The sequence below is a fragment of the Pseudomonas alcaligenes genome (assembly GCF_014490745.1).
Lineage (GTDB): Bacteria > Pseudomonadota > Gammaproteobacteria > Pseudomonadales > Pseudomonadaceae > Aquipseudomonas > Aquipseudomonas alcaligenes_C.
The window spans coordinates 4,891,688-4,947,688 of the sequence record NZ_LZEU01000001.1; the positions used below are offsets into that span (position 1 = coordinate 4,891,688).

General features: G+C 64.5%; 58 protein-coding genes (2 of these 58 only partly in view). 43 read left to right on the forward strand and 15 right to left on the reverse strand.

From position 1 onward, the window contains the following. The 4 genes from A9179_RS22485 to A9179_RS22500 form a co-directional block, all read left to right on the forward strand. A protein-coding gene (locus A9179_RS22485) for a LysR substrate-binding domain-containing protein (RefSeq protein WP_187808402.1) crosses the window boundary here: on the forward strand, window positions 1-812 show its 3' portion. It extends 91 nt beyond the left edge of the window; 812 of the gene's 903 nt are visible here — the last part of the coding sequence; its start codon lies off the left edge, out of view; it ends in the stop codon at window positions 810-812. A gap of 94 nt (window positions 813-906) precedes the next feature. Further along, window positions 907-2,193 (forward strand): NAD(P)/FAD-dependent oxidoreductase, encoded by a 1,287-nt coding sequence (locus tag A9179_RS22490; RefSeq protein ID WP_187808403.1) that lies wholly within the window; start codon window positions 907-909, stop codon window positions 2,191-2,193. A gap of 106 nt (window positions 2,194-2,299) precedes the next feature. Next, complete coding sequence (locus tag A9179_RS22495; RefSeq protein ID WP_187808404.1) at window positions 2,300-2,857, forward strand: helix-turn-helix domain-containing protein; 558 nt, start codon at window positions 2,300-2,302, stop codon at window positions 2,855-2,857. A gap of 16 nt (window positions 2,858-2,873) precedes the next feature. Beyond that, on the forward strand, window positions 2,874-4,226 hold the full coding sequence (locus tag A9179_RS22500; protein WP_187808405.1) for a glutamine synthetase family protein: 1,353 nt from the start codon (window positions 2,874-2,876) through the stop codon (window positions 4,224-4,226). Window positions 4,227-4,286: 60 nt separating this feature from the next. On the opposite strand, the gene pbpG is transcribed toward A9179_RS22500, so the two are convergent. Continuing rightward, the gene (pbpG, locus tag A9179_RS22505) at window positions 4,287-5,195 is read right to left on the reverse strand and encodes a D-alanyl-D-alanine endopeptidase (protein WP_187808406.1); all 909 of its coding nucleotides are present in this window, start codon (window positions 5,193-5,195) and stop codon (window positions 4,287-4,289) included. A 237-nt stretch (window positions 5,196-5,432) separates the two neighbouring features. Between pbpG and A9179_RS22510 the strand changes: the two genes are divergently transcribed. After that, window positions 5,433-5,654: a hypothetical protein gene (locus A9179_RS22510; protein ID WP_262410765.1), complete on the forward strand. Its 222-nt coding sequence runs from the start codon at window positions 5,433-5,435 to the stop codon at window positions 5,652-5,654. Between the two features lie 77 nt (window positions 5,655-5,731). On the opposite strand, the gene A9179_RS22515 is transcribed toward A9179_RS22510, so the two are convergent. From A9179_RS22515 to hemF, 3 genes are all read right to left on the reverse strand, one after another. Further along, complete coding sequence (locus tag A9179_RS22515; protein ID WP_187808407.1) at window positions 5,732-6,604, reverse strand: EamA family transporter; 873 nt, start codon at window positions 6,602-6,604, stop codon at window positions 5,732-5,734. Between the two features lie 6 nt (window positions 6,605-6,610). Further along, window positions 6,611-7,429, reverse strand: a complete 819-nt coding sequence (gene aroE, locus A9179_RS22520) for a shikimate dehydrogenase (protein WP_187808408.1) — start codon at window positions 7,427-7,429, stop codon at window positions 6,611-6,613. A gap of 79 nt (window positions 7,430-7,508) precedes the next feature. Next, entirely contained in the window at window positions 7,509-8,420 is a 912-nt protein-coding gene (gene hemF, locus A9179_RS22525) for an oxygen-dependent coproporphyrinogen oxidase (RefSeq protein WP_187808409.1), read from the reverse strand. Window positions 8,421-8,535: 115 nt separating this feature from the next. Here hemF and A9179_RS22530 point away from each other — a divergent pair, with 115 nt between their 5' ends. Then, entirely contained in the window at window positions 8,536-9,513 is a 978-nt protein-coding gene (locus A9179_RS22530; RefSeq protein WP_187808410.1) for an NADPH:quinone reductase, read from the forward strand. Between the two features lie 28 nt (window positions 9,514-9,541). On the opposite strand, the gene tsaC is transcribed toward A9179_RS22530, so the two are convergent. The 3 genes from tsaC to A9179_RS22545 form a co-directional block, all read right to left on the reverse strand. Further along, a complete protein-coding gene (gene tsaC, locus A9179_RS22535; RefSeq protein WP_187808411.1) occupies window positions 9,542-10,099 on the reverse strand; it encodes an L-threonylcarbamoyladenylate synthase type 1 TsaC in 558 nt (185 codons plus the stop codon). A 43-nt stretch (window positions 10,100-10,142) separates the two neighbouring features. Beyond that, window positions 10,143-11,231 carry a DNA-processing protein DprA gene (gene dprA, locus A9179_RS22540; protein WP_187808412.1) on the reverse strand — a complete coding sequence of 363 codons (1,089 nt, stop codon included), beginning with the start codon at window positions 11,229-11,231 and terminating at the stop codon, window positions 10,143-10,145. A gap of 76 nt (window positions 11,232-11,307) precedes the next feature. Next, window positions 11,308-12,333, reverse strand: coding sequence for a LysM peptidoglycan-binding domain-containing protein (locus A9179_RS22545; protein WP_187808413.1), 1,026 nt, complete (start codon window positions 12,331-12,333; stop codon window positions 11,308-11,310). A gap of 133 nt (window positions 12,334-12,466) precedes the next feature. Between A9179_RS22545 and def the strand changes: the two genes are divergently transcribed. Genes def through A9179_RS22570 form a run of 5 tightly spaced genes read left to right on the forward strand, consistent with a single transcriptional unit; the run spans window position 12,467 to window position 16,995 of the window. Next, a complete protein-coding gene (gene def, locus A9179_RS22550; RefSeq protein ID WP_187808414.1) occupies window positions 12,467-12,973 on the forward strand; it encodes a peptide deformylase in 507 nt (168 codons plus the stop codon). Between the two features lie 54 nt (window positions 12,974-13,027). Beyond that, window positions 13,028-13,960, forward strand: a complete 933-nt coding sequence (gene fmt, locus A9179_RS22555; RefSeq protein WP_187808415.1) for a methionyl-tRNA formyltransferase — start codon at window positions 13,028-13,030, stop codon at window positions 13,958-13,960. Then, a complete protein-coding gene (gene rsmB, locus A9179_RS22560; protein WP_187808416.1) occupies window positions 13,957-15,270 on the forward strand; it encodes a 16S rRNA (cytosine(967)-C(5))-methyltransferase RsmB in 1,314 nt (437 codons plus the stop codon). The genes fmt and rsmB overlap by 4 nt, the downstream gene beginning before the upstream one ends. A gap of 11 nt (window positions 15,271-15,281) precedes the next feature. Beyond that, window positions 15,282-16,655, forward strand: a complete 1,374-nt coding sequence (gene trkA / locus A9179_RS22565) for a Trk system potassium transporter TrkA (RefSeq protein WP_187808417.1) — start codon at window positions 15,282-15,284, stop codon at window positions 16,653-16,655. 10 nt (window positions 16,656-16,665) lie between these two features. After that, window positions 16,666-16,995: a tetratricopeptide repeat protein gene (locus A9179_RS22570; RefSeq protein WP_187808418.1), complete on the forward strand. Its 330-nt coding sequence runs from the start codon at window positions 16,666-16,668 to the stop codon at window positions 16,993-16,995. Between the two features lie 35 nt (window positions 16,996-17,030). On the opposite strand, the gene A9179_RS22575 is transcribed toward A9179_RS22570, so the two are convergent. The 4 genes from A9179_RS22575 to A9179_RS22590 form a co-directional block, all read right to left on the reverse strand. Then, complete coding sequence (locus tag A9179_RS22575) at window positions 17,031-17,300, reverse strand: PilZ domain-containing protein (RefSeq protein ID WP_187808419.1); 270 nt, start codon at window positions 17,298-17,300, stop codon at window positions 17,031-17,033. A 60-nt stretch (window positions 17,301-17,360) separates the two neighbouring features. Beyond that, window positions 17,361-18,248, reverse strand: coding sequence for a lysophospholipid acyltransferase (locus A9179_RS22580; RefSeq protein WP_187808420.1), 888 nt, complete (start codon window positions 18,246-18,248; stop codon window positions 17,361-17,363). Window positions 18,249-18,312: 64 nt separating this feature from the next. After that, window positions 18,313-18,861, reverse strand: coding sequence for a DNA-3-methyladenine glycosylase I (locus A9179_RS22585; RefSeq protein ID WP_187808421.1), 549 nt, complete (start codon window positions 18,859-18,861; stop codon window positions 18,313-18,315). A gap of 51 nt (window positions 18,862-18,912) precedes the next feature. Beyond that, complete coding sequence (locus tag A9179_RS22590) at window positions 18,913-20,130, reverse strand: class I SAM-dependent methyltransferase (protein ID WP_187808422.1); 1,218 nt, start codon at window positions 20,128-20,130, stop codon at window positions 18,913-18,915. A gap of 342 nt (window positions 20,131-20,472) precedes the next feature. Here A9179_RS22590 and glyQ point away from each other — a divergent pair, with 342 nt between their 5' ends. From glyQ to A9179_RS22640, 10 genes are all read left to right on the forward strand, one after another. Then, window positions 20,473-21,420: a glycine--tRNA ligase subunit alpha gene (gene glyQ / locus A9179_RS22595; RefSeq protein ID WP_187808423.1), complete on the forward strand. Its 948-nt coding sequence runs from the start codon at window positions 20,473-20,475 to the stop codon at window positions 21,418-21,420. After that, window positions 21,417-23,471, forward strand: coding sequence for a glycine--tRNA ligase subunit beta (glyS, locus tag A9179_RS22600; RefSeq protein ID WP_187808424.1), 2,055 nt, complete (start codon window positions 21,417-21,419; stop codon window positions 23,469-23,471). Before glyQ ends, glyS begins: the two co-directional genes overlap by 4 nt. A 47-nt stretch (window positions 23,472-23,518) precedes the next feature. Next, a complete protein-coding gene (gene gmhB / locus A9179_RS22605) occupies window positions 23,519-24,049 on the forward strand; it encodes a D-glycero-beta-D-manno-heptose 1,7-bisphosphate 7-phosphatase (RefSeq protein WP_187808425.1) in 531 nt (176 codons plus the stop codon). A gap of 15 nt (window positions 24,050-24,064) precedes the next feature. Beyond that, entirely contained in the window at window positions 24,065-24,838 is a 774-nt protein-coding gene (locus A9179_RS22610) for a lysophospholipid acyltransferase family protein (protein WP_187808426.1), read from the forward strand. Window positions 24,839-25,073: 235 nt separating this feature from the next. After that, window positions 25,074-25,697, forward strand: coding sequence for a CDP-alcohol phosphatidyltransferase family protein (locus A9179_RS22615; RefSeq protein WP_187808427.1), 624 nt, complete (start codon window positions 25,074-25,076; stop codon window positions 25,695-25,697). Window positions 25,698-25,707: 10 nt separating this feature from the next. Beyond that, window positions 25,708-27,462, forward strand: a complete 1,755-nt coding sequence (locus A9179_RS22620) for a bifunctional alpha/beta hydrolase/class I SAM-dependent methyltransferase (protein ID WP_187808428.1) — start codon at window positions 25,708-25,710, stop codon at window positions 27,460-27,462. After that, the gene (locus A9179_RS22625; protein WP_187808429.1) at window positions 27,462-28,817 is read left to right on the forward strand and encodes a phosphatase PAP2/dual specificity phosphatase family protein; all 1,356 of its coding nucleotides are present in this window, start codon (window positions 27,462-27,464) and stop codon (window positions 28,815-28,817) included. The genes A9179_RS22620 and A9179_RS22625 overlap by 1 nt, the downstream gene beginning before the upstream one ends. Then, window positions 28,807-29,262 carry a hypothetical protein gene (locus tag A9179_RS22630; protein WP_187808430.1) on the forward strand — a complete coding sequence of 152 codons (456 nt, stop codon included), beginning with the start codon at window positions 28,807-28,809 and terminating at the stop codon, window positions 29,260-29,262. The genes A9179_RS22625 and A9179_RS22630 overlap by 11 nt, the downstream gene beginning before the upstream one ends. A gap of 10 nt (window positions 29,263-29,272) precedes the next feature. Continuing rightward, a complete protein-coding gene (locus A9179_RS22635) occupies window positions 29,273-29,896 on the forward strand; it encodes a lysophospholipid acyltransferase family protein (RefSeq protein WP_187808431.1) in 624 nt (207 codons plus the stop codon). A gap of 1 nt (window position 29,897) precedes the next feature. Next, window positions 29,898-30,830, forward strand: a complete 933-nt coding sequence (locus tag A9179_RS22640) for a phosphatidate cytidylyltransferase (protein ID WP_187808432.1) — start codon at window positions 29,898-29,900, stop codon at window positions 30,828-30,830. A gap of 343 nt (window positions 30,831-31,173) precedes the next feature. Here A9179_RS22640 and gyrB read toward each other — a convergent pair whose 3' ends face one another. From gyrB to dnaA, 4 genes are read right to left on the reverse strand one after another with little or no spacing between them, the layout of a single operon-like run. Next, on the reverse strand, window positions 31,174-33,597 hold the full coding sequence (gene gyrB / locus A9179_RS22645) for a DNA topoisomerase (ATP-hydrolyzing) subunit B (protein ID WP_187808433.1): 2,424 nt from the start codon (window positions 33,595-33,597) through the stop codon (window positions 31,174-31,176). Beyond that, window positions 33,594-34,694, reverse strand: coding sequence for a DNA replication/repair protein RecF (gene recF / locus A9179_RS22650; protein WP_187808434.1), 1,101 nt, complete (start codon window positions 34,692-34,694; stop codon window positions 33,594-33,596). The genes gyrB and recF overlap by 4 nt, the downstream gene beginning before the upstream one ends. Window positions 34,695-34,701: 7 nt before the next feature. After that, window positions 34,702-35,805, reverse strand: coding sequence for a DNA polymerase III subunit beta (dnaN, locus tag A9179_RS22655; RefSeq protein WP_187808435.1), 1,104 nt, complete (start codon window positions 35,803-35,805; stop codon window positions 34,702-34,704). A 31-nt stretch (window positions 35,806-35,836) separates the two neighbouring features. Continuing rightward, entirely contained in the window at window positions 35,837-37,282 is a 1,446-nt protein-coding gene (gene dnaA / locus A9179_RS22660) for a chromosomal replication initiator protein DnaA (protein WP_187808436.1), read from the reverse strand. 78 nt (window positions 37,283-37,360) lie between these two features. Here dnaA and A9179_RS22665 point away from each other — a divergent pair, with 78 nt between their 5' ends. The 22 genes from A9179_RS22665 to glmS all read left to right on the forward strand — a co-directional run. Then, window positions 37,361-37,588: a hypothetical protein gene (locus A9179_RS22665; protein WP_187808437.1), complete on the forward strand. Its 228-nt coding sequence runs from the start codon at window positions 37,361-37,363 to the stop codon at window positions 37,586-37,588. 220 nt (window positions 37,589-37,808) lie between these two features. Next, a complete protein-coding gene (rpmH, locus tag A9179_RS22670; RefSeq protein ID WP_003246698.1) occupies window positions 37,809-37,943 on the forward strand; it encodes a 50S ribosomal protein L34 in 135 nt (44 codons plus the stop codon). A gap of 13 nt (window positions 37,944-37,956) precedes the next feature. Continuing rightward, complete coding sequence (rnpA, locus tag A9179_RS22675; protein WP_187808438.1) at window positions 37,957-38,361, forward strand: ribonuclease P protein component; 405 nt, start codon at window positions 37,957-37,959, stop codon at window positions 38,359-38,361. Next, window positions 38,354-38,590: a membrane protein insertion efficiency factor YidD gene (yidD, locus tag A9179_RS22680; RefSeq protein ID WP_187808439.1), complete on the forward strand. Its 237-nt coding sequence runs from the start codon at window positions 38,354-38,356 to the stop codon at window positions 38,588-38,590. The genes rnpA and yidD overlap by 8 nt, the downstream gene beginning before the upstream one ends. 3 nt (window positions 38,591-38,593) lie before the next feature. Continuing rightward, window positions 38,594-40,324: a membrane protein insertase YidC gene (yidC, locus tag A9179_RS22685; protein WP_187808440.1), complete on the forward strand. Its 1,731-nt coding sequence runs from the start codon at window positions 38,594-38,596 to the stop codon at window positions 40,322-40,324. A 77-nt stretch (window positions 40,325-40,401) separates the two neighbouring features. Continuing rightward, a complete protein-coding gene (mnmE, locus tag A9179_RS22690) occupies window positions 40,402-41,769 on the forward strand; it encodes a tRNA uridine-5-carboxymethylaminomethyl(34) synthesis GTPase MnmE (RefSeq protein ID WP_187808441.1) in 1,368 nt (455 codons plus the stop codon). 423 nt (window positions 41,770-42,192) lie between these two features. Beyond that, entirely contained in the window at window positions 42,193-44,085 is a 1,893-nt protein-coding gene (gene mnmG, locus A9179_RS22695) for a tRNA uridine-5-carboxymethylaminomethyl(34) synthesis enzyme MnmG (RefSeq protein WP_187808442.1), read from the forward strand. Further along, on the forward strand, window positions 44,085-44,732 hold the full coding sequence (gene rsmG, locus A9179_RS22700; RefSeq protein ID WP_187808443.1) for a 16S rRNA (guanine(527)-N(7))-methyltransferase RsmG: 648 nt from the start codon (window positions 44,085-44,087) through the stop codon (window positions 44,730-44,732). Before mnmG ends, rsmG begins: the two co-directional genes overlap by 1 nt. A gap of 13 nt (window positions 44,733-44,745) precedes the next feature. Next, window positions 44,746-45,534 (forward strand): ParA family protein, encoded by a 789-nt coding sequence (locus A9179_RS22705; RefSeq protein ID WP_187808444.1) that lies wholly within the window; start codon window positions 44,746-44,748, stop codon window positions 45,532-45,534. Between the two features lie 8 nt (window positions 45,535-45,542). Continuing rightward, window positions 45,543-46,415: a ParB/RepB/Spo0J family partition protein gene (locus tag A9179_RS22710; protein WP_187808445.1), complete on the forward strand. Its 873-nt coding sequence runs from the start codon at window positions 45,543-45,545 to the stop codon at window positions 46,413-46,415. A gap of 157 nt (window positions 46,416-46,572) precedes the next feature. Continuing rightward, complete coding sequence (locus tag A9179_RS22715; protein ID WP_187808446.1) at window positions 46,573-46,980, forward strand: F0F1 ATP synthase subunit I; 408 nt, start codon at window positions 46,573-46,575, stop codon at window positions 46,978-46,980. Window positions 46,981-46,996: 16 nt separating this feature from the next. Beyond that, on the forward strand, window positions 46,997-47,866 hold the full coding sequence (gene atpB / locus A9179_RS22720; protein ID WP_187808447.1) for a F0F1 ATP synthase subunit A: 870 nt from the start codon (window positions 46,997-46,999) through the stop codon (window positions 47,864-47,866). Between the two features lie 88 nt (window positions 47,867-47,954). Beyond that, complete coding sequence (gene atpE / locus A9179_RS22725; protein WP_003457994.1) at window positions 47,955-48,212, forward strand: F0F1 ATP synthase subunit C; 258 nt, start codon at window positions 47,955-47,957, stop codon at window positions 48,210-48,212. A 47-nt stretch (window positions 48,213-48,259) separates the two neighbouring features. Then, complete coding sequence (locus tag A9179_RS22730; protein ID WP_187808448.1) at window positions 48,260-48,730, forward strand: F0F1 ATP synthase subunit B; 471 nt, start codon at window positions 48,260-48,262, stop codon at window positions 48,728-48,730. Window positions 48,731-48,742: 12 nt separating this feature from the next. After that, complete coding sequence (locus A9179_RS22735) at window positions 48,743-49,279, forward strand: F0F1 ATP synthase subunit delta (protein WP_187808449.1); 537 nt, start codon at window positions 48,743-48,745, stop codon at window positions 49,277-49,279. A gap of 21 nt (window positions 49,280-49,300) precedes the next feature. Beyond that, on the forward strand, window positions 49,301-50,845 hold the full coding sequence (gene atpA, locus A9179_RS22740; protein ID WP_187808450.1) for a F0F1 ATP synthase subunit alpha: 1,545 nt from the start codon (window positions 49,301-49,303) through the stop codon (window positions 50,843-50,845). A gap of 50 nt (window positions 50,846-50,895) precedes the next feature. After that, complete coding sequence (gene atpG, locus A9179_RS22745) at window positions 50,896-51,756, forward strand: F0F1 ATP synthase subunit gamma (RefSeq protein ID WP_187808451.1); 861 nt, start codon at window positions 50,896-50,898, stop codon at window positions 51,754-51,756. A gap of 30 nt (window positions 51,757-51,786) precedes the next feature. Then, on the forward strand, window positions 51,787-53,163 hold the full coding sequence (gene atpD / locus A9179_RS22750; RefSeq protein ID WP_187808452.1) for a F0F1 ATP synthase subunit beta: 1,377 nt from the start codon (window positions 51,787-51,789) through the stop codon (window positions 53,161-53,163). Window positions 53,164-53,204: 41 nt separating this feature from the next. Further along, window positions 53,205-53,624 (forward strand): F0F1 ATP synthase subunit epsilon, encoded by a 420-nt coding sequence (locus A9179_RS22755; protein ID WP_187808453.1) that lies wholly within the window; start codon window positions 53,205-53,207, stop codon window positions 53,622-53,624. Between the two features lie 117 nt (window positions 53,625-53,741). Beyond that, a complete protein-coding gene (glmU, locus tag A9179_RS22760; protein WP_187808454.1) occupies window positions 53,742-55,100 on the forward strand; it encodes a bifunctional UDP-N-acetylglucosamine diphosphorylase/glucosamine-1-phosphate N-acetyltransferase GlmU in 1,359 nt (452 codons plus the stop codon). A gap of 113 nt (window positions 55,101-55,213) precedes the next feature. Beyond that, entirely contained in the window at window positions 55,214-55,987 is a 774-nt protein-coding gene (locus tag A9179_RS22765; RefSeq protein WP_187808455.1) for a DeoR/GlpR family DNA-binding transcription regulator, read from the forward strand. 11 nt (window positions 55,988-55,998) lie between these two features. Next, window positions 55,999-56,001, forward strand: part of the annotated coding region (glmS, locus tag A9179_RS22770) for a glutamine--fructose-6-phosphate transaminase (isomerizing) (protein WP_187808456.1) (this coding region is incomplete at its 3' end). 1,617 nt of the annotated region lie beyond the right edge of the window; 3 of its 1,620 annotated nt are in view.

Consider the following 56,001-nt stretch of genomic DNA (forward strand, 5'->3'; position numbering starts at 1 on the left):
CCTCGGGCATCAGCCGCGCGCTCAGGCGCCTGGAAGACAAGCTCGAAGTCACCCTGCTGCGCCGCACCACCCGGCGCCTGGAGCTGACCGAAGAGGGTGCGGCCTTTCTCGCCCAGGCGCGGCGCATCCTCGCCAGCGTCGAAGAGGCCGAGGAACAGATGGCCCTGCGCCGCCAGCTGCCGGCCGGGCGCTTGCGGGTGAATGCCGCCTCGCCGTTCATGCTGCATGTCCTGGTGCCGCTGGTTGCCGGCTTCCGCCAGCGCTTCCCGCAGATCGAGCTGGAGCTGAACAGCAACGACCAGATCATCGACCTGCTGGAGCAACGCACCGACCTGGCCATCCGTATCGGCACCCTGCGCGACTCCAGCCTGCATGCGCGGCCGCTCGGCAGCAGCCGCATCCGCGTGCTGGCCAGCCCGGGCTACCTGACCGAGCGCGGCACGCCGAGCACGGTGGCGGAGCTGGAGCAACACAGCCTGCTCGGTTTCACCCAGCCCGACAGCCTCAACCAGTGGCCACTGCGCCATGCCCTCGGCGACCACCTGGCCATTGCGCCCACGCTCAAGGCCTCTAGCGGCGAGACCCTGCGCCAGCTGGCCCTCGGTGGCGCCGGCATCGTCTGCCTGTCGGACTTCATGACCGCCGCCGATCGCGCCAGTGGCGCCCTGGTCGAGGTGCTCACCGAGCAAACCCTGGAAGTGCGCCAGCCGATCAACGCCGTCTACTACCGCAACACCGCGCTGGCTTCGCGCATCCTCTGCTTCCTCGATTACCTGAGCGAATGCCTGGTGCAGGAAGCCTGGCTGAGCTGAAGACTCGCGCAGGTAAATCCCCCGCACTTGGCTTTGTGAAATTAATAGTGTATTTATTCATGAACTTTCTAATAAGAAATTTCATGAGGCTTTCATGTTCAAGCAGTCCGCGCAGCACATCGGGACCTACTACGCCGCCACCTATGGCGACATTCCGCTGCGCCCGCGCCTGGAAGGCCGCGCAGACAGCCAGATCCTGATCATCGGCGGCGGTTTCAGTGGCCTGCACACCGCGCTGCGCCTGGCCCTGGCCGGCAAAAAGGTGGTGCTGCTGGAAGCCAGCCGCCTGGCCTGGGCCGCCTCCGGGCGCAACGGTGGCCAGGCGCTGCCGGGCTGGTCCTGCGATATGCCGGCGTTCGAGAAAGCCCTCGGCCTGGAGCGCGCGCGGACGCTGTGGGACAGCATGGTCTGGGCTGCCGAGGAAATGCGCGAGCTGCCGCAGCGCCACGGCTTCGACATCGACTACCGCACCGGCGCCATCTACACCGCCGTGCTGCCACGCCGGGTGCGCCAGCTGCAGGACAGCCTCGAAGAAGCCACCGAGAAATACGGCTACCAGCAGCTGAGCTTCATCCCCAAGCAGGACCTGCCGCAGTGGATCGCCAGCCCGCGCTACCTGGCCGCCCTGCATGATGCCGGCGCCGCCCACCTCAACCCGCTGAAGCTGGCCCACGGCCTGGCCAACGCCATCGAGGCCGCCGGCGGGCAGATCTTCGAGCAGAGCCAGGTGCTCGACTACCGCGAGACCGATGCCGGCTTCGTCGCCCGCACCGCACAGGGCGAAGTGCATGGCGATGTACTGGTGCTGGCCTGCAACGCCTATATCGATCGCCTCGACCGCACGCTGTCCAAACGCCTGCTGCCGGTCGGCTCCTACCAGGTGGCCACCGCGCCGCTGGACCCGGAACTGGCGCGCTCGCTGTTCCCGCGTGGCACCTGCGCCATCGACAACCAGTTCGTCCCCGACTACTTCCGCGTCACCCCGGACAACCGCCTGCTGTTCGGTGGCGGCTGCACCTACCTGGGCGGCATTCCGGCGGACGTGCCGGCCGCGACCCGGCCGTACCTGGAGCGGGTGTTCCCGCAACTGCGCGGGGTGCAGATCGACCATGGCTGGGGCGGGCATATTGATTGCACCATGCACCGCACCCCGGACGTCGGCCGCCAGGGCCACAAGTTCTGGCTGCAGGGCTTCTCCGGCCACGGCATCCTGCCGACCCTGGCCGCCGCCCGCGCGGTAAGCGATGCGATCCTCGGCGACGAACAACTGCTGGGCCTGTACCAGAGCCTGAGCAACCCGCGCTTCCCCGGCGGCGACCTGCTGGCCGCGCCGATCGAGGCGGTGGGCAAGGCCTGGTACCGGCTGCGCGATGTGATCTGAACAGGCACGACATACGCCGTAGGGTGGAAAACCGCGCAGCGTTTTCCACCAAAGCCGGTGGATGAAAAATCGCCATCCACCCTACAAAAGCTCTAAGGAACACCCGATGGACAGACAGGACGAAATCGAAGGGCTGGCGATTCTGGTGCGCGACCTGCGCAAGCACAAGAACGTCACCCTCAATGAACTGGCCGAGCGTATCGGCCGCTCGGTGGGCTTCCTGTCGCAGGTCGAGCGCGGCCTGTCGCGCCCGACCGTGGCCGACCTCACCGCCATCAGCGAAGCGCTCGGCGTGCCGACCACCTACTTCTACAGCCTGAGCAAGCCGCGTGCGGTGCCCTGGGTGACCCGCCCCGGCGAGCGCCGCACCCTCTACTACGCCGGCGGCATCACCGACGTGCTGGCCTCGCCGACCATGGCCGGCGGCTTCTCCATGCTCGAGAGCCACCTGCAGCCCGGCGCCACCAGTGGCGAGGGGCACCTCAACGACAGTTCCGAGCAGGGCGGTTTCGTCCTCGAGGGCGAGCTGACCGTCTGGTACGGCGACGACGCCGAACCGGTCACCCTCGGCCCCAACGACAGCTTCCAGCTGCCGCCGCACGCCCAGTTCCGCTACGCCAACCTCACCGATTTCCCCACCAGAGTGCTTTGGGTCTTCACCTGACCGCGCAGATATCACCATGACAACAACAACGAAATTCCCCGACCTGCTCAGCGAAGTACGTGCCTTCCGCAACCAGTACCCCGAGGTGCGCTATGTCGAGCTGATCTGCCTGGATCTGCCCGGGCACTTCTACGGCAAGCGCTACCCCGTGGAGATGCTGGAGAAGGTCGCCGCCGGCGGCCCGCTCAAGGTGCCGCAGAACTGCGTGCTGCTCGGCGCCCAGGGCGGCCTGCACCCGATCGGCGACTACTGCTTCAACGACGGCGACCCGGACGCGCCGCGCCGCCTGATCCCCGGCACACTCAAGCCGGTGCGCTGGGAAAAGCAGCTGATGGGACAGATGCTGATCAGCTCCGACGGCACCGAGGCACCGATCGAGTTCGAGCCGCGCGAAGTGCTGGCCCGCGTGCTCAAGCGCCTGGAAGCCCGTGGTATTCGTCCGGTGGTGGCCTTCGAGCTGGAGTTCTACCTGTTCGACCGGGCGCTTTCGAACGGCCTGCCGCAGTTCCCCCGCGACCCGCTGACCGGCGACGCCGACGACCAGCCGAACATGCACATCGAGCGCCTGACGCGCTTCTCCGAGGTGCTCCACGAGATGGTCGAGACCGCCCAGGAGCAGGGCGTGGAAGCCAACGTGATCACCGCCGAACTGGGCCCCGGCCAGTTCGAGATCAACTTCGCCCACTGCGAGGACGGCCTGCAGGCCGCCGACTGGGCCGCGCTGTTCACCCGCAGCACCCGCGGCGTGGCCATGCAGCACGGCTACCGCGCCAGCTTCATGAGCAAGCCCTACCTGCAGGCGCCGGGCAGCGGCATGCACGTGCATGTCAGCCTGTACGACCGTGGCGGCAACAACCTGCTCGACAGCGACGCCCAGCGCCCGCTGCGCCACGCCGTGGCCGGCTGCCTGGAGCTGCTGCCGCACTGCATGCCGATCTTCGCCGCCAACCACAACGCCTTCCGCCGCTACGGCGCCATGGTCAACTCGGCGAGCAAGGCCAGCTGGGGCTTCGAGGATCGCGACGCATGCATCCGCATCCCCGAATCGGATGGCAAGAACCTGCGCATCGAACACCGCCTGGCCGGCGCCGACGCCAACCCCTACCTGGTGCTGGCGGCCATCCTCAGCGGCATGGAATACGGCCTGGACGCAGCGCGCGAACCGATCCCCTCGCTCAACCAAGACCGCTCCAGTGGCATCGGCTTCCCCAAGGACATGCTCACCGCGGTGGCAGCCATGGAGTCCCACGAGGTGGTGAAAGACAAGCTCGGCAGCGAGTTCGTCTTCGTCTACTGCGAGAACAAGCGCCACGACCATCTGGACTTCATGAACGAGGTCAGCGCGCGGGAGTATCGCTGGTTCCTGTAGAACCCACCCCGAAAACAAAAAGCCCGGCAATCGCCGGGCTTTTTGTTTGCTGCCAAACGCTTACTGCGAGGCCTGCATGGTTCGCGCGCGCGCCTGCTGGCGCTGCTTCTTGTAGGCCAGGGCGGCCGGGGCCACTGGCTGCACGCGGCCGGTCTCGACCCATTTCTTCAGGCGGCTGGCGTCGGCCATGTGGGTGTACTTGCCGAAGGCATCCAGCACCACGAAAGCCACCGGCTTGCCGCCCATGGTGGTGCGCATCACCAGGCAGTGGCCGGCTTCGTCGGTGAAGCCGGTCTTGGTCAGCTGAATGCTCCAGTCGGCCTTGTACACCAGGTGGTTGGTGTTGCGAAAACCCAGGGTGTAGTTGGGTTTGTGGAACGCCTGGGTACGCTCGCGGGTGGTGCTGAACTGGCCCATCAGCGGGTACTGGGTGGTGGCCTTGAGCAGCTTGACCAGGTCGCTGGCGGTGGAGACGTTGTGCTCCGACAGGCCGGTCGGCTCGACATAGCGGGTGTGGCTCATGCCCAGGGCGCGGGCCTTGGCGTTCATCGCCGCGACGAAGGCCGGCACGCCGCCCGGGTAGTGGTGGGCCAGGCTGGCGGCGGCGCGGTTCTCCGAGGACATCAGTGCCAGCTGCAGCATGTCGCGGCGGCTCAGCACGCTGCCCAGGCGCACACGCGAATAGACCCCGCGCATCTCGTGCACATCCTTGATCACCACCGGCAGCTGCTCGTCCAGCGGCAGCTTGGCGTCGAGGGTGACCATGGCGGTCATCAGCTTGGTTACCGAGGCAATCGGCACCTGCAGGTCGGGGTTGCTGGCGTACAGCACCTGGTTGGTATTGAGGTCGACCAGCAGGGCGCTGCCGGAGGCCAGCTCCTGGGTCTTGCCGGCGGCGTGCAGGGCAGGGGTGGCGGCCAGAGCCGCGCAGGCCAGCAGCAGGCTGGCGAGGGAACGAAACATTTTCACAAGGACTATCCGCTGGGCAGGTGGAAATGGGCCAGAGCGATCCTTGCCGGCCCATGCAGTATACGGAACCCGGCGGCAGCCGGCAGCCACCTCGGTCGGACGGGGCCGGGCCAATGTATCGACTGGGTAAAGGTGAGGGTAAAGATCGGCTTACCCAGGAATGCTCGCGTGGCAAACAGGACTAAGCAGTAACGCCACTTTTCCTGCAGCCATCCTGCGCCATTCGAGGAACACTCCATGCAAGCCATCAACCCCTGGGTCGCCGCCCTCAGCATCGGCCTGTTGATCAGCAGCAGCCTGGTGCAGGTCAATGCCGCACCGGAGGACGACCGCCAATACCCGCAGGGTCAGCAGCAGGCCGGGCGCAGCAATCCGGGCCAGCCACTGCCCCACGGCTACGGCAAACGCCTGGACACTCGCGCCCTGCACGGCCTGCCGCACTACCCGGACTATGAATGACGACGGGTCGGCAGCGATATGGTGCTGATCGCTGTCACCAGCTGCATCGTCTACACCATCCTCCAGGGCGTGCTGAACTAGGCCGCGGGCAGCGCCCGACCCGGGCGCCGCCCCAGGCGGCCGAGCCACAGCGAGAACAGGATCAGCGCGCCGCCGGCCGCCAGGCGCGGCAGGTCGGCGTCGCGATTCCAGATCAGCAGGTTGACCAGCAGCCCGGCCGGCACATGCAGCTCGTTGATGATCGCCAGGGTGCCGGCCTCCACCCGGGTGCTGCCCTTGACCCACCAGAACATGCCCAGGGCCGTGGCGAACAGGCCCATCCAGGCCAGCACGCCCCACTGCACGGCGCTCTGCGGCAGCTTGTCCGGGTTGCCGAACAGCAGGAAGGAGGGCAGCGCCAGCAGCAGGGCGCCGAGGAAAAAGTGGCCGAAGAAGCGCTGCAGCGGCTGCGCCGGCCGGTAGTGCAGGAGCAGGCGACGACACAGCACCTGGCCGGCGGCGAAGCTGGCGTTGGCCACCTGCAGCAGGACGAAGCCGAGCAGGTAGTCACCTTCCAGGCGGTCGAAGCGAATGATCACCCCGCCACCTACCGCCACCAGCGCGGCCACCAGCGCCCAGGGGTTGAAGCGCCGCGCCAGGGCATCGTCGAGCAGGGTCACGTAGATCGGCGTGAGCACGGTGAACAGCAACACCTCAGCCACCGTCAGCACCTGGAAGCTGCGGTACAGACACAGATAGGTGATGCCGAACTGCAGCGCCCCGGCCAGCCAGAAGCCGACCAGCAAGCGGTGCGGCAGGCCACGCCAGCGGGTGAAGGGGAGGAACACCAGGGCGGCGATCAACACCCGCACCAGCACGGCGAAGTCGCTATCGACCCGCCCGGCCAGGTATTCGCCGATCAGGCTGAAGGAGAAGGCCCACAGCCCGGTGACGACCAGCAGGTAGGGCATGCCGGGTCAGACCAGCTGGTGACGCAGCTCGGCCAGTACCGGCGCGCTCTGCGGACGCACCCCGCGCCAGAGGAAAAAGGCCTCGGCGGCCTGCTCCACCAGCATGCCCAGGCCATCGATGCAGCGTGCCGCGCCATGTTCGGCAGCCCAGCGGTTGAAGGCGGTCTGCTGCTTGCCATACATCATGTCGTAGCACACCGTGTGGCCGGGCTGGATCAGGCTCGGCTCGAGCGGCGGCAGCTCGCCGGCCAGCGAGGCCGAGGTGCCATTGATGATCAGGTCGACCGGTTCGCTGAGCCAGTCGAAGCCGGCCGCGGCCAGCGGGCCGAGGTCGGCGAACTCGCGGGCCAGCTGCTCGGCCTTCTCCACCGTGCGGTTGGCGATCACCAGGGCCTGCGGGTTGTGCGCCAGGATCGGCGCCAGCACACCGCGCACGGCGCCGCCGGCGCCGAGCAGGAGGATGCGCTTGCCGCTCAGGTCGAGCCCGGCATTCACCGTGAGATCGCGCACCAGGCCGGCGCCGTCGGTGTTGTCGCCGAGCAGGCGGCCGTCCTCCAGTTTCTTCAGGGTGTTCACCGCGCCGGCGCGGCGGGCGCGCTCGGTCAATTCGTCGGCCAGCTGATAGGCCTGCTCCTTGAACGGCACGGTGACGTTGCCGCCGCGGCCCTCGGCGAAGAAGCTGCGGGCAAACCCGCTGAAGTCATCCAGCGGCGCCAGCAGGGCCTCGTAGGACAGCTGCTGGCCGGTCTGCGCGGCGAACATGCCGTGGATCAGTGGCGACTTGCTATGACCGATGGGGTTGCCGAATACGCCGTAGCGATCCATGGGGGAATCCTTATCTCGAAAGTAGAGCGGGTGAAACCCGCATGCTCGCTTCGCGGGTTCCACCCGCCCTACACGGCGATCAGTTCTGGGCCAACCAGTCGCGATCCTGCAGGAAGTACTCGGTCAGGCGCGCTTCGGCGCTGCCCGGCTCGGGCTTCCAGTCATAGCCCCAGCGCACCTGCGGCGGCAGCGACATGAGGATCGACTCGGTGCGCCCGCCGGACTGCAGGCCGAACAGGGTGCCACGGTCGAACACCAGGTTGAACTCGACGTAGCGGCCGCGGCGGAAGGCCTGGAACTCGCGCTGCTGCTCGGTGAACGGGGTGTTGCGACGACGCTGGATGATCGGCAGGTAGGCCTGGAGATAGGCATCGCCGATAGCCCGCAGGAAGGCGAAGCTGGTGTCGAAGTCCCACTGGTTGAGGTCGTCGAAGAACAGCCCGCCGATGCCGCGCGGCTCGCCGCGGTGCTTGAGGTGGAAGTAGCGGTCACACCACGCCTTGAACTTCGGGTAGACCTCGGCGCCGAAGGGTGCGCAGGCATCGAAGGCGACCTGGTGCCAGTGCACGCAGTCTTCCTCATGGGCGTAGTAGGGAGTCAGGTCGAAGCCGCCACCGAACCACCAGACCGGCTCCTCGCCGGCCTTCTCGGCGCTGAAGAAGCGCACGTTGGCGTGGGAGGTGGGGATGTGCGGGTTCTCCGGATGGATCACCAGCGACACGCCCATGGCCTCGAAGCCGCGCCCGGCCAGTTCCGGACGGTGGGCGCTAGCCGATGGCGGCAGGCTGTCGCCGAACACGTGGGAGAAATTGACCCCGCCCTTCTCGATCAGCGCGCCGTTCTCGATCACCCGGGTACGGCCACCACCACCCGCCGGGCGCTCCCAGCTGTCTTCGAAGAAGGCACCGCCATCTTCGGCGGCCAGGGCGGCGCAGATGCGATCCTGCAGGTCGAGCAGATAGGCCTTCACGGCCAGGGTACGGTCACTCACGGCATTGATCCGGGCGGGGAAAAGAGGGCGCAAGCATACCATCGTCGCCCCCGCCGGGCTTGACGGGGGTCAGGGTCGGCGCTTGGATGGAGCTCTTTTGCAGAGGAGTCCCGAGATGGCCAAGCGTATCCAGTTTTCCCGCCACGGCGGCACCGACGTACTCGAGCTCATCGACAGCCAGCCGGCCGCGCCGGGGCCGCTGGAGGTGCGGGTGCGCAACCGCGCCATCGGCCTGAACTTCATCGACACCTACTACCGCAGCGGTCTGTACCAGCCGCCGAGCCTGCCGTCCGGGCTGGGCTGCGAGGGCGCCGGCGAGGTGGAGGCGGTGGGCAGCGCAGTGACCCATCTGCAGGTCGGCGACCGCGTGGCCTACGGCACCGGGCCGCTGGGTGCCTACGCCGAGCTGCACGTGCTGCCGGCCCAGCATCTGGTCAGGCTGCCGGATGCGGTCAGCTTCGAGCAGGCCGCCGCGCTGATGCTCAAGGGCCTGACCGTGCAGTACCTGCTGCGCCAGACCTACCGGGCCGAAGCCGGGCAGACCATCCTCTGGCACGCAGCGGCCGGCGGTGTCGGGCTGATCGCTTGTCAGTGGGCGCGGGCGCTGGGCGTCAAGCTGATCGGCACTGTGTCGTCGCCGGAAAAAGCCGCCCTGGCCAAGGCCAACGGCGCCTGGGCGACCATCGACTACAGCCGCGAGGACGTGGTGCAGCGAGTGCTGGAGCTGACCGGCGGAGCCAAGTGCCCGGTGGTCTACGACTCGGTGGGCAAGGACACCTGGGAGCGCTCGCTGGACTGCCTGGCGCCGCGCGGCCTGCTGGTCAGCTTCGGCAACGCTTCCGGCGCGGTGACCGGGGTCAACCTCGGCGTGCTGGCGCAGAAGGGCTCGCTCTACGTGACCCGGCCGACCCTGGGCAACTACGCCAGCAATGCCGAGCACCTGCAGGCCATGGCCGACGAGCTGTTCGCCCTGCTCGCCAGCGGTGCGCTCCAGGTGGAGATCGGCCAGCGCTATGCCCTGGCCGATGCGGCCAAGGCGCAGGAGGCGCTGAGCAGCCGGCAGACCACCGGCTCGACCATTCTGCTGCCCTGACCGGCAGGAGCTCGCTCCGCCAACAGAATCAGGACGGGCGGATCACATCGCCCGTGCGCAGGTCGCGGATCAGGCTGGGGTTGCGCCGCCCGCCCAGGGCGCCGCCGAGCACCGCATCGAGCTGGCCATGGAAATACTGCTCGACACGCAGGCGCGAACGCGCAGACGGGCGCCCGGCCGGGTTGGCCGAGGTGGACACCAGCGGGCCGACCTGGGCGCACAGCTCGCGCACCAGCGGATGGTCGCTGACGCGCAGGGCTACCGTGTCATGGCGGCCGGTGATCCATTCGGGCAGGCGATCCTGGTGCGGCACCAGCCAGGTGTTCGGCCCCGGCCAGGTGCTGGCCAAACGGTCGATCCAGCGCTCGGGCAGATCGTCGAGAAGGAAGTCGAACTGGCGGATGCTGTCCGCCACCAGGATCAGGCCCTTGTGCATCGGCCGATCCTTGAGCGCCAGCAGGCGCTCAACGGCCGCTTCGCTCCACGGATCGCAACCCACCCCCCAGACGGCCTCGGTGGGATAAGCGATGACGCCGCCCTGACGCACCACCCGTGCCACCCGCTGTACCTGCCAACTGCTTTGCATGCCTACCCCCGAACCGGCTTGAATGGCGGCGAGTTTAGCGGCCTCAGGCGCTGCGGGGTACCCAGCGACCGACCTCGCACACCACCAGGCCGTCCAGTTCCAGCTCGGTGAGCTGCGCCAGGGTCTCGCCCAGGGCCAGGTCGCAGGCCCGCGCCAGCTCCTCGCTGCTCAGCGGTGCGGCGCGCAGCTGGCGCAGCAAGGGGTGATCGCGAACCGCCACGGCAGGCGCTGCCGGCGCCAGGCTCTGCCAGCCGCGCAGGGCCTGGAGAATATCCTCGACACTCTCCACCAGGGTCGCGCCCTCGCGGATCAGTTGATGACAGCCTCGCGCGCCGGGGTGGTGAATCGAACCGGGAATGGCGTACACCTCGCGCCCCTGCTCGGCAGCCAGCCGCGCGGTGATCAGCGAGCCGCTGGACGGGCTGGCCTCGACCACCAGCACACCGAGCGCCAGGCCGCTGATGATGCGGTTACGCCGCGGAAAGTTGCCGGCCTGAGGCGGACTGGCCAGCGGCAGCTCGGAGACCAGCGCGCCGCCTTCGGCCACTATCCGCTCGGCCAGGCCGGCATGGCGCTGCGGGTAGATGCACTGCAGACCGGTACCCAGCACTGCCAGCGTGGCACCTCCAGCATCCAGCGCGCCCTGGTGCGCCGCACCATCGATACCCAGGGCCAGCCCGCTGGTGATCGCGAAACCGCCACCGGCCAGGCTGCGAGCAAAGGCCCGGGCGGTATTCAGCCCCGGACGCGAGGCGCGCCGGCTGCCGACCATGGCCAGCTGCGGGCGTTCCAGCAGCCCCGGCTCGCCGGCAACGAACAGCAGCGGCGGGGCATCGCTCAGCTCGGCGAGCAAGGCCGGATAGCGGGCATCGTCCCACATCAGCAGTTGCTGGTTCGGCGACTCCAGCCAGGCCAGCGCCTCGGCGGCCTGCTGGCGAGTCGCCGCACTGCGCCGCGCCTCGGCACAGATGGCCGGCAGGCCGAGGCTGCGCCAGGCGGCAGCCGGAGCACTGAGGGCAGCGGAGGCGGATTGGAAAGCCTCGAGCAGGCGGCGGAACCGCCGTGGCCCGAGTTCGGGCAGGCCATGCAGGCGCAGGCGCGCCTCCAGTTCGGCGGGGGATATGGCACTCATCTGATCATCCTTGATCAAGCGCGCCCGGTGCGGGCCGCAGAAAGCAAAACCCCCGCTTTCGCGGGGGTTCTGGGTATTACGGGTTCTTCACCTTGTCCATCACCGCCAGGTCGCGGGTGGCGTAGAGCACCAGGCCGTAGCTGAGCTTCTCGTAGGTGCGGAACACCATCAGCAGGCCGGAGCGCTCGTCGGGGATCTTCACCGACTCGTCGGTAACCCGGTCACGCACGGTCTCGCCGGTCTTGTACACCGCCAGCACGTTGCCTTCGCTCAGACCGTCGATCTTGCCCTTGTTGATGGTCACCACATCGTACTGGCCGATCTTGGCCACACCGCGCGGTACATCGAGGATCAGACCATTGACATCGGTCGGCGGCTCGCTGGGCATGAAGGTCGAAGTAACCGCACGCTCCTCGGTGGGGAACAGGCGGTCACCCGGGCGAACTTCCTGGGTCGAACGGGTCAGGGTCAGGGTACCAATGTCGCCCTCTTCGGCCACCAGCTCGCCGCTGCCGATATCGTCGGCATTGATGCCGAGGAACTCCTGGGTTTCCGGGTCGGTGTAGGTCTTGCCCTGACGGAAGATGCCATAGGCCGGTTGTGTCTGGTCGAAAGCACCGCGGGCATAGACCCGGTCACCGGCACCGCTGATCACACTTTCCTGCTGCCCGGCTACCACGTAGGGCTTGCCGTTGAAATCTTCGGCCGAATCGACGATGCGGTTGCTCAGCAGGAAGCTGTTGATCGCCTCCAGCGGGATGGCCGGAATGGCCTGAGCCATCGGTGTGGTACGTACCTGGGGCGACAGCTTGATGGTGCCGCGCGACTCGCCGCGGTTGAGCACCAGGCGCGGCTGGCCGTCAACGTAGACCAGGCTCAGGGTATCGCCCGGATAGATCAGGTGCGGATTCTCGATCTGCGGGTTGGCGTGCCACAGTTCGGGCCACTTCCACGGTTGGCTGAGGAATTTGCCGGAAATGTCCCAGAGCGTGTCACCCTTGACCACGGTGTAGCGGTCCGGATGACCTTCCTTGAGCTGCACTTCTGCCTGGGCCAGACCGCCAACGGCGAGAAGTAGCAGGGCGAGTAGTGATTTCCTCATGCGGTGAATCCCTTTATTATGTGGCTGGCGCCTGTAAGCCGCAGAATACGTGGCTTCAAAGCCGTTTTTCAAAGCTGTTCATCATCTTAGCAGCGGTTTTTGACTTTATTCCACAAGTGCATCACAAACATCTATGGCGATTCTCAACATCCTCGAATTTCCCGACCCGCGCCTGCGCACCATCGCCAAGCCGGTAACCGTATTCGACACGGCGCTGAACACGCTGATCGACGACATGTTCGAGACCATGTACGCCGCGCCCGGCATCGGCCTGGCCGCGACCCAGGTCAACGTGCACAAGCGCGTGGTGGTGATGGATCTGTCCGAGGACAAATCCGAGCCGCGGGTGTTCATCAACCCCGAGTTCGAATCGCTCACCGAAGAGATGGATCAGTACCAGGAAGGCTGCCTGTCGGTGCCCGGCTTCTACGAGAACGTCGACCGCCCGCAGAAGGTCAAGATCAAGGCCCAGGGCCGTGACGGCAAGCCCTACGAGCTGATCGCCGAAGGCCTGCTGGCCGTGTGCATCCAGCACGAGTGCGACCATCTCAACGGCAAGCTGTTCGTCGACTACCTGTCCAGCCTCAAGCGCGACCGGATCAAGAAGAAGCTGGAAAAACAGCACCGCCAGCAGGCGTGATCCCCGACTCCCAAAGGCTTGCCCCGGCAAGCCTTTTTCTTTAGCGAGCCCTTCATGCGCATCATCTTCGCCGGCACCCCGGAATTCGCTGCCCAGCACCTGCAGGCCCTGCTCGATGCAGGCCGCGAGATAGTCGCCGTCTACACCCAGCCGGATCGCCCAGCCGGGCGCGGGCAGAAGCTTATGCCCAGCCCGGTCAAACAACTGGCGCTGCAGCACGGCATCGCCGTGTACCAGCCGCAGACCCTGCGCGACCCGGCGGCCCAGGCCGAGCTCAAGACCCTGGATGCCGACCTGATGGTGGTGGTGGCCTACGGCCTGATCCTGCCCCAGGTGGTGCTGGACACCCCGCGCCTGGGCTGCATCAACAGCCACGCTTCGCTGCTGCCACGCTGGCGCGGCGCGGCGCCGATCCAGCGCGCCGTGCAGGCTGGCGACGCCACGAGCGGCGTCACCGTGATGCAGATGGAAGCCGGCCTGGATACCGGCCCGATGCTGCTCAAGGTCAGCACCACCATCACCGCCGAAGACACCGGCGGCAGCCTGCACGACCGCCTGGCCCAGCTCGGCTCGGCAGCAGTGGTCGAGGCCGTGGGCAAGCTGGCGGCCGGCGAGCTGCATGGCGAAGTGCAGGACGACAGCCTGGCCACCTATGCGCACAAGCTGAACAAGGACGAGGCGCGCCTCGACTGGAGCCGCCCGGCCGTGGAGCTGGAGCGCCTGATCCGCGCCTTCAACCCCTGGCCGATCTGCCACAGCACGCTGAATGGCGAGCCGCTCAAGGTACTGGCCGCCCAGTTGGGCGAGGGTAAAGGCGTACCTGGCAGCGTACTGGCCGCCGACAAGAATGGCCTGACCGTCGCCTGCGGCGACGGCGCCCTGCGCCTGACCCGCCTGCAGTTGCCCGGTGGCAAGCCGCTGGCCTTCAGCGACCTGTACAACAGCCGCCGCGAGCAATTCGCCGTCGGCCTGGTACTCGGTCAATGAATCCACGCCTGGCCGCCGCCCGCGCCCTGGCGGCCGTACTCAACGGCAAGGCCTCGCTGGGCAGCAGCTTGCCGCCGCTGCTGGACAAGGTCGAGCCGCGCGATCGCGGCCTGGCCCAGGATCTCGCCTTTGGCACCGCGCGCTGGCAGCCACGCCTGGCACTGCTCGCCGACAAGCTGTTGCAGAAGCCGTTCAAGGCCGCCGACCGCGATGTCGAGGCGCTGTTGCTGGTCGGCCTGTACCAGCTGCTGTACACCCGCATCCCGGCCCATGCCGCCATCGGTGAAACGGTGGCCTGTGTCGACAAGCTGAAGAAGTCCTCGCTCAAGGGTCTGCTCAACGCCGTGCTGCGCAATGCCCAGCGCGATCACGAGGCGCTGTTCGCCGAGCTGGAGCGCGACCCGGTGCTGCACACCGCCCATCCGCGCTGGCTGCAGAAGGCTCTCAAGGCGCGCTGGCCGGAGCACTGGCAGGCCATCTGCGCCGCCAACAACGCCCATCCGCCGCTGCTGCTGCGGGTCAACCGCCGCCATGGCAACCGCGCCGCCTACCTGGCCGAACTGCAGGCTGCCGGCATCGAAGCCGTGCCCTGCACCTTCAGCCGCGATGGCGTGCGCCTGCTGCAGCCCTGCGATGTGAAGACCCTGCCGGGCTTCATGGACGGTCGCCTCAGCGTGCAGGACGAAGCCGCCCAGCTGGCCGCCGACCTGCTCCAGCTGGCTCCCGGCCAGCGCGTGCTGGATGCCTGCGCCGCTCCCGGCGGCAAGACCTGCCACCTGCTCGAAGCCGAACCCGGCCTCGCCGAGGTGGTCGCCATCGACCTCGAGCCGGCGCGCCTGGCGCGAGTACGCGAGAACCTCGAACGGCTGCAGCTCGACGCCACCCTGATCGCCGCCGACGGCCGCGACACCGCCAGTTGGTGGGACGGCAAGCCGTTCCAGCGCATCCTGCTCGATGCGCCCTGCTCGGCCACCGGGGTGATCAGGCGCCACCCGGACATCAAGCTGACCCGCCAGGCCGAGGACATCCCGGCCCTGGCTCAGCTGCAGGCCGAGCTGCTCGACGCCCTGTGGCCGACCCTGGAGGTCGGCGGCATCCTGCTCTACGCCACCTGCTCGGTGATGCCCGAGGAGAACAGCGACAACATCGCCGCCTTCCTCGCCCGCACCCCGGGCGCCCGCGAGCTGGATATCGCCGGCGCCTTCGGCCTCAAGCAGGCCCATGGCCGCCAGTTGCTGCCGCAGATCGACGGCCACGACGGCTTCTACTATGCCAAGCTGATAAAAATCGCCGCCTCCACCCGCGGCTAACGGAGCGATCAGTGAAGATCATCATCCTCGGTGCCGGGCAAGTCGGCGGCACCCTGGCCGAGCACCTGGCCGGCGAAGCCAACGACATCACCGTGGTCGATACCGACAGCGAGCGCCTGCGCGACCTCGGCGACCGCCTGGACATCCGCACCGTGGTCGGCCGCGGCTCCTTCCCCACCGTGCTGCGCCAGGCCGGCGCCGACGACGCCGACATGCTGGTGGCGGTGACCAACAGCGACGAGATCAACATGGTCGCCTGCCAGGTGGCCTACACCCTGTTCCATACCCCGACCAAGATCGCCCGGGTACGCGAGTCGGCCTACCTGACCCGCGAAGCGCTGTTCGACAACGAGGCCATTCCGGTCGACGTGCTGATCAGCCCCGAGCAGGTGGTGACCAACTACATCAAGCGCCTGATCGAATACCCCGGCGCTCTGCAGGTGATCGACTTCGCCGAGGGCAAGGCCCAGCTGGTGGCGGTCAAGGCCTACTACGGCGGCCCGCTGATCGGCCAGCAGATCCGCCAGCTGCGCGAGCACATGCCCAACGTCGACACCCGGGTGGCGGCCATCTTCCGGCGCAACCGACCGATCATGCCGCAGGGCGACACGGTGATCGAAGCCGACGACGAAGTGTTCTTCATTGCCGCCAAGGCTCACATCCGCGCGGTGATGAGCGAGCTGCGCCGCCTGGAAGACAACTACAAGCGCATCGTCATCGCCGGCGGCGGGCATATCGGCGAGCGCCTGGCCGAGGCCATCGAGAGCCGCTACCAGGTAAAGATCATCGAGATGAACCCGGCGCGCTGCCGCTACCTGTCGGAGAACCTGGAGAGCACCATCGTGCTGCAGGGCAGTGCCTCCGACCGCGACCTGCTGGTGGAAGAGAACATCAACGAGGCCGACATCTTCCTCGCCCTGACCAACGACGACGAGGCCAACATCATGTCCTCGCTGCTGGCCAAGCGCCTCGGCGCGCGCAAGGTGATGACCATCATCAACAACCCGGCCTATGTCGACCTGGTGCAGGGCGGCGACATCGACATCGCCATCAGCCCGCAGTTGGCCACCATCGGCACCCTGCTGACCCACGTGCGCCGCGGCGATATCGAGAGCGTGCACTCGCTGCGCCGCGGTGCGGCGGAAGCCATCGAGGCCATCGCCCACGGCGACGCCAAGTCGAGCAAGGTGGTCGGCCGCATGATCGAGGAGATCGCCCTGCCACCGGGCACCACCATCGGCGCGATCATTCGCGACGAGGAAGTGCTGATCGCCCACGACGACACCCTGATCGAGTCCGGCGACCACGTGATCCTGTTCCTGGTCGACAAGAAGTACATTCGCGATGTAGAACGGCTGTTCCAGGTTGGTTTGACCTTCTTCTGAGACCCGCTGCATGACCACTCCGGATTCCCTGGAAAAGCTGCTGGCCCGCGGGGTGGACAACGCCCTGCTGCGCTTCGGCCTGGGCAAGGCCTACCTCGACGCCGGCCAGGCCGAGCAGGCGGCCGAGCACCTGCAGCACTGCCTGCGCTTCGACCCCAACTACTCGGCGGCATGGAAGCTGCTGGGCCAGGCCTGCCAGCGCCAGGGCATGCAGGAAGAAGCGCGCCAGGCCTGGCACAACGGCCTGGAGGTGGCGCGCAAGCGTGGCGACAAGCAGACGGAAAAGGAAATGACGGTGTTTCTGCGGCGCCTGGAGAAGGCGGCGGGAGAGGGCGTCTAGCGCCTCAGGCGGCCTGCCACTAAGGAATCAGGCTCTCAGTCTTCGCGCTGGAAGATCAGCGCCACGCCACTGGGCTCGAAGCGCACCACCTGCATCTGCACCACCGGCGCCGGGATCGGCAGGCCCTGCACCTGGCCGCTGACCACCTCGCCGATCTGCAGCAGGCGCTGGGCATCGTCGATCACCACGAACACACCGCTCTCGGAGATATCGCGGGTAGTCACCAGCATCTGCCCGTGCAGCGGGTGGTCGATGCGTAGCTGTACCTTGAGCGGGGTACGCTTGTGATCGCGCTTGTTGTCCATGCCTGTCCTGTTGTTATGGGCTGGAAATGCTTCAGACGGTACTGGCTAATGCCTTGCGCATCAATACCACTTCTTCTCGCCGGCCGGGCGCTTCTTGAAGCGTTTCATGCTCCACATGTACTGGCTCGGCGCCTGGCGCACCTGCTTCTCAATGCCCGCGTTCAGCGCCGCCACCGCCGCCTCGACGTCCTCGCCGTAGATCGCCTCCGGCGCCGCCTCGATCACCACCCGGTAGCCGCTGCCGTCGTCCAGGCGCAGAGCATGCATGAACACCGCCTCGGCCTTGCGCCCGTGCACCAGCGAGGGCACGAACTTGCTGGTCAGGGTCGGCACGCCGAAGAAGGGCACGAACACCCCGCTGGACAGGCTCGGCTCGGGGTCGGCGGCGATCCCGGCGACTCCGCCTTTGCGCACGGTCTTGATCAGGCTGAGGATGCCTTCCTTGGTCGAAGCGGCCAGGTGGTTGCCCAGCTGGGTGCGCTGCCTGACCAGCAGCTCGTCCACCGCCTGCAGCTTCTGCGGACGGTAGAGAATGATCGGCTGGCAGATCGAGCTGACGTACTGCAGCAGCAGTTCCCAGTTGCCCAGGTGGCTGCTCAGCAGCACCACGCCCTTGCCGCTGGCCAGGGCCGCCTGCAGCACCTCGCCGCCTTCCACCTGGCGAATCAGCTGCAGCGACTTCTGCGCCGGCCAGATCCAGGCACAGGCGCTCTCGGTCAGGGTGCGGCCGATGTCGCGCAGGCTTTGCCCGACCAGACGCTCACGCTCGTCCGCCGATAGCTGCGGGAAGCACTTTTCCAGGTTGATCCGTACCACCTCGCGCGAGCGGTTCGGCAGCTTCCACAGCAGCCAGCCGATCAGCCCGCCGACCGCCTGCGCGGCGCGCCAGGGCAGCAGGGCGAACAGTCGCAGGAAACCGACAACCAGGGCGCCTTTGAACTTCTCCACAGGGGACTCCGGAACACGAAAAAGGTGGGCATTGTAGCGACTGTGACCCGCGGGTGCAGGCCGCCTAGCTCAGCGCGGCATAACGCTCGCAGTCGCGGGTGTGATCCATGACCATGCCGGTGGCCTGCATGTAGGCGTAGCAGATGGTCGGGCCAACGAAGGTGAAGCCGCGCTTCTTCAGCGCCTTGCTCATCGCCTCGGCCTCGGGCGTCACCGCCGGCACGTCACCACGACCGCTGAAGTGATTGATCTTCGGTGCGCCGCCGACGAACGACCACAGCAGCGTCACCGGGTCTTCCAGCTTGAGCCAGGCCTGGGCGTTCTGCCGCGCCGCCTTGAGCTTGAGGCGGTTGCGGATGATGCCGGGATCCTGCATGCGCTCCTCGATCTCCGCGTCGCTCATCAGCGCCAGGCGCGCGGGGTCGAAACCGAACAGCACTTCGCGGTAGCGCTCGCGCTTCTTCAGCACGGTGATCCACGACAGCCCGGCCTGGGCGCCTTCCAGCAGCAGCATCTCGAACAGATGCCGGGCATCACGCGAGGGCACGCCCCACTCTTCGTCGTGGTAGCGGATATACAGCGGATCGTCGTTACACCAGAAGCAGCGCGGCATGGCGTTCATATCCAGACATAGTCGTGGCGCACTGTAGCGCAACGGCGACCGTTAAAAGCGCCCGTCGGCCTGCAGCAGGGTTTCCAGGCAATGTTCCTGGATGCCGTAGAATTGCTTGATGCCCTGGATCTTCTCCAGCAGCGCGCCCGGTTCCACCGGTTCGGGGCGCTTCACCGCAAGAATCATCTTGTTCTTGTTGGTGTGCTCCAGGGAGACGAACTCGAACACCTTGGTCTCATAACCGCAGGCTTCCAGCAGCAGGGCGCGCAGGCTGTCGGTGACCATCTCGGCTTCCTGGCCGAGGTGCACGCCGTACTGCAGCATGGGCTTGAGCAGGCTCGGCATCTGCATCTGCGGGCGGATCTGCTTGTGGCAGCAGGGCGAGCACATGATGATCGCCGCGCCGCTGCGAATGCCCAGGTGCAGGGCGTAGTCGGTGGCCACGTCGCAGGCGTGCAGGGCGATCATCACGTCGATGGCGGCCGGGGTGTAGGTGCGCACATCGCCGTGCTCGAAGCGCAGGCCCGGCTGCTCCAGGCGGGCAGCGGCGGTGTTGCCCAGGCGCACCATGTCTTCGCGCAACTCCACGCCGGTGACCTGGCCCTGCAGGCCCAGGCTGTTGCGCAGGTAGTCGTGCATGGCGAAGGTCAGGTAGCCCTTGCCCGAACCGAAGTCGACCGCATGGATCGGCAGCTGCGGATCGCGCTGCTGCAGCGGCGAATGGCTCAGGGCGTGGGAAAACACCTCGATGAACTTGTTGATCTGCTTCCACTTGCGCGCCATCGCCGGCACCAGCTCGTGCTTGGCGGTGGTCACTCCCAGATCGGTGAGAAAGGGCCGGCTCAGTTCGAGAAAGCGCTTCTTCTCCCGGTCATGGCCAGCGGCCGGCGCCTCGCGCTCGACCGCCTTGCCGACGAACAGACGGGCCTTGTCCTTCTTGCCGAAGCTCAGCTGCACATCCTCGGTCAGCGACAGCAGGTGGGCGTTCTTGAAGGCTGCAGGCAGCAGGCTGGCGATATGCGCCAGGGCTTCGACCACGGGCAGGTTCTTGGTCAGGTCGCGGGTCTTGTAGGTGGAAACGAACGACAGGCAGGCCTGGCCCTTGACCGTTACCGGGCGAATGGTCAGGCGCTGCAGCTCGGCTTCCTCGCCCTGGTACTTGCTCAGCAGCAGCTTGACCAGGGTGTTCTGCACCACGCTGGTTTCCAGCAGGGTAAGAAACTCGTCACGGGCGGTAGCGGCGGCGTTGGGCAAGGGTTCGACTGACATGGAAAAGGCCTGAATTAAGAACCTGTTTACGATCTTCTGGACTAGAGCCAGACAAGGCGCTACGCCAGTAACAGCCTCCGGCTGGTCAAAACGGCGAGGAAGCGGAGTTTACGAGCTGTAAATGAGCATTCCGAGCCTGTTTTTGACGTGGTATGGCCGACGGACAGGGGATCGTAAACAGGTTCTAAGCGCTGCCGGTACTGGCAAGGGGCAGTAATGCTACAGGGTACGCCGCGTCCGTGCGCACCGGGCTGACGGGGTACGCCTGCTGCCACATCCAGCGCGGGCCTGATCGGGTATACTGCGCGGCTTTACGCAAACGCCTCGATACCGGTGAAATTCGTGAGCCAGACTACGCCCGACGTGAGCACCTTCCAAGGTCTGATCCTTGCCCTGCAGAGTTACTGGGCCGAGCAGGGTTGTGTGATCCTGCAGCCCTACGACATGGAAGTGGGGGCCGGCACCTTCCACACCGCCACCTTCCTGCGCGCCGTAGGCCCGGAGACCTGGAACGCTGCCTACGTGCAACCGTCCCGCCGTCCCGCCGACGGCCGCTACGGCGAGAACCCCAACCGCCTGCAGCACTACTACCAGTTCCAGGTGGTGCTCAAACCCAACCCGAGCAACTTCCAGGAACTGTACCTGGGCTCGCTGAAGGCCATCGGCATCGACCCGCTGGTGCACGACATCCGTTTCGTCGAAGACAACTGGGAATCGCCGACCCTCGGCGCCTGGGGCCTGGGCTGGGAAATCTGGCTGAACGGCATGGAAGTCACCCAGTTCACCTACTTCCAGCAGGTTGGTGGTATCGAGTGCTACCCGGTCACCGGCGAGATCACCTACGGTCTCGAGCGCCTGGCCATGTACATCCAGGGTGTCGACTCGGTGTACGACCTGGTCTGGACCGACGGCCCCTTCGGCAAGGTCACCTACGGCGACGTGTTCCACCAGAACGAGGTGGAGCAGTCCACCTACAACTTCGAACACGCCAATGTCGACAAGCTGTTCGAACTGTTCGACTTCTATGAAGCCGAAGCCAACCGCCTGATCGAGCTGCAGCTGCCGCTGCCGACCTACGAGATGGTGCTCAAGGCCTCGCACACCTTCAACCTGCTGGACGCCCGCCGCGCCATCTCGGTGACCGCGCGCCAGCAGTACATCCTGCGCGTGCGCACCCTGGCCCGCGCCGTGGCACAGAGCTACCTGCAGGCGCGTGCCAAGCTCGGCTTCCCCATGGCCAGCCCCGAACTGCGTGACGAAGTACTGGCCAAGCTGGAGGCAGCAGAATGAGTGCTCATGATTTCCTGGTTGAACTGGGCACCGAAGAGCTGCCACCGAAAGCCCTCAACAGCCTCGGCGAAGCCTTCCTCGCCGGCGTCGAGAAAGGCCTCAAGGTCGCCGGCCTGAGCTACACCAAGGCGCGCTACTACGCCGCCCCGCGCCGTCTCGCCGTACTGGTCGAAGCCCTCGCCAGCCAGCAGCCGGATCGCACCGTCAACCTCGACGGCCCGCCCGTGCAGGCGGCCTTCGACAAGGACGGCAACCCGACCCAGGCCGCCCTCGGCTTCGCCAAGAAATGCGGCGTCGAACTGAGCCAGATCGACCAGAGCGGGCCCAAGCTGAAGTTCAGCCAGAGCATCGCCGGCCAGCCGGCCGTCAGCCTGCTGCCAGGCATAGTCGAAGCCTCGCTGAACGACCTGCCGATTCCCAAGCGCATGCGCTGGGGCGCCGGCAAGACCGAGTTCGTCCGCCCGAGCCAGTGGCTGGTGATGCTCTTCGGCCAGCACGTGATCGACTGCGAGATCCTCGCCCAGAAGGCCGGGCGCATGTCCCGCGGCCACCGCTTCCACGCCAACTTCGACGTGGCGATCGAGAGCCCGGCCAGCTACTCCCACGACCTGCGCGGCGCCTTCGTGATCGCCGACTTCGCCAAGCGTCGCGAACAGATCGCCCAGCGCATCGCCGAGCTGGCCCGCGCCGAGAACGGCACGGCCATCGTGCCGCCGGCCCTGCTCGACGAAGTGACCGCCCTGGTCGAATGGCCGGTACCGCTGGTCTGCTCGTTCGAGGAGCGCTTCCTTGAAGTGCCGCAGGAAGCCCTGATCACCACCATGCAGGACAACCAGAAGTACTTCTGCCTGCTGGACGCCAACGGCAAGCTGCTGCCGCGCTTCATCACCGTGGCCAACATCGAGTCGAAAGACCCGGCGCAGATCGTTTCCGGCAACGAGAAGGTGGTGCGCCCGCGCCTCACCGACGCCGAGTTCTTCTTCAAGCAGGACAAGAAGCAGAAGCTGGAAAGCTTCAACGCCCGCCTGCAGAACGTGGTGTTCCAGGCCCAGCTCGGTACCGTCTATGACAAGGCCGAGCGCGTCTCCAAACTGGCCGGCTTCATCGCCGAGCGCATCGGCGGCGACGCCGCCCGCGCTGCCCGCGCCGGTATCCTGAGCAAGTGCGACCTGGCCAGCGAGATGGTCGGCGAGTTCCCGGAAATGCAGGGCATCGCCGGCTACTACTACGCCAAGCACGACGGCGAGCCGGAAGACGTGGCCCTGGCGCTGAACGAGCAGTACATGCCGCGCGGCGCCGGCGCCGAGCTGCCGAGCACCCTGACCGGTGCCGCCGTGGCGGTGGCCGACAAGCTCGACACCCTGGTCGGCATCTTCGGCATCGGCATGCTGCCGACCGGCTCCAAGGATCCCTACGCCCTGCGCCGTGCCGCCCTCGGCGTGCTGCGCATCCTGATCGAGAAGCAGCTGGATCTCGACCTGGTCGAGACCGTCGGCTTCGCCATCGGCCTGTATGGCGACAAGGTCAAGGCCGACGGCCTGGCCCCGCAGGTGCTGGACTTCATCTTCGACCGCCTGCGTGCGCGCTACGAGGACGAAGGCGTGGACGTTGCCGTGTACCAGGCCGTGCGTGCCCTCAAGCCCGCTGCGCCGCTGGACTTCGACCAGCGCGTGCAGGCCGTGCAGGCCTTCCGTCAGCTGCCGCAGGCCGCTGCCCTGGCCGCCGCCAACAAGCGCGTGTCGAACATCCTGGCCAAGGCCGAAGGCGAGCTGCCGGCCACGCTGAACAGCGCCCTGCTGGAAGCCGGTGCCGAACAGGCCCTGGCCCAGGCCGTGGCCAGCGCGGCGCAGAGCGTGGCGCCGATGGCTGCCGCGCGCTGCTATCGCGAAGCCCTGGCCCAGCTGGCCAGCCTGCGCGAGCCGGTGGATGCGTACTTCGACGCGGTCATGGTCAATGCCGATGACGCCGCCGTACGCGCCAACCGCTATGCGCTGCTCAACCAGCTGCGCGGCCTGTTCCTCGGCGTCGCCGATATCTCCCTGCTGGGCTGACGGCTACACCGGGCGGCGCAATGCCGCCCGGTTGCCCGGGTAACTGCATGAAGCTGCTGATTCTCGACCGCGACGGTGTCATCAACGAAGACTCCGACGCCTACATCAAGTCGCTCGCCGAGTGGATCCCGATCCCCGGCTCGATCGACGCCATCGCCCGCCTGAGCAAGGCCGGCTGGATCGTGGCCGTGGCCACCAACCAGTCGGGCCTGGCGCGCGGCTACTACGACGCCGCCACCCTGGAGGCGATGCACAACCGCCTGCGCCAGCTGGTGGCCGAGCAGGGCGGTGAAGTCGGCCTGATCGTGCATTGCCCGCACGGCCCGGATGATGGCTGCACCTGCCGCAAGCCCAAGCCGGGCATGCTCGAGCAGATCGCCGCGCACTACGGCACGGAACTGGCAGGCGTATGGTTCGTCGGTGACAGTCAGGGTGACCTCGACGCGGCGCTGGCCGTCCATTGCCAGCCCGTACTGGTAAAAACCGGCAAGGGCGAACGTACCCTGGCCAAGCCATTGCCAGCGGGAACCCTGATATTCGATGATCTGGCGGCGGTTGCCGATCAGCTTCTTCTCTAGAGAACGCGAGCCCCCATGACGACAGTGCAGGCCATCAGAACCTTCTTCTTCTACCTGCTGCTGTCATCCAGCTCCTTCTTCTGGTGCATCCTCTGCGTGTTCGTCGCACCGCTGCTGCCGTTTCGCGCCCGCTACCGTTTCGTCATCCAGACCTGGTGCCGCTGCGCCACCTGGCTGGCCAAGGTGGTAGTGGGCATCCGCTATGAGGTGCACGGCCTGGAGAACATCCCGCAGCAACCCTGCGTGATCCTGGCCAAGCACCAGAGCACCTGGGAAACCTTCTTCCTTTCCGCCTTCTTCGAGCCGCTGTCGCAGGTGGTCAAGCGCGAGCTGCTGTACGTGCCGTTCTTCGGCTGGGCAATGGCCATGCTCAAGCCCATCGCCATCGACCGCAGCAATCCCAAGGCAGCGCTCAAGCAGTTGGCCAAGCAGGGCGACGAGCGCATCAAGCAGGGCGCCTGGGTACTGATCTTCCCGGAAGGCACGCGTATTCCACCGGGGCAGATCGGCAAGTTCTCCCGCGGCGGCGCCGCCCTGGCGGTGAATGCCGGCCTGCCGGTGCTGCCGATCGCCCACAACGCCGGCGAGTTCTGGCCGAAGCAGGGCTGGGCAAAATTCCCCGGCACCATCCAGGTGGTGATCGGCCCACTGATGCATGCCGAGGGCAGCGGCCCGCGAGCCATCGCCGAACTCAACGAGCGCGCGTTTGCCTGGGTCTGCCAGACCCAGCAGCAGATCAGCGGCGCTGCCGTACAGGTGAGCAGCCAGGACATCTCCAGCCCGGCCTGAGAGCGCCTGTGGATAAGCTGTGCGCGAAATACCGGCGCAGTGCCATTACGCAAGCCAAAAAGCTGATTTAATTGGTTTTTATCAAAACCTCCAATGTCCCACGGACGGGGCATAAGTTTTTTCCGCGAAGCCGGCAGGGCGAATTCGGCAATGCCGCACAGTCTTGCCGGAACGCCCCTGCGCTAAAGCGGTTAAGCTAGACCGACTCGTCTTGTGTGAAAGGGAATTTCGCTCCATGCCGTCCATCTACCAGCTCAAGCCACGCTTCCAGAATCTGCTGCGTCCGGGCGTCACCCGCCTGCATGCTCGCGGCGTCACCGCCAACCAGGTGACCCTCGCCGCCGGCCTGGTCTCCGTGCTGCTCGGCGGGCTGCTGGCCCTGGGCAGCAGCCATGTCTGGCTGTTCGCCCTGCTGCCGCTGTGGATGCTGCTGCGCATGGCACTGAATGCCGTGGACGGCATGCTCGCCCGCGAATTCGGCCAGCAGTCCAAGCTCGGCGCCTACCTCAACGAACTGTGCGACGTGATCGCCGACAGCGCCCTGTACCTGCCGTTCGCCCTGCTGCCCGGGGTTTCCCCGCTGCTGGTGGTGCTGGTAGTGCTGCTGGCAGTGATCAGCGAATACGCCGGCGTGCTCGGCCCGATGATCGGCGCCACACGGCGCTACGACGGGCCCATGGGCAAGAGCGACCGCGCCTTCTGCTTCGGTGCTCTGGGTGCCGGTGTGGCGTGCGGCCTGTTGCCGTCGTCTTGGATAAACGGGCTGCTGGCAGTGATTCTGCTGTTGCTGCTGGCGACTCTGGCCAATCGCGTGCGCCAAGGCCTGGCCGAGGTAGCGCGAACCTCTCAATCGGAATAAGGATGTTTCGATGCGCGAAGTCCAGAACCACATCTTCACCACCCACGATGGTGTCGAGCTGCTCTATCGCCACTGGCCGGCCAGCGCGCCGGCAAACGGCCCGCGCCAGGCGGTAGTGCTGTTCCACCGCGGCCACGAGCACGGCGGGCGCATGGCCCACCTGCCGGGCGAGCTGGATCTGCCCGACTACGACTTCTTCGCCTGGGATGCCCGCGGCCATGGCCTGTCGCCCGGCGCCCGCGGCGACAGCCCGAGCTTCGCCACCAGCGTGCGCGACGTGCAGACCTTTATCGAGCATATCAGCGCAACATACGGTATCGAACAGACGGATATGGCCGTGCTGGCCCAGAGCGTCGGCGCCGTGGTGGTGTCGACCTGGGCCCACGACTACGCCCCGCAGATCCGCTGCCTGGTGCTCGCCTCGCCGGCGTTCAAGGTCAAACTCTACGTCCCCTTCGCCCGCCCCGGCCTCAAGCTGCTGCGCGCCTGGCGCGGCAACTTCTTCGTCAACAGCTATGTGAAGGCGCGCTTCCTCAGCCACGACCCCGAGCGCATCGCCTCGTTCGAGAACGACCCGCTGATCACCCGGCCGATCTCGGTGAATATGCTGCTGGGTCTCTATGACGCCGCTGACCGCGTGGTGGCCGATGCCCAGGCAATCCAGATTCCGACCCAGCTGCTGATCTCCGGTGCCGACTTCGTCGTCCATCGCCAGCCGCAGGAGCAGTTCTTCGAGCGCCTGGGCAGCCTGCGCAAGGAAAAGCACATCCTCCCCGGCTTCTTCCACGACACCCTCGGCGAGCGTGATCGCGCCCATGCCCTGAGCCGCGCCCGGCGCTTTATCCTGGAGAGCTTCGCCCAGCCGGCCACGCGTCCCGCGCTGCTGGACGCCGACCGCTGCGGCTGGAGCTGCGCCGAAGCCGAGAGCCTGGCCGCGCCACTGCCGCATAACTCCCTGGGCGACCTGTACTGGCGCGCCACCCGCGCCGGCCTCAAGCTCGGCAGCGGGCTGTCCGACGGTGTGAAGCTGGGCTTCGAGACCGGCTTCGACTCCGGCAGCACCCTCGACTACGTCTATCGCAACCAGCCTTCCGGCAAATCCGCGTTGGGCCGGCTGATCGACCAGAACTACCTCAACTCCATCGGCTGGCGCGGTATCCGCCAACGCAAGCTGCACGCCGAGGAGCTGCTGCGCCTGGCCATGGCCAAGCTGCGCGAGGCAGGCCGGGGTGTACGTATCGTCGATATCGCCGCCGGCCATGGCCGCTACATTCTCGAATCCCTCGAAGGGCTGGAGCACAAGCCAGACTCGATCCTGCTGCGTGACTACAGCGAGATCAACGTGCGCGACGGCAGCGCGCTGATCGCGCAGAAAGGCCTGGGCGACATCGCCCGCTTCGTCAAAGGCGATGCCTTCGACAAGGCTGACCTCGCCGCGCTCGAGCCCAGGCCGAGCCTGGCGGTGGTTTCCGGCCTGTACGAGCTGTTCGGCAGCAACCAGATGGTCGGTGATTCGCTGGCCGGCCTGGCCGCAGCGGTCGAGGAGGGCGGCTACCTGATCTACACCGGCCAACCCTGGCACCCGCAGCTGGAACTGATCGCCCGCGCCCTGACCAGCCATCGCGAAGGCCAGCCCTGGGTCATGCGCCGCCGCAGCCAGGCGGAAATGGATCAGCTGGTAGCCGCTGCCGGCTTCCGCAAGCTGGCCCAGCGCGTCGATGAATGGGGCATCTTCAGCGTAGCCCTGGCCCAGCGGGTGTCCTGATGGACAGCGACCATACGCGCGAAACCGGGCTATGGAAGCGCGGGGTACTCTGGCTGTTGCTGCTGGCCCCGCTGTTTTTCACCAGCTACAGCTTCGCCAACTGGCTGAGCGGCCAGCGCAACGATGTCGGCAGCCTGGTATTTGCCTGGGAAAGCCACACACCGCTGTGGCCCTGGACGATCCTGCCCTACTGGTCGATCGACCTGCTCTACGGCCTGTCCTTCCTCCTCCCGGCCAGCCGCCGGGAAATGGATCGGCATGCCCTGCGCCTGCTCAGCGTGCAGATCCTGTGTGTGGCCTGCTTTCTGCTCTGGCCGCTGCGCTTCACCTTCGAGCGCCCGGAGCTGAGCGGCTTGTTCGGCTGGATGTTCGACGTGCTGATGGGCTTCGACAAACCGTTCAACCAGGCGCCTTCGCTGCATATCGCCCTGCTGGTGGTGATCTGGACGATGTTCGCCCGGCACACCCATGGCCTGCTGTTGCGCGGCCTGCTGCACGGCTGGATGGCGCTGATCGGTCTGTCGGTGCTGACTACCTGGCAGCATCACTTCATCGATGTGCCCACTGGAGCGCTGGCCGGCTGGCTATGCGTATGGCTGTGGCCCGTCGAGGGACGCAGTCCGCTGCAGCAGCTGCACCTCGCCCGGGATGGCAAACGTTGGCGCCTAGCCCTGCGCTATGGGCTGGGTAGTGCCATCTGTGCGGCGCTGGCGGTCAATCTCGGTGGTGTCTGGCTGTGGCTGCTGTGGCCGTGCGCATCCCTGCTGCTGGTCGCCCTGAATTACGCGCTGCTCGGTGCCGGCGGTTTCCAGAAGCAGGCCGATGGTTCCCTGAGCGCAGCAGCCTGTTGGCTGTTTGCGCCTTATCTGGCTGGCGCCTGGCTCAACTCGCGGCTGTGGACGCGCCGGCATCCGCAGCCCGCTCAGGTCAGCCCCGGGATCTGGCTCGGGCGTCTGCCGAGCAGAACCGAAATGCAGCCCTTCGCCGCAGTGCTCGATCTGTGTGCCGAGCTGCCGCTGCGCCGTCGGGGCCAAGCCTATCGCAACGTACCGGTACTGGATCTGACCACTCCCAGCACGGCCGACTTACACCAGGCTGCCGAAGCCATCGAGCAACTGCGTCAGCACGGCCCGCTGCTGGTCTGCTGCGCGCTTGGCTACTCGCGCAGCGCCTGCGCCGTCGCCGCCTGGCTGCTGCAGTACGGCGATTGCCAGGATGTCGACCAGGCATTGCAGCGGACTCGCCAGGCACGCCCGCAAATCGTCCTCGGCGAGGCGCACCAACAGGCCCTGGCATTGCTGCGACAGCTGCCGGAACAGCCAACCCCAGTCCATGAGGTGGCCCATGGCCTCTGAGATGTCCCTGCTGCTGATCGCCGGCCTGCTGCGCCGCGGTCGCCAGCTCGACCAGCTGTCCACCGGGCTGACCCTGCTGGGTCTGGCTGGGGGCTTGCTGCCCATGCTGATCGGGCGTGGCAACTTTCTGATGGCCGGGCCCTGCGTGCTGCTGATTCTGTTCGGCCTGGCGCAGAAGTACTGGGCGATCCGCTCGGCCCTGGACGCCGAGTTGTTCGCCGTCCTGGCAGCTGATCCGCTACAGCGCGAGGCACGTATAGCCGAACTCGATAGCGCCCTGGTCGAGCTGCGCCTGCAGCCCGCCAACCAGACTGCCCGTCCATGGGAGGCACGCATTCGCGGCGCCCGCCGCCTGCTGCGCATGCAGGGCCTGTGGCTGGCCGCGCAACTGTTACTGGCACTGATCATGATCCTGGTCGTGCCGTGGTTTTCCTTCGCTGGATAAGGAGTTGTCCATGCTCGCTTCATTGACCGCTTTCGCCATTACCTCGGCGGCGCGTCTGCTTACCGGAGCCCGCGCGCTCTGGCTGGGCAGCACAGCGCAGCCGGTGCAACGGCTGTATTACGCCAACCACAGCAGCCACGGCGACTTCGTCCTGTTGTGGGCCTCGCTGCCGGCCGAACTGCGCCGCAGCACCCGTCCGGTGGCTGGCGCCGACTACTGGCAGAAGGGCGGCCTGCGCAGCTTCCTGATCAACGATGTGTTCAACGGCGTGCTGGTCGACCGTGACCGCAGCAATCCGGAGCACAACCCGCTGCAGCCGATGCTCGACGCGCTGGGGCAGGGCGACTCGCTGATCATCTTCCCCGAAGGCACGCGCAACCTCGGCGACGACCCGCTGCTGCCGTTCAAGAGCGGTCTCTACCACCTGGCCCAGGCTCATCCACAGGCCGAGCTGATCCCGGTGTGGATCGCCAACCTCAACCGCGTAATGCCCAAGGGCAGGGCGCTGCCCCTGCCGCTGCTGTGCACCCTGAGTTTCGGCGCCGCCCTGGAACCCGTCGAGGGGGAAGGCAAAGCCGCGTTCCTCGAGCGCGCACGCAACGCCCTGCTGGCCCTGGCCCCGGAGGAAGTCTGAGATGGATCGCAATACCCTGCTGCTGTTCGCCGGTATCGGCGCCATTCTGCTGCTGGCCAGCCTGATCGGTCGCGTACTCAAGCGCCGCGCTGGCGATACGCCCAACTCGGTGATCGACAACCTCAATGCCCGCATCGATGCCTGGTGGGTGATGGTGCTGGTGATCGGCATCGCCTTTATGTTCGGCAAGAACGGCGTGGTGCTGCTGTTCTACGGCGTGTCCTTCTACGCCCTGCGCGAGTTCATGACCCTGACCCCGACCCGGCGCAGCGACTATCCGGCGCTGGTAGCCGCCTTCTACTTCGCCCTGCCGATGCAGTACCTGCTGATCGCCATCGGCTGGTATGGCCTGTTCAGCATCTTCATCCCGGTCTATTTGTTCCTTCTGCTGCCGATTCTCGCCTCGCTCGGCGGCGATACTACCCGCTACCTGGAGCGGGCGGCCAAGGTGCAGTGGGGCCTGATGATCGCGGTGTACTGCGTGTCCATGGTGCCGGCGCTGCTGACCCTGGAGATTCCAGGCTATGAGGGGCGCAACCTGCTGCTGATCGCCTGGCTGATCATCGTCGTGCAGCTCTCGGACGTGCTGCAGTACGTCTGCGGCAAGCTGGCCGGCAAGCACAAGATCGCCCCCAAGCTGTCGCCCTCGAAGACGGTGGAAGGCTTCGTCGGTGGTGTGGCACTGGCGACTCTGGTCGGTGCGCTGCTGTGCTGGATCACCCCGTTCAACTTCTGGCAGGCCGCGCTGATGGCGCTGACCGTCAACCTGCTGGGCTTTGCCGGTGGCCTGGTGATGTCGGCGATCAAGCGCGACCGCGGAGTGAAGGACTGGGGCCACATGATCGAAGGCCACGGCGGTATGCTCGACCGCATGGACTCGGTGTGCTTCGCCGCACCGATCTTCTTCCACTTCGTACGCTACTGGTGGGCCTGACGGCCCACTGTTCTGCCGCCGCAAAAAATGGCCGGGAGGCATTTTTGACATTGCCTCCGGCGACGACCCGAAGAGTTGCCGCCATGGAACGGCAGGCAACAAAAAACCCGCCGAGGCGGGTTCTTTATGACCTTCCGACATCCTGTCGTCTGCCATCCTGGGCGCGGTCTGTCTTCCTTGACTCGGGACTTCCTGTTCCCGATGGATGTGTAGATTAGCCACTAGCCCAGGGTAGCAACAGACTCCCATTGCGCTTCGCCGTGTAAGCCTTTGGCTATTCATCGGGGGGCCGATAAAACAAAACCCCGACCAAGGCCGGGGTTTTGTTTTTGCTAAAAGCGGATCAGAAGTCCAGGTTCGACACCGCCAGGGCGTTGCTTTCGATGAAGTCGCGGCGCGGCTCCACGGCATCGCCCATCAGGGTGTTGAAGATCTGGTCGGCGGCAATGGCATCCTCGATGGTCACCTTGAGCATGCGGCGCACGGTCGGATCCATGGTGGTTTCCCACAGCTGCTCCGGGTTCATCTCACCCAGCCCCTTATAGCGCTGGATGCTGTGACGCTTGGTGCTTTCGGTCATCAGCCAGGTGAGGGCTTCCTTGAAGCTGGTTACCGTCTTCTTGCGCTCGCCACGCTGCACATAGGCACCGTCCTCCAGCAGGCTGTTGAGCTGCAGGCCCAGGCTGGTTACCGATTTGTAGTCGTTGCTGGCGAAAAAGTCGCGGTTGAAGGTGATGTAGTTGGACAGGCCGTGGGCCACTACTTCCACTTCCGGCAGCCACAGGTGGCGCTCGCGGTCTTCACGCAGACTGGCGGTGTAGGTCTGGCCGGACTTCTCGGCACCCTTCAGGCGCGCCTGGAAGCCTTCCAGCCAGCCCTGCATGGCGGTCTGGTCGGCCAGCTGCTCGACGGAAACCCGCGGCAGGTAGACCAGATGCTCGGTGATGTCCTGCGGGTAGACGCGGGACAGGCGGCCGAGGGTCTTCATCACCGCACGGTAGTCGTTGACCAGCTTCTCCAGCGCAGCGCCGGACAGGCCCGGGGCGTTCTCGTTGACGTGCAGGCTGGCTTCGTCGAGGGCCGACTGGGTCATGTACTCTTCCATGGCCTCGTCGTCCTTGATGTACTGCTCCTGCTTGCCCTTCTTGACCTTGTACAGCGGCGGCTGGGCGATATAGATGTAGCCACGCTCGACCAGCTCCGGCAGCTGACGGAAGAAGAAGGTCAGCAACAGGGTGCGGATGTGCGAACCGTCAACGTCGGCATCGGTCATGATGATGATGTTGTGGTAGCGCAACTTGTCGATGTTGTACTCCTCGCGGCCGATGCCACAGCCGAGGGCGGTGATCAGCGTACCGACCTCCTGGGAGGAGAGCATCTTGTCGAAGCGCGCCTTCTCGACGTTGAGGATCTTGCCCTTGAGCGGCAGGATCGCCTGGGTCTTGCGGTTGCGGCCCTGTTTGGCAGAGCCGCCCGCGGAGTCACCTTCCACGATGTAGAGTTCGGACAGCGCCGGGTCTTTCTCCTGGCAGTCGGCCAGCTTGCCGGGCAGCCCGGCGATATCCAGCGCGCCTTTGCGGCGGGTCATCTCGCGCGCCTTGCGCGCAGCTTCGCGGGCGCGGGCGGCGTCGATCATCTTGCCGACCACGGCCTTGGCCTCGTTGGGGTTCTCCAGCAGGAAATCGCCGAAGTGCTTGCCCATTTCCTGCTCGACCGCGGTCTTCACCTCGGAGGAGACCAGCTTGTCCTTGGTCTGCGAGCTGAACTTCGGATCCGGCACCTTGACCGAGATGATCGCGGTCAGGCCTTCGCGGGCGTCGTCACCAGTGGTGGCGATCTTGAACTTCTTCGCCAGGCCTTCGGTTTCGATGTAGTTGTTCAGGTGACGGGTGAGGGCAGAGCGGAAGCCGGCCAGGTGGGTGCCGCCGTCACGCTGCGGAATGTTGTTGGTGAAGCAGAGAATATTTTCGTTGAAGCTATCGTTCCACTGCAGGGCGATCTCGACGCCTACACCATCTTCCTCGCGCTGCATGTTGAAGTGGAATACCTGGTTGACCACCGTCTTGTTGGTGTTCAGGTACTCCACGAAAGCGCGCAAGCCGCCCTCGTATTTGAACAGCTCTTCTTTGCCGCTACGCTCGTCCTTGAGAACGATGCCGACCCCGGAGTTGAGGAAGGACAGCTCGCGCAGGCGCTTGGCCAGGATGTCCCAGCTGAAATGGATGTTCTTGAAAGTGTCTTCGGACGGCTTGAAGTGAATCTGCGTGCCGGTGCCTTCGCTGTCGCCGACCGGCGCCAGCGGCGCCTGCGGTACACCGTGGACGTAGGTCTGTTCCCAGATCTTGCCGCTGCGGCGAATAGTCAGCACCAGCTCCTTGGAGAGGGCGTTGACCACCGAAACACCCACGCCGTGCAGGCCGCCGGAGACCTTGTAGCTGTTGTCGTCGAACTTACCGCCGGCGTGCAGCACGGTCATGATGACCTCGGCTGCCGAGACGCCTTCTTCCTTGTGGATGTCCACCGGAATGCCACGGCCGTTGTCGCGGACGCTGATGGACTCATCGGTATGGATGGTGATGCTGATCTCGGAGCAGTGGCCGGCCAGCGCTTCGTCGATGGAGTTGTCCACCACCTCGAACACCATGTGGTGCAGACCGGTGCCGTCATCGGTGTCGCCGATGTACATGCCCGGGCGCTTGCGTACGGCATCCAGACCTTTCAGCACCTTGATGCTGGAGGAGTCGTACGTGTTGTTCTCGTCGCTCATGCCTTCACTCCCGATGGTGTGATTCGTCCATGTTCCACGTGGAACATGGCGACCGGCGTGTCCGTGCGCCAGCCATCCTTCATTAATTCGTGATCGACACAGGTGATGAACACCTGACACTGCAAATCGTCCAGCAGTCGGCACAAGGCCCGTCGATGTTGCTCATCCAGCTCTGACGGCAGATCGTCCACCAGGTAGATGCATTGGCCATGTTTGGCCTGGTTCAGCAGATGGCCCTGGGCAATACGCAGGGCACAAACCACCAGTTTTTGCTGGCCGCGGGAGAGAATCTCCGCGGCATTGTGCGCCCCCAGGCGCAGACGCAGGTCTGCGCGTTGCGGTCCAGCCTGGGTATGCCCAAGCTGCTGATCGCGGAGCAGAGTAGCTGCCAGCACATCGTTCAGCGGCTTGTCCTTGTCCCAGCCGCGGTAGTAGCTCAGAGTCAGGCCTTCCAGCTCCACCAGCTCGGCAAGAATTCGCTCGAAAACCGGCTTCAGCGCCTGGATATAGGCCCGGCGATACTCGTCCAGCTCTTCGCTGGCCAGGCACAATTCGCGATCCCAGGCGGCCTGCAAAGCGCCGTCCAGTGTACCATGCCGCAGCCACGAGTTCCGCTGCCGCAGGGCCTTCTGCAGGCGCTGCCAGGCCGGCAGGAAACGTTGTTCCACGTGGAACACTCCCCAGTCGAGGAACTGCCGGCGAATCTTCGGCGCCCCCTCGAGCAGGCGGAAACTGTCCGGATTGATCACCTGCAGCGGCAGCACTTCGGCCAGCTGCGCCGTACTGCGCGCACTCTGTCCGTCAATACGAATATGCAGCTCGCCCTGACGATCGCGAGAAATCCCCAGGTTGCTGGAGCGTTCGTCGGCATGCTGCACCTGGCCGAATACCGTACAGGCCGGTTGCTCGTACTGAATCATCGGCAGCAGTTTGTTGCTGCGAAAGGAGCGGGCCAGGCCAAGCAGGTGAATGGCTTCCAGCAGGCTGGTCTTGCCGCTGCCGTTGGCGCCGTGAAGGATATTGATGCGAGGGGAGGGGGAGAGCGTCACCGGGTGCAGATTACGCACCGCGGTGACGGTGACACGCGAAAGGGACATTCAGGGGTTACAGGCGCATCGGCATAACGACATAGGAAGAATCGTCATTGCCGGCTTCCTGCACCAAGGCGCTGCTGTTGGCGTCGGACAGGATCAGGCGCACCTGTTCGGTGGTCATCACGCCCAGCACGTCGAGCAGGTAGCTGACGTTGAAACCGATCTCCAGCGAGCCGCCGTTGTAGTCGACCGCCACTTCTTCTTCCGCTTCTTCCTGCTCCGGGTTGTTCGCCTGGATCTTCAGCAGGCCGCTGGCCAACTGCAGACGGATGCCGCGGTACTTTTCGTTGGACAGGATGGAGGTGCGACTGAAGGCTTCACGCAGGGCCTGGCGATCGCCGATGACCAGCTTGTCGCCACCACGCGGCAGCACGCGCTCGTAATCCGGGAACTTGCCGTCCACCAGCTTGGAGGTGAAGGTGAACTCGCCAGTGGTGGCGCGAATATGGTGCTGACCGAGGACGATGGCCACTTCGCCGTCCTGCTCGGTGAGCAGACGGGCCAGCTCGAGGATACCTTTGCGCGGCACGATGACCTGGTGCTTCTCGGTGTTCTCGATGGCGGCATCCATGGCGCACATGGCCAGGCGGTGACCGTCGGTGGCAACGGCGCGCAGCACGCCGGTCTGCACTTCGATCAGCATGCCGTTGAGGTAGTAGCGCACATCCTGCTGGGCCATGGCGAAGCTGGTACGCTCGATCAGGCGGCGCAGCTTGCTCTGGATCAGCGAGAAGGTCAGCGACCCCGGGCCTTCCTCGACGGTGGGGAAATCGTTGGCCGGCAGAGTCGACAGGGTGAAACGGCTGCGACCAGCCTTGACCAGCAGCTTCTGCTCGTCGACGCGGATATCGATCAGCGCATCACTGGGCAGACTCTTGCAGATGTCCATCAGCTTGCGTGCCGGCACGGTGATTTCGCCCGGCTCGGCACTGTCTTCCAGGGCCACGCGCCCAACCAGTTCGACCTCCAGGTCGGTACCGGTCAACGACAGCTGCTGGCCTTCGACCACCAGCAGTACGTTCGACAATACCGGCAAGGTCTGACGGCGTTCGACGACGCCGGCGACCAGTTGCAGGGGTTTCAACAAGGCTTCGCGTTGAATGGTGAAATGCATGGTCTAGTCCCTTGCCTAATGAGGCTGCGTGTCAGGTAGTCAGGGTGCGCAGCAGGTTCTTGTAGTCCTCGCGGATATCCGCGTCGGATTCCCGCAGTTCGGCAATCTTACGACAGGCGTGCAGAACTGTGGTGTGGTCTCTTCCGCCAAAAGCATCGCCGATTTCCGGCAGGCTGTGGTTGGTCAATTCTTTCGACAAGGCCATGGCCACCTGGCGCGGGCGCGCGATGGAGCGCGAGCGACGCTTGGAGAGCAGGTCGGCAATCTTGATCTTGTAGTACTCGGCCACCGTGCGCTGGATATTGTCCACACTGACCAGCTTGTCTTGCAGGGCCAGCAGGTCTTTCAGCGACTCGCGGATCAGCTCGATGGTGATCGGCTGGTTGGTGAAGTGCGAGTGGGCGATTACCCGCTTGAGTGCACCTTCCAGCTCGCGCACGTTGGAACGAATGCGCTGGGCGATAAAGAAGGCGGCGTCGTGCGGCAGATCGACCTTGGTCTGCTCGGCCTTCTTCATCAGGATGGCCACCCGGGTTTCCAGCTCCGGCGGCTCGACCGCCACCGTCAGCCCCCAGCCGAAGCGCGACTTCAGACGCTCTTCCAGGCCTTCGATTTCCTTCGGGTAACGATCGCTGGTGAGAATCACCTGCTGGCCGCCCTCGAGCAGGGCGTTGAAGGTGTGGAAGAACTCCTCCTGGGAGCGCTCCTTCTTGGCGAAGAACTGGATATCGTCGATCAGCAAAGCGTCCACCGAACGGTAGAAACGCTTGAACTCGTTGATCGCATTGAGCTGCAGCGCCTTGACCATGTCAGCGACGAAGCGCTCGGAATGCAGGTAGACCACCTTGGCATTCGGATTCTTCTTCAACAGGTGGTTGCCCACCGCATGCATCAGGTGGGTCTTGCCCAGGCCGACACCGCCATACAGGAACAGCGGGTTGTAGCCGTGCTTGAGGTTATCCGCCACCTGCCAGGCCGCGGCGCGGGCCATCTGGTTGGACTTGCCCTCGACGAAGTTCTCGAAGGTAAAGGTGCGATTCAGGTAACTGGTGTGCTTCAGCGCACCCTCGACCTGAACCGAGCGCTCGGTCGGGCGAGGGGCGGGCACCGGCGGACTGCTCAGCGGATCGCTGCTGGGCTGCTCTGCTACGGCGGGAGCGACAGCGCGAGGGACTTCGGCAGCGCCACTATTAATAGTCGGTGCCGGGGCCGCGACACGTGGAGCGGCGCTGCGCTTGCTGCCGATCAGCAGGGACAGGCCAGGAGCCAGGCCGTTGGCACGCTCGGCCAGCAACTCCAGCAGGCGCACCATGTATTTTTCATTGACCCAGTCGAGCACGAAGCGGTTGGGGGCATAGACCCGCAGCTCATCACCTTCGGCTTCCACCTGCAGAGGGCGGATCCAGGTATTGAATTGCTGTGCGGGCAACTCGTCGCGTAGCAGCTCAACACACTGCTGCCAAAGTTCAACGGACACTGACATCCCCTAGGTCGCTACGGTTGGCGAGGCAAAAAACAGCCTGCATTGTAGCCCTGCCCAGGCTGAGTTATCCACATGATTTACCGTTCTCATCCGAACAAAATCAAGGATTTATTAGTGTTTCCAAGGTTCACGCATGACGCCGACAAAGCTGTGGATAAAGGTAACCTGAAGCCTTTGGAAAAGCCTGGGGAAAAGCGCGGAGCAAACCGCCCTGTGGGCAAAAACGCCTTTCATGCACAGCCCGCCACCAGCCAGCGCACAGCTGCAGCACGGCTTACCGACAGCTTTCCCGAGCGCTGAAAGACAGACCAGGCCTGGCCTGCAGCGACTTACCCACAGAACCCACGCCCACTAAAAGCTATAAACACTTCTAGTCTTTCAAGAATTCCTTTCCTTTTATCTATCTTTCTCTTGGGAAGCCTGGTTGGAAATTGACCTGAGCCTCGGCTTTCACTAGAATCGCCGGTCTCTTTAAACGGGGGCCATTCCGGCCCGTAGTGGACCCACCAGGTAACGCACCATGAAACGCACTTTCCAACCCAGCACTATCAAGCGCGCTCGTACCCACGGTTTCCGCGCCCGCATGGCCACCAAGAACGGCCGTGCCGTCCTGTCGCGTCGTCGCGCCAAGGGCCGCAAGCGTCTGACCGTCTGATAAACCGGAACGGGTGGTGAGTCGAGACTTCGGTCGGGAAAAGCGCCTGCTGACTCCCCGGCACTTCAAAGCGGTTTTCGACTCACCCAGCGGCAAAGCCCCCGGCAAGAACGTACTCCTTCTCGCTCGTAGCAACGGTCTCGACCATCCCCGCCTGGGGCTGGTGATCGGCAAGAAAAGCGTCAAGCTTTCCGTCGAGCGTAACCGCCTGAAACGCCTGATCCGGGATTCCTTCCGGCTCAATCAGGAGTTGCTGGCCGGTCTGGATATTGTCGTGGTGGCCCGCAAGGGTTTGGGCGATTTGCACAACCCGGAACTGCACGAGCAGTTCGGCAAATTGTGGAAACGCCTGGCCCGCCAGCGCGCAGCCCCTGAACCGAAAACCGACTCAGGGGTGAGCGATAGTCCCCATGCGTAAACTGGCGATCCTTCCGATCCAGTTCTACCGCTACGCCATCAGCCCTTTGATGGCCAGTCACTGTCGCTTCTATCCCAGTTGTTCCTGCTACACCCAGGAAGCCATTGAAACCCATGGCCTCCTGCGGGGTGGTTGGCTCGGCATTCGCCGCCTGAGCCGCTGCCATCCCTGGAATCCCGGTGGTTACGACCCGGTTCCCCCCTCTTCCTCCCCTTCGATGACCGAGTAATCCATGGATATCAAACGCTCGATCCTGCTCGTCGCCCTGGCCGTCGTCGCCTACATGATGGTGCTGCAGTGGAACAAGGATTACGGCCAGGCCGCGCTACCGGCCCAGACCGCAACCATTGGTGGCCAACAGACCACCCTGCCGGACAGCAACAGCGCTGATGCCGCCCATAGCGATGTGCCGAGCGGCGTCGACAGCAGCAGCCTGCAGCCCAGCGCCGCGCCGGTCAGCGCCGAGCTGATCCGGGTCAAGACCGACGTGCTCGACCTGGCCATCGACCCGCGCGGCGGCGATATCGTGCAGCTGAACCTGACCGCCTACCCGCGCCGCCAGGATCGCCCCGATGTGCCGTTCCAGCTGTTCGACAACGGCAGCGAGCGCACCTACCTGGCACAGAGCGGCCTGACCGGCAGCAACGGCCCGGATGCCCGCACCAGTGGCCGTCCGCTGTACAGCAGCGCGCAGCGTGAATACCGCCTGGCCGACGGCCAGGATCAACTGGTCGTCGATCTCAGCTTCAGCGAAGCCGGCATCAACTACACCAAGCGCTTCACCTTCAAGCGCGGCCTCAATGCCCAGTGCACGGCCAAGCAGCAGGCCCTGAAGAAGCCAGGTTGCGTCGATCCGTCTTCCTACCAGGTCGAAGTGCGCTACCTGATCGACAACCAGAGTGCACAGAACTGGAGCGGCAGCCTGTACGCCCAGCTCAAGCGCGACAACAGCGGCGATCCATCGTCGACCACCGCGACCGGCACCGCCACCTACCTGGGTGCAGCGATCTGGACTCCGGAGAAGTCGTACACCAAGGTGTCGATGAAGGACATCGACAAGCAGCAACTGAAGGAAACCGTACAGGGCGGCTGGGTCGCCTGGCTGCAGCACTACTTCGTCACTGCCTGGATTCCCAGCAAGACCGACAGCAACCTGGTGCAGACCCGCAAGGATGCCCAGGGCAACTACATCGTCGGTTTCACCGGCCCGGCGCTCAACGTGGCCGCCGGCGCCAAGGGCGAAACCAGCGCCATCCTGTATGCCGGCCCGAAGATCCAGAAATACCTCGGCGAGCTGTCCCCGGGTCTGGAGCTGACCGTCGACTACGGCATTCTGTGGTTCATCGCCCAGCCGATCTTCTGGTTGCTGGAACATATCCACAGCCTGCTGGGCAACTGGGGCTGGTCGATCATCGCCCTGACCATCGTCATCAAACTGGCCTTCTTCCCGCTGTCCGCCGCCAGCTACCGTTCGATGGCGCGCATGCGCGCGGTGTCGCCGAAGCTGCAGGCGCTGAAGGAACAGCATGGCGATGATCGCCAGAAGATGTCCCAGGCGATGATGGAGCTGTACAAGAAGGAGAAGATCAATCCGCTCGGCGGCTGCCTGCCGATCCTGGTGCAGATGCCGGTCTTCCTCTCCCTCTACTGGGTACTCCTGGAAAGCGTGGAAATGCGCCAGGCTCCGTGGCTGCTGTGGATCACCGACCTGTCGATCAAGGATCCGTTCTTCCTCCTGCCGATCATCATGGGCGCCACCATGTTCATCCAGCAGCGCCTCAACCCGACACCACCGGATCCCATGCAGGCCAAGGTGATGAAGCTGATGCCGATCATCTTCACCTTCTTCTTCCTCTGGTTCCCGGCTGGCCTGGTGCTGTACTGGGTGGTCAACAACTGCCTGTCGATCGCCCAGCAGTGGTACATTACCCGCCAGATCGAGGCGGCCACGGCGAAAGCCTGAACCCGCTAAGCTGCACAAGACGCCCCCTCGTGGGGCGTTTTGCTATCCGCAAGATATCCACAGTCGAGAAGCTGATCATGTCCAACGCTCGCGAAACCATCGCCGCCGTCGCCACCGCCCAGGGCCGTGGGGGTGTCGGCATCGTGCGCGTCTCCGGCCCCCGAGCACGCGCCATTGCCATCACCCTGGCCGGTCTGGAACCGAAACCACGCCATGCCCATTACGGCCCCTGGCACGACGATGACGGCGAAGTGATCGACCAGGGCCTGCTGCTGTTCTTCCCCGGCCCGCACTCCTTCACTGGTGAAGACGTGCTGGAGCTGCAGGGCCACGGCGGCCCGGTGGTGCTCGACATGCTCCTGCAACGCTGCCTGCAGCTTGGCGCGCGCCAGGCCCGCCCGGGAGAGTTCAGCGAACGCGCCTTCCTCAATGACAAACTCGACCTGGCCCAGGCCGAAGCCATCGCCGACCTGATCGAAGCCAGCTCGGCCCAGGCCGCGCGCAATGCCCTGCGCTCGCTGCAGGGCGAGTTCTCACGGCGCGTGCATGAGCTGACCGAGAAGCTGATCGAGCTACGCATCTACGTGGAAGCCGCCATCGACTTCCCCGAGGAAGAGATCGATTTCCTCGCCGACGGCCATGTGCTCGGCCTGCTCGATGGTGTGCGCGACAACTTATCCACAGTGCTGCGTGAAGCCGGCCAGGGTGCCCTGCTGCGCGACGGCATGACCGTGGTCATTGCCGGTCGGCCCAACGCCGGCAAGTCCAGCCTGCTCAACGCCCTGGCCGGGCGCGAGGCGGCCATCGTCACCGAGATCGCCGGTACCACCCGCGACGTGCTGCGCGAACATATCCACATCGACGGCATGCCGCTGCACGTGGTGGATACCGCCGGCCTGCGCGACACCGAGGATCATGTCGAACGCATCGGCGTGGAGCGCGCACTCAAGGCCATCGGCGAGGCCGACCGGGTGCTGCTGGTGGTCGACTCCACAGCCCCGGAAGCCGCCGATCCCTTTGCCCTGTGGCCCGAGTTCCTCGACCAGAAACCCGATCCGGCGCGGGTCACCCTGATCCGCAACAAGGCCGACCTGTCGGCGGAAACGGTGGAACTGACCACCTGTGCGGATGGCCACGTCACCCTCAGCCTGTCGGCCAAGTCCACAGCCGGGCTGGATCTGCTGCGCGAGCACCTCAAGGCCTGCATGGGTTATCAACAGACCGCCGAGAACAGCTTCAGCGCCCGCCGCCGCCACCTGGAAGCCCTGCGCCTGGCGTCCAGCCACCTCGAGCACGGCCGTGCCCAGCTGACCCTGGCCGGTGCCGGCGAACTGCTGGCCGAGGATCTGCGCCAGGCCCAGCAGGCCCTGGGCGAAATCACCGGCGCATTCAGCTCCGACGACCTGCTCGGGCGCATCTTCTCCAGCTTCTGCATCGGCAAATAGCCCGGCCACCGGAAGTTATCCAACGCCTGAAATCCCCGGCCTGAGCCCTGTGGAAAACCAGGCCTGAGCTCGGTCGATAAGCCGGTCAGAAAGCTGATGACAAAACCATCTGTGCATAACAACCCAATTCATCCACAGGGGGTGGGCAGCTTGCCCAGTGGAAAGTGCCAGGAATGGCACAGGGTTATCATTCGCTGTAGGCCTTGAATGGCAAGGCCTGTAGCAATCTATCCACAGAAAGCTGCTGCACCATACATAAGAATAAAAATAAGGCTTTATATAAATTCATTCTTTTTATTCTCTATAAGCCTGAAAGCCGACCGACTGGCTATTTTTTGTGCAGAAGGCTTCATTCACTCAGGCTAAGTCCCTATACTTGCGCCCCTTCCTATTTTTCCCTTTTCTACAGGCACGAGGTGCGTGGTGGATTTCCCTTCCCGTTTTGACGTGATCGTGATCGGCGGCGGTCATGCCGGTACCGAAGCTGCGCTGGCAGCCGCACGCATGGGCGTGAAGACCCTGCTGCTGACCCACAACGTGGAAACCCTCGGCCAGATGAGCTGCAACCCGGCCATCGGCGGTATCGGCAAGAGCCATCTGGTCAAGGAGATCGATGCCCTCGGCGGTGCCATGGCGCTGGCCACCGACAAAGGCGGCATCCAGTTCCGCGTGCTCAACAGCCGCAAGGGCCCGGCCGTACGCGCCACCCGCGCCCAGGCTGACCGTGTGCTGTACAAGGCAGCCATCCGCGAGATCCTGGAGAACCAGCCCAACCTGTGGATATTCCAGCAGGCGGCCGACGACCTGATCGTCGAGCAGGATCAGGTCAAGGGCGTGGTCACCCAGATGGGCCTGCGCTTCATGGCTGACAGCGTGGTGCTGACCACCGGTACCTTCCTCGGCGGACTTATCCACATCGGCCTGCAGAACTATTCCGGCGGTCGTGCCGGCGATCCGCCCTCGATCGCCCTGGCCAAACGTCTGCGCGAGCTGCCGCTGCGCGTCGGCCGGCTGAAGACCGGTACCCCGCCGCGTATTGACGGCCGTTCCGTGGACTTCTCGGTGATGACCGAGCAGCCCGGCGACACGCCGACCCCGGTGATGTCCTTCCTCGGCAATCAGGCCATGCACCCGCGCCAGATCAGCTGCTGGATGACCCATACAAACGCGCGCACCCACGAGATCATCGCCAGCAACCTGGATCGCTCGCCGATGTATTCCGGCGTGATCGAGGGCATCGGCCCGCGTTACTGCCCGTCGATCGAGGACAAGATCCATCGCTTCGCCGACAAGGACAGCCACCAGGTGTTCATCGAGCCCGAGGGGCTCACGACTCATGAGCTGTACCCCAACGGTATCTCCACCTCGCTGCCGTTCGATGTGCAGCTGGAGATCGTGCGTTCCATCCGCGGCATGGAAAACGCCCATATCGTGCGCCCCGGCTACGCCATCGAGTACGACTACTTCGACCCGCGTGACCTCAAGTACAGCCTGGAGACCAAGGTCATCGGCGGCCTGTTCTTTGCCGGCCAGATCAACGGCACCACCGGCTATGAAGAAGCCGGTGCTCAGGGCCTGCTGGCCGGGGCCAACGCCGCGCTGCGCGCGCAGGGCAAGGAAAGCTGGTGTCCGCGCCGCGACGAGGCCTATATCGGCGTGCTGGTCGACGACCTGATCACCCTGGGTACCCAGGAGCCGTACCGCATGTTCACTTCGCGCGCCGAATACCGGCTGATCCTGCGCGAGGACAATGCCGACCTGCGCCTGACCGAGAAGGGCCGCGAGCTGGGCCTGATCGACGACGCCCGCTGGGCCGCCTTCGAAGCCAAGCGCGAAGGTATCGTCCAGGAAGAACAGCGCCTGAAGAGCACCTGGGTGCGCCCGGGCACGCCACAGGGGGATGCGATTGTCGAGCGCTTCGGTACGCCGCTGGCCCACGAGTACAACCTGCTCAACCTGCTCAGCCGCCCGGAGATCGACTACGCCAGCCTGATCGAAGTGACCGGCACTGGTGCCAGCGACCCGCAGGTCGCCGAGCAGATCGAGATCAAGACCAAGTACGCCGGTTACATCGAGCGTCAGCAGGAAGAGATCGAGCGCCTGCGCGCCAGCGAAGACACCAAGCTGCCGGCCGACATCGACTACGCCGCCATCTCCGGGCTGTCCAAGGAGATCCAGGGCAAGCTCGGCAAGACCCGTCCGGAAACCCTCGGCCAGGCCTCGCGTATCCCGGGCGTGACCCCGGCGGCGATTTCCCTGTTGCTGATCCATTTGAAGAAACGCGGCGCTGGCCGTCAGCTGGAGCAGAGCGCCTGATGTCCGCCGTCACCCAACGCCATGCCGATGAACTCGCGCAAGGCGCGCAGACGCTTGGCGTCGCCCTGACCGCCCAGCAGCAGGAACAGCTGCTGGCCTACCTGGCGCTGCTGATCAAGTGGAACAAGGCCTACAACCTGACCGCCGTGCGCAATCCGGACGAGATGGTCTCGCGCCACCTGCTCGACAGCCTGTCGGTGGAGCCCTTCGTCGCCGAGCGCGGTGCCAGTTGGCTCGACGTCGGCAGCGGCGGCGGCATGCCGGGTATTCCCCTGGCCATCCTGTTTCCCGGGCGGCAGTTCACCCTGCTCGACTCCAATGGCAAGAAGACCCGCTTCCTCACCCAGGTGAAGCTGGAGTTGAAACTGGCCAACCTGGAAGTTATCCACAGCCGGGTCGAGGAATTCCGTCCCGAGGTGCCGTTCGCCGGTATCTGCTCGCGCGCGTTCAGTTCGCTGCAGGACTTCTCCGACTGGACTCGCCACCTCGGCGACGGCCATACCGAGTGGCTGGCGATGAAGGGCGTGCACCCGGACGACGAGCTGCAGGCGCTGCCGGCGGACTTTCGCCTGCAAAGCACGCACGTGCTCAAGGTTCCCGGTTGCCAAGGCCAGCGCCATCTGTTGATACTGCGACGCTCGGTCTAGGGGGAAGCACAAGATGGCCAAGGTATTCGCAATCGCCAACCAGAAAGGCGGCGTGGGTAAGACCACCACCTGCATCAACCTGGCTGCCTCGCTGGTCGCGACCAAGCGCCGTGTGCTGTTGATCGACCTTGATCCACAGGGCAACGCCACCATGGGTAGCGGTGTGGATAAGCAGGCGCTGGAGCACTCGATCTACGATGTGCTGATCGGCGAGAGCACGGTCGGCGAGGCCATGCAGTTCTCCGAGCATGGCGGCTACCAGCTGCTGCCGGCCAACCGCGACCTTACCGCCGCGGAAGTTGCCCTGCTGGAAATGAAGATGAAGGAGAGCCGCCTGCGCTACGCCCTGGCGCCGATCCGCGAGAACTACGACTACATCCTCATCGACTGCCCGCCTGCGCTGTCCATGCTCACGGTCAACGCGCTGGTCGCCGCCGATGGCGTGATCATCCCCATGCAGTGCGAGTACTACGCACTGGAGGGCCTGAGCGACCTGATGAACAGCATTCAGCGCATCGCCCAGCTGCTCAACCCGAGCCTGAAGATCGAAGGCCTGCTGCGCACCATGTACGACCCGCGCATCAGCCTGACCAACGACGTCACCGAACAGCTCAAGGCACACTTCGGCGACAAGCTCTACGACGTGGTCATCCCGCGCAACGTGCGTCTCGCCGAGGCGCCCAGCTTTGGCATGCCGGCGCTGGTCTACGACAAGCAATCCCGTGGCGCCATCGCCTACCTGGCGCTGGCTGGCGAACTGGTGCGCCGTCAGCGCAGCACCGCCAAAACCGCTACTGCATAAGGAATCCCATGGCCATCAAGAAGCGCGGGCTCGGCCGCGGACTCGACGCCCTGCTCGGCGGTACCACCGCTGCCACCCTGGAAAACGAGGCGGTGCAGGTCGATAGCCGCGAGCTGCAGCACCTGCCGCTGGATCTGGTGCAACGCGGCAAGTATCAGCCGCGCCGCGACATGGATCCGGCCGCGCTCGAGGAGCTGGCCAACTCGATCAAGGCCCAGGGCGTGATGCAGCCGATCGTGGTGCGCCCCATCGGCGGCGGTCGCTTCGAGATTATTGCCGGCGAGCGGCGCTGGCGCGCCAGCCAGCAGGCCGGCCTGGACAAGATCCCGGCCATGGTGCGCGAGGTGCCGGACGAGGCAGCCATCGCCATGGCGCTGATCGAGAACATCCAGCGCGAAGACCTCAACCCGATCGAGGAAGCCGTGGCCCTGCAGCGCCTGCAGCAGGAGTTCGAGCTGACCCAGCAACAGGTCGCCGACGCGGTGGGCAAGTCGCGTGCGACCATCACCAACCTGCTGCGCCTGATCGCCCTTCCCGAGGAGATCAAGACTCTGCTGTCCCATGGCGATCTGGAAATGGGCCATGCCCGCGCCCTGCTCGGTCTGCCCCTGGAAAGTCAGGTCGAAGGTGCGCGACATGTTGTCGCACGCGGCCTCACCGTGCGCCAAACCGAGGCACTGGTTCGCCAGTGGCTGAACAGCAAGGACAAACCCGCCGACAAGCCCAAGGCCGACCCCGACATCAATCGTCTGGAACAGCGCCTGGCCGAGAAGCTAGGGGCTCCGGTGCAGATCAAGCACAGCCAGAAGGGCAAGGGCCAGCTGGTCATCCGTTACAACTCGCTGGACGAGCTGCAGGGTGTGCTGGCCCACATTCGCTGAAATCCGGACACAATTGGACGTGTAGCGGGCGGTCGGAATTCACTACCGGCCAGTTGAACAGGGGGGGAACCCCCCCTATACTCTGCGCGCATTTTGTCGGCACAAACTATGCCAAGTCGTTGATTTAAAGGCGGCCGACGCCAGAGGAACAGTAGTGATGGATGCCCGCACGCCAAACCGCCTGCCCTTCCATCGTTTGCCGGTGTTTCCGGTGCTGCTGGCCCAACTGGCCGTGTTACTGCTGGCTGCCGCTGCCTTGTATGGCTGGCGCGGCCCGGTAAGCGGTTACTCGGGACTCTGTGGGGGGCTGATTGCCTGGCTGCCCAACCTGTATTTCGCCCACAAGGCGTTCCGCTTCAGCGGTGCGCGGGCTGCCCAGAGCATCGTCCGGTCTTTTTATGCCGGCGAGGCGGGCAAACTGATTCTGACGGCAGCGTTGTTCACGCTGGCGTTTGCGGGGGTGAAACCGCTGGAGCCGCTGGCACTGTTCGGCGTGTTCCTGCTGACCCAGGTGGTCAACTGGTTCGCCCCGCTGCTGATGAGAACAAGACTTTCGAGACCTTAGAGCGTTTGAGGCAAACATGGCAGAACAAACCGCTTCGGGCTATATCCAGCACCACCTGCAGAACCTGACTTTCGGGAAACTGCCGACCGGTGACTGGGGCTTTGCCCACACTGCGCAAGAAGCAAAAGAAATGGGCTTCTGGGCCTTCCACGTAGACACCCTGGGCTGGTCGGTGTTCCTCGGCCTGGTGTTTATCCTGCTGTTCCGTGCGGCCGCCAAGCGCGCCACCAGCGGTCAGCCGGGTGCCCTGCAGAACTTTGTCGAAGTCCTGGTCGAGTTCGTTGACGGCAGCGTCAAAGACACCTTCCACGGTCGCAACAACCTGATCGCACCGCTGGCTCTGACCATCTTCGTCTGGATCTTCCTGATGAACCTGATGGACCTGATGCCGGTCGACTTCCTGCCGCTGCTGGCAGCGACCATTACCGGTGACCATCACCTGCCGTTCCGCGTGGTAGCCACCACCGACCCGAACGCCACCCTGGGCATGGCCCTGTCGGTGTTCGCCCTGATCATCTTCTACAGCATCAAGGTCAAGGGCATCGGCGGTTTCCTCGGCGAACTGACCCTGCATCCGTTCAGCAGCAAGAACATCGTCATGCAGATCGTGCTGATCCCGGTGAACTTCCTGCTCGAGTTCGTCACCCTGGTCGCCAAGCCGATTTCCCTGGCTCTGCGTCTGTTCGGCAACATGTATGCCGGCGAACTGATCTTCATCCTGATTGCCGTGATGTTCGGCAGTGGCATGTTCCTGCTCAGCACCCTGGGTGTTGCGCTGAACTGGGCGTGGGCGGTGTTCCACATCCTGATCATCACCCTGCAGGCGTTCATCTTCATGATGTTGACCATCGTCTATCTGTCGATGGCGCACGAAGACAACCACTAAGAGGCTTCGGCCTCTTTAGGTAACGAAAACCGCTTTACCGCTTCACTTAACCCTTTAAACAAATACGACGTAAAAGTCGGGAGGAAAAATGGAAACTGTAGTTGGTCTCACCGCGATTGCTGTTGCCCTGCTGATCGGTCTGGGCGCTCTGGGTACTGCCATTGGCTTCGGTCTGCTGGGCGGCAAATTCCTGGAAGGCGCTGCTCGTCAGCCGGAAATGGTTCCGATGCTGCAGGTGAAAATGTTCATCGTCGCCGGTCTGCTGGACGCCGTGACCATGATCGGTGTTGGTATCGCTCTGTTCTTCACCTTCGCTAACCCGTTCATTGCTCAAGTAGCCCAGTAATTCCCGGTTTCGGGAATTTGGACTGACAACGAGAGCGAGGTATTGGCGTGAACATTAATGCAACCCTGATTGGCCAGGCCGTTGCGTTCTTCATTTTCGTGCTGTTCTGCATGAAGTTCGTATGGCCTCCGGTCATCACGGCTCTGCGCGAACGCCAGAAGAAGATCGCTGAAGGTCTGGACGCCGCCAACCGTGCGGCTCGCGATCTGGAACTGGCCCACGAGAAAGTGGCCCAGCAACTGCGCGAAGCCAAAACCCAGGCTGCTGAAATCATCGAGCAAGCCAAGAAACGCGGTACTCAGATCGTCGACGAAGCCCGTGATCAGGCTCGTGTCGAAGCTGACCGCGTGAAGGCTCAGGCTCAGGCCGAGATCGAACAGGAACTGAACAGCGTTAAAGATGCCCTGCGTGCCCAAGTGGGTGCCCTGGCCGTCGGCGGTGCTGAGAAGATCCTGGGTGCCACCATCGATCAAAACGCGCATGCGGAGCTGGTTAACAAACTGGCAGCCGAAATTTAAGCGAGGGCGATCATGGCAGAACTGACCACGCTGGCCCGACCTTACGCCAAGGCTGCTTTCGAGCACGCTCAGGCCCACCAGCAACTGGCCTCCTGGTCAGCCATGCTTGGCCTGGCTGCAGCGGTGTCGCAAGACGACACCCTGCAGCGCGTGCTCAAGGCTCCGCGTCTGACGAGTACAGAAAAGGCCACCGCTTTTAACGAAGTGTGTGGTGACAAGTTCGACGCCCAGGCACGTAACTTCATTTCCATCGTTTCCGAAAACGGCCGTCTCGGCCTGTTGCCGGAAATCGCCGCCCAGTTCGAGCTGTACAAGGCCGAGCAGGAGAAGTCGGTAGACGTGGAAGTGACCAGTGCCTTCGCATTGAGCACCGAACAGCAAGACAAACTCGCCAAGGTTCTCAGCGCACGGCTCAGCCGAGAAGTGCGTCTGCACGCGACGGAAGACTCCTCCCTCATCGGTGGTGTCGTGATCCGCGCGGGCGACCTGGTTATCGATGGCTCGGTTCGCGGCAAAATCGCGAAGCTGGCCGAAGCGTTGAAATCTTGAGTTTGAAGGGGCAGCAGAGCAATGCAGCAACTCAATCCTTCCGAAATTAGTGAAATCATCAAGGGACGTATCGAGAAACTCGACGTCTCTTCCCAAGCCCGCAACGAAGGTACCGTGGTATCCGTTTCCGACGGTATCGTGCGTATCTACGGTCTGGCCGACGTCATGTACGGCGAAATGATCGAGTTCCCGGGCGGCGTCTACGGTATGGCGCTGAACCTGGAGCAAGACTCCGTCGGCGCCGTAGTGCTGGGTGCATACACCAGCCTCGCCGAAGGCATGAGCGCCAAGTGCACCGGCCGCATCCTGGAAGTACCGGTTGGTCCGGAACTGCTGGGCCGCGTAGTCGACGCACTGGGCAACCCGATCGATGGCAAAGGCCCGATCAATGCTCAAGCCACCGACGCCGTCGAGAAAGTCGCTCCGGGCGTGATCTGGCGTAAGTCGGTCGACCAGCCGGTACAAACCGGTTACAAGTCGGTCGATGCCATGATCCCGGTAGGCCGTGGCCAGCGCGAGCTGATCATCGGTGACCGTCAGATCGGTAAGACCGCTCTGGCCGTCGACGCCATCATCAACCAGAAGAACAGCGGCATCCGCTGCGTCTACGTAGCCATCGGTCAGAAGCAATCGACCATCGCCAACGTGGTGCGCAAGCTGGAAGAAGCTGGCGCTCTGGCCAACACCATCGTGGTTGCCGCCTCGGCTTCGGAATCGGCTGCTCTGCAGTTCCTGGCTCCGTACGCCGGTTGCACCATGGGCGAATACTTCCGCGACCGCGGTGAAGACGCTCTGATCGTGTACGACGACCTGTCCAAGCAGGCTGTTGCCTACCGCCAGATCTCCCTGCTGCTGCGCCGTCCGCCGGGCCGCGAAGCCTACCCGGGTGACGTGTTCTATCTCCACAGCCGTCTGCTGGAGCGCGCTTCCCGCGTTTCCGAAGAGTACGTCGAGAAGTTCACCAATGGCGCCGTGACTGGCAAGACCGGTTCCCTGACCGCTCTGCCGATCATCGAAACCCAGGCTGGCGACGTTTCCGCGTTCGTTCCGACCAACGTGATCTCGATCACCGACGGTCAGATCTTCCTTGAATCGGCCATGTTCAACTCGGGTATCCGTCCGGCCGTCAACGCCGGTATCTCGGTTTCCCGCGTGGGTGGTGCCGCTCAGACCAAGATCATCAAGAAGCTGTCCGGTGGTATCCGTACCGCTCTGGCTCAGTACCGTGAACTGGCGGCTTTCGCCCAGTTCGCTTCTGACCTGGACGAAGCTACCCGCAAGCAGCTGGATCATGGTCAGCGCGTTACCGAGCTGATGAAGCAGAAGCAGTACGCGCCGATGTCGATCGCCGACATGTCGGTGAGCCTGTATGCCGCCGAGCGTGGTTTCCTGGCCGACATCGAAGTCGCCAAGATCATCAGCTTCGAGCAGGCCCTGATCGCCTTCTTCAACCGTGAGAACGCCGCTCTGATGGCGAAGATCAACGAGAAGGGCGACTTCAATGACGACATCGATGGCCAGCTGAAAGCCGGTATCGAGAAGTTCAAGGCCACCCAAACCTGGTAAGCCGCAGTGGGGGCCTGCGGGCCCCCGCTTGCTAACCTGATAGGTGTTACATGGCAGGCGCAAAAGAGATTCGCAGCAAGATTGCGAGCATCAAAAGCACGCAGAAGATCACCAGCGCCATGGAAAAGGTGGCGACCAGCAAAATGCGCAGAGCTCAACAGCGCATGGCTGCTAGTCGTCCCTACGCGGAGCGTATCCGCCAGGTGATTGGTCATCTGGCCAACGCCAACCCGGAATATCGTCACCCGTTCATGATCGAGCGTGAAGTCAAGCGCGTCGGTTACGTGGTGGTGAGTTCGGACCGTGGTCTGTGCGGTGGTCTGAATACCAACCTGTTCAAGGCTCTGGTCAAGGACATGGCGAGCAATCGCGAGCAAGGCGTAGAGGTTGATCTCTGCGTGATTGGCAGCAAGGGTGCGGCGTTCTTCCGCAACTTTGGTGGCAATGTCGTTGCTGCGATCAGCCACCTGGGCGAAGAACCGTCGATCAACGATCTGATCGGTTCCGTCAAGGTCATGCTCGATGCTTACCTCGAAGGTCGCATCGATCGTCTGTCCGTGGTCTCGAACAAGTTCGTCAATACCATGACGCAAAAGCCGACAGTGGAGCAGCTCGTTCCCCTGGTGGCGACTCCGGATGAAGGTCTCAAGCACCACTGGGACTACCTGTACGAACCCGACGCCAAGCAGATCCTCGACGGTCTGATGGTGCGTTACGTGGAGTCGCAGGTGTACCAGTCGGTAGTAGAGAACAACGCTGCTGAACAAGCGGCGCGGATGATCGCGATGAAGAACGCCACCGACAACGCTGGCGATCTGATCAAAGACCTGCAGCTGATTTACAACAAGGCGCGTCAGGCAGCGATCACCCAGGAAATTTCGGAAATCGTCGGCGGCGCTGCCGCGGTTTAAGAACGGTTCAAATATTCAGAGGAACCAAAGATGAGTAGCGGACGTATCGTTCAAATCATCGGCGCCGTTATCGACGTGGAATTCCCGCGTGATCAGGTGCCGAGTGTTTATGAAGCGCTGAAAGTAGTCGGCGCCGAAACCACCCTGGAAGTTCAGCAGCAGCTGGGCGACGGCGTGGTTCGTTCCATCGCCATGGGTTCGACCGAAGGCCTGAAACGCGGCCTGGACGTCACCCGTACCAACAAGGCCATCTCCGTACCGGTCGGTAAAGCGACCCTGGGCCGGATCATGGACGTGCTGGGCAACCCGATCGACGAAGCTGGCCCGATCGGCGAAGAAGAGCAGTGGGAAATCCACCGCGCTGCGCCGTCCTATGCCGAGCAAGCTGGCGGCAACGAGCTGCTGGAAACTGGCATCAAGGTAATCGACCTGGTCTGCCCGTTCGCCAAGGGCGGTAAAGTCGGTCTGTTCGGTGGTGCCGGTGTCGGCAAGACCGTAAACATGATGGAACTGATCCGTAACATCGCCATGGAACACAGCGGTTATTCCGTGTTCGCTGGTGTGGGTGAGCGTACTCGTGAGGGTAACGACTTCTACCACGAGATGAAGGACTCCAACGTTCTCGACAAGGTAGCCCTGGTCTACGGCCAGATGAACGAGCCGCCAGGCAACCGTCTGCGCGTGGCACTGACCGGCCTGACCATGGCCGAGAAGTTCCGTGACGAAGGTCGTGACGTTCTGCTGTTCGTCGACAACATCTATCGTTACACCCTCGCCGGTACCGAAGTATCCGCACTGCTGGGCCGTATGCCTTCCGCAGTAGGTTACCAGCCGACTCTGGCCGAAGAGATGGGCGTTCTGCAGGAGCGTATTACCTCCACCAAGAACGGCTCGATCACCTCGGTACAGGCCGTATACGTACCTGCGGACGACCTGACCGACCCGAGCCCGGCGACCACCTTCGCCCACTTGGACGCCACCGTCGTACTGTCGCGTGACATCGCCTCCCTGGGTATCTACCCGGCCGTGGATCCGCTGGACTCCACCTCCCGCCAGCTCGATCCGCTGGTTGTTGGTGTTGACCACTACGAGACCGCGCGTGGCGTGCAGTACGTTCTGCAGCGCTACAAGGAACTGAAGGACATCATCGCGATCCTCGGTATGGACGAACTGTCGGAAGCTGACAAGCAGCTGGTATCCCGTGCTCGTAAGATCCAGCGCTTCCTGTCCCAGCCGTTCTTCGTGGCCGAAGTCTTCACCGGTTCGCCAGGCAAGTACGTTTCCCTGAAGGACACCATCGCTGGTTTCAGCGGCATCCTGAAAGGTGACTACGATCACCTGCCGGAGCAGGCGTTCTACATGGTTGGCAGCATCGACGAAGCCATCGAGAAAGCCAAGAAACTGTAATCCCCTGTGCGCCCGGCAACGGGCGCTCGTGAGGCAAGCGTATGGCCATTACTGTCCATTGCGACATCGTCAGCGCCGAAGCGGAGATCTTCTCCGGTCTGGTCGAGATGGTGATCGCGCACGGCAACCTGGGCGATCTCGGTATCGCTCCGGGCCACGCCCCGCTGATCACCGACCTGAAACCGGGCCCGATTCGCCTGGTCAAGCAGGGCGGCGAGCATGAGGTGTACTACATCTCCGGCGGTTTCCTCGAAGTGCAGCCGAACATGGTGAAGGTCCTGGCCGACACCGTGACTCGCGCCGGCGACATCGATGAAGCAGCTGCTCAGGAGGCCCTCAAGGCCGCCGAGAAAGCACTCAACGAGAAAGGCTCGGAATTCGATTACGGTTCCGCCGCCGCTCACCTGGCCGAAGTTGCAGCCCAGCTGCGCACCGTCCAGCAGATGCGCAAGAAGTACTGAGTCCCGTACTCCGGCTTTAGCGCACGCAAGTAAAAGGGTAGCCTTGGCTACCCTTTTTCTTGTCTGCCGTTTTTATCCACAGGCGCTATTGCGTCTGTGTCCGCTCAGGATCCTGCCATGTCCCTCGATATCGTCATCCTCGCCGCCGGCCAGGGCACCCGCATGCGTTCTGCCCTGCCCAAGGTGCTGCATCCGGTAGCTGGCAAACCCATGCTGGCTCATGTCATCGACACCGCCCGCCAGCTCGCCCCGCGCAAGATCCACGTGGTTATCGGCCATGGTGCCGAGCTGGTTCGCGAGCACCTGGCGGCGGACGATATCCACTTCGTGCTGCAGGCCGAGCAGCTGGGTACCGGCCATGCCGTGGCCCAGGCACTGCCTCAGCTTTCCGCGGACAAGGTGCTGATCCTCTATGGCGATGTACCGCTGACCCGGGTGGAAACCCTGGCCCGCCTGCTGGAACAGGCCAGCGACAGCCATCTGGGCCTGCTCACCGTCAACCTGGCCGACCCCACCGGCTATGGCCGCATCATTCGCAACGAAGCCGGCGTGGTGCAGGCGATCGTCGAGCAGAAGGATGCCAGCGCCGCGCAGCGCACCATCAAGGAAGGTAACACCGGCATCCTCGCGGTACCGGGCAAGCGCCTGGGCGACTGGCTGGGGCGGCTGTCCAACAGCAATGCCCAGGGCGAGTACTACCTCACCGACGTGATCGCCATGGCCGTGGCCGACGGCCTGCTGGTGGCCACCGAAACCGCCCAGGACGAGATGGACGTGCTCGGCGCCAACGACCGCATCCAGCTGGCCCAGCTCGAACGCCACTACCAGCAGCGCGCGGCACGCAGCCTGATGGCCCAGGGCGTGACCCTGCTCGACCCGGCGCGCTTCGACCTGCGTGGCGAGGTGAGCGTCGGCCGCGACGTGCTGATCGACGTCAACGTGATCCTCGAAGGCCAGGTGGTCATCGAGGACGGCGTACAGATCGGCCCCAACTGCGTGATCAAGAACAGCACCCTGCGCCGCGGCGCCATCGTCAAAGCCAACTGCCACCTGGATGGTGCCGAGCTGGGCGAGGGCGCCGACTGCGGCCCGTTCGCCCGTCTGCGCCCGGGCGCCAAGCTGGGCGCCAAGGCCCACGTCGGCAACTTCGTCGAGCTGAAGAACGCGGTACTCGGTGAAGGCGCCAAGGCTGGCCACCTGAGCTACCTGGGCGACGCCGAGATCGGTGCCCGCAGCAATATCGGCGCCGGCACCATCACCTGCAACTACGATGGCGCCAACAAGTTCCGCACCGTGATGGGCGAGGACGTGTTCATCGGCTCCAACAGCTCCCTGGTCGCCCCGCTGACCCTGGGCGATGGCGCCACCACCGGCGCCGGCTCCACCGTGACCCAGGACGTGCCGGCCAAGACCCTGGCCGTGGGCCGCGCCAAGCAGCGCAACATCGAAGGCTGGAAGCGTCCGAGCAAGAAGTAACGACGGCGCGCTCCACAAAAAGGCGGCCCAGGCCGCCTTTTGTCTGCTCGAGGCTTGACCATCAGCTTTCGTTAGGTTTTGATTCGCACACTTATCTTTCGAATCGAAACTTAATGATCTCCAAGCGCAACACACCGCAGCGTCGTCACACCATCCTCGCCTTGCTCGCCGAGCAGGGCGAGGTCAGTGTCGATCAGCTGGCCAGCGCCTTCGCCACTTCCGAGGTGACCATCCGCAAGGATCTCGCCGAACTGGAGAAGAACGGCCTGCTGCTGCGTCGCTACGGCGGCGCCGTGCCCATGCCGCAGGAGTTGATCGGCGAGCCGGCGCAGCCGGTTTCCCCATACAAGCAGGCCATTGCCCGCGCCGGGGTTGAACGCATTCGCGAGCACGCGCGGATCATCATCGACAGCGGCACCACCACGGCAGCGATGATCCCGCAGCTTGGCCACAAGCCCGGCCTGGTGGTGATGACCAACTCGCTGAGCGTGGCCAATGCCCTGCGCGACATCGAGCACGAGCCGATGCTGCTGATGACCGGCGGCACCTGGGATCCGCACTCGGAATCCTTCCAGGGCCAGGTGGCCGAGCAGGTGCTGCGCTCCTACGATTTCGACCAGCTGTTCATCGGTGCCGATGGCATCGACCTGCAGCGTGGCACCACCACCTTCAACGAGTTGCTGGGCCTGTCGCGGGTCATGGCCGAGGTGGCGCGCGAAGTCATAGTCATGGTCGAGAGCGACAAGGTCGGCCGCAAGATTCCCAACCTGGAACTGCCCTGGGGCAGCGTCCACACCCTGATTACCGATGACCGCCTGGATGCCCGGGCGGCTGAACAGATCGAAGCGCGCGGGGTCAATCTGATCCTCGCCGCTGTGCATTCCTAAGGAGAACAGCCATG

Bases quoted from the DNA above. Each gene is read 5' to 3' on its own strand.
- A9179_RS22570 (WP_187808418.1), top strand. From the start codon at position 16,666: ATGACCACTCCGGATTCCCTGGAAAAGCTGCTGGCCCGCGGGGTGGAC.
- yidC (WP_187808440.1), top strand. From the start codon at position 38,594: ATGGATATCAAACGCTCGATCCTGCTCGTCGCCCTGGCCGTCGTCGCC.
- A9179_RS22630 (WP_187808430.1), top strand. From the start codon at position 28,807: ATGGCCTCTGAGATGTCCCTGCTGCTGATCGCCGGCCTGCTGCGCCGC.
- A9179_RS22545 (WP_187808413.1), bottom strand. From the start codon at position 12,333: ATGAGGAAATCACTACTCGCCCTGCTACTTCTCGCCGTTGGCGGTCTG.
- tsaC (WP_187808411.1), bottom strand. From the start codon at position 10,099: ATGCAAAGCAGTTGGCAGGTACAGCGGGTGGCACGGGTGGTGCGTCAG.
- atpG (WP_187808451.1), top strand. From the start codon at position 50,896: ATGGCAGGCGCAAAAGAGATTCGCAGCAAGATTGCGAGCATCAAAAGC.
- dnaN (WP_187808435.1), bottom strand. From the start codon at position 35,805: ATGCATTTCACCATTCAACGCGAAGCCTTGTTGAAACCCCTGCAACTG.
- aroE (WP_187808408.1), bottom strand. From the start codon at position 7,429: ATGGATCGCTACGGCGTATTCGGCAACCCCATCGGTCATAGCAAGTCG.
- atpA (WP_187808450.1), top strand. From the start codon at position 49,301: ATGCAGCAACTCAATCCTTCCGAAATTAGTGAAATCATCAAGGGACGT.
- rsmG (WP_187808443.1), top strand. From the start codon at position 44,085: ATGTCCGCCGTCACCCAACGCCATGCCGATGAACTCGCGCAAGGCGCG.
- fmt (WP_187808415.1), top strand. From the start codon at position 13,028: ATGCGCATCATCTTCGCCGGCACCCCGGAATTCGCTGCCCAGCACCTG.
- gmhB (WP_187808425.1), top strand. From the start codon at position 23,519: ATGAAGCTGCTGATTCTCGACCGCGACGGTGTCATCAACGAAGACTCC.
- A9179_RS22625 (WP_187808429.1), top strand. From the start codon at position 27,462: ATGGACAGCGACCATACGCGCGAAACCGGGCTATGGAAGCGCGGGGTA.
- A9179_RS22640 (WP_187808432.1), top strand. From the start codon at position 29,898: ATGGATCGCAATACCCTGCTGCTGTTCGCCGGTATCGGCGCCATTCTG.
- A9179_RS22610 (WP_187808426.1), top strand. From the start codon at position 24,065: ATGACGACAGTGCAGGCCATCAGAACCTTCTTCTTCTACCTGCTGCTG.
- rpmH (WP_003246698.1), top strand. From the start codon at position 37,809: ATGAAACGCACTTTCCAACCCAGCACTATCAAGCGCGCTCGTACCCAC.
- atpD (WP_187808452.1), top strand. From the start codon at position 51,787: ATGAGTAGCGGACGTATCGTTCAAATCATCGGCGCCGTTATCGACGTG.
- A9179_RS22735 (WP_187808449.1), top strand. From the start codon at position 48,743: ATGGCAGAACTGACCACGCTGGCCCGACCTTACGCCAAGGCTGCTTTC.
- atpB (WP_187808447.1), top strand. From the start codon at position 46,997: ATGGCAGAACAAACCGCTTCGGGCTATATCCAGCACCACCTGCAGAAC.
- A9179_RS22510 (WP_262410765.1), top strand. From the start codon at position 5,433: ATGCAAGCCATCAACCCCTGGGTCGCCGCCCTCAGCATCGGCCTGTTG.
- A9179_RS22500 (WP_187808405.1), top strand. From the start codon at position 2,874: ATGACAACAACAACGAAATTCCCCGACCTGCTCAGCGAAGTACGTGCC.
- A9179_RS22585 (WP_187808421.1), bottom strand. From the start codon at position 18,861: ATGCCGCGCTGCTTCTGGTGTAACGACGATCCGCTGTATATCCGCTAC.
- A9179_RS22715 (WP_187808446.1), top strand. From the start codon at position 46,573: ATGGATGCCCGCACGCCAAACCGCCTGCCCTTCCATCGTTTGCCGGTG.
- A9179_RS22705 (WP_187808444.1), top strand. From the start codon at position 44,746: ATGGCCAAGGTATTCGCAATCGCCAACCAGAAAGGCGGCGTGGGTAAG.
- A9179_RS22490 (WP_187808403.1), top strand. From the start codon at position 907: ATGTTCAAGCAGTCCGCGCAGCACATCGGGACCTACTACGCCGCCACC.
- recF (WP_187808434.1), bottom strand. From the start codon at position 34,694: ATGTCCCTTTCGCGTGTCACCGTCACCGCGGTGCGTAATCTGCACCCG.
- atpE (WP_003457994.1), top strand. From the start codon at position 47,955: ATGGAAACTGTAGTTGGTCTCACCGCGATTGCTGTTGCCCTGCTGATC.
- A9179_RS22530 (WP_187808410.1), top strand. From the start codon at position 8,536: ATGGCCAAGCGTATCCAGTTTTCCCGCCACGGCGGCACCGACGTACTC.
- A9179_RS22590 (WP_187808422.1), bottom strand. From the start codon at position 20,130: ATGTCAGTCGAACCCTTGCCCAACGCCGCCGCTACCGCCCGTGACGAG.
- A9179_RS22575 (WP_187808419.1), bottom strand. From the start codon at position 17,300: ATGGACAACAAGCGCGATCACAAGCGTACCCCGCTCAAGGTACAGCTA.
- A9179_RS22755 (WP_187808453.1), top strand. From the start codon at position 53,205: ATGGCCATTACTGTCCATTGCGACATCGTCAGCGCCGAAGCGGAGATC.
- A9179_RS22620 (WP_187808428.1), top strand. From the start codon at position 25,708: ATGCGCGAAGTCCAGAACCACATCTTCACCACCCACGATGGTGTCGAG.
- A9179_RS22515 (WP_187808407.1), bottom strand. From the start codon at position 6,604: ATGCCCTACCTGCTGGTCGTCACCGGGCTGTGGGCCTTCTCCTTCAGC.
- A9179_RS22635 (WP_187808431.1), top strand. From the start codon at position 29,273: ATGCTCGCTTCATTGACCGCTTTCGCCATTACCTCGGCGGCGCGTCTG.
- A9179_RS22765 (WP_187808455.1), top strand. From the start codon at position 55,214: ATGATCTCCAAGCGCAACACACCGCAGCGTCGTCACACCATCCTCGCC.
- glmU (WP_187808454.1), top strand. From the start codon at position 53,742: ATGTCCCTCGATATCGTCATCCTCGCCGCCGGCCAGGGCACCCGCATG.
- def (WP_187808414.1), top strand. From the start codon at position 12,467: ATGGCGATTCTCAACATCCTCGAATTTCCCGACCCGCGCCTGCGCACC.
- glyS (WP_187808424.1), top strand. From the start codon at position 21,417: ATGAGTGCTCATGATTTCCTGGTTGAACTGGGCACCGAAGAGCTGCCA.
- dprA (WP_187808412.1), bottom strand. From the start codon at position 11,231: ATGAGTGCCATATCCCCCGCCGAACTGGAGGCGCGCCTGCGCCTGCAT.
- A9179_RS22495 (WP_187808404.1), top strand. From the start codon at position 2,300: ATGGACAGACAGGACGAAATCGAAGGGCTGGCGATTCTGGTGCGCGAC.
- gyrB (WP_187808433.1), bottom strand. From the start codon at position 33,597: ATGAGCGACGAGAACAACACGTACGACTCCTCCAGCATCAAGGTGCTG.
- A9179_RS22665 (WP_187808437.1), top strand. From the start codon at position 37,361: ATGATTTACCGTTCTCATCCGAACAAAATCAAGGATTTATTAGTGTTT.
- yidD (WP_187808439.1), top strand. From the start codon at position 38,354: ATGCGTAAACTGGCGATCCTTCCGATCCAGTTCTACCGCTACGCCATC.
- A9179_RS22710 (WP_187808445.1), top strand. From the start codon at position 45,543: ATGGCCATCAAGAAGCGCGGGCTCGGCCGCGGACTCGACGCCCTGCTC.
- A9179_RS22615 (WP_187808427.1), top strand. From the start codon at position 25,074: ATGCCGTCCATCTACCAGCTCAAGCCACGCTTCCAGAATCTGCTGCGT.
- rsmB (WP_187808416.1), top strand. From the start codon at position 13,957: ATGAATCCACGCCTGGCCGCCGCCCGCGCCCTGGCGGCCGTACTCAAC.
- mnmE (WP_187808441.1), top strand. From the start codon at position 40,402: ATGTCCAACGCTCGCGAAACCATCGCCGCCGTCGCCACCGCCCAGGGC.